This window comes from Shewanella sp. Shew256 (assembly GCF_002196695.1).
Taxonomy (GTDB): domain Bacteria; phylum Pseudomonadota; class Gammaproteobacteria; order Enterobacterales; family Shewanellaceae; genus Shewanella; species Shewanella mangrovisoli.
In genome coordinates this window covers 115,344-173,014 of the sequence record NZ_NAJR01000010.1, presented here as the reverse complement: position 1 = coordinate 173,014, position 57,671 = coordinate 115,344, and the positions used below count along the sequence as shown (strand labels likewise).

The window sequence follows — 57,671 nt, the reverse complement described above, 5'->3', positions numbered from 1 at the left end:
ATTGGCTTACCATCGGCATCGAGTGCTTGATGGTTTTCGTTAACTAATACACCAGAGGTGATCGCGGATAAACGCATGCGGCGGTGAATACCATAGAATGGGGCCTTTAACACCGGAGCCATTTTGCTTGGCGCTTTACCAAAGTCCTCATCTCGACCTGATTTGCATAGCTCGTTGTAACGATTAACATTTTTCACAAAGGTTTTAGGGTCGCAACCTAATTTCACGGCAAGTTCTTCTAGAGTGTTAGCCACAAAGGTATTGATTTGTGATGGGAATACGCCTTTCTTCTCTGAAGGATCTTCCGGCATATAGTTCTTCAATTCTTCAGGAGTGTAGGCTTTTCCTGGCCAGTTTTTAGCTTGTTCCATATAGTCAGAATCGAAAACCTGAGAGTAACAACCTTGGTCAGCTTCGCTGCGCAAGTAGTTATTCATCAGTGACATTTCAACGGCTTCGTTGACGAAACGCTCCCCTTTACGGTTTACCACGAGGAATGGCATGTCACACATAGCCGCAGGACCCGCATCAAAGTCGTGGAGCATTTTAGTGTGCCCAGCAGGCTCAATGACGCCACCAGCCCAATAGGCCATCGCAAAACCATCACCCGTGCGGTCCATTTGCTTACGTTCGAAGTTTTTCAGATCAGGAATGAAGAAGTCACACATGGCTTTGTTATTTTGGTAGTCACCCGCAGCCAAAATCACGCCCTTTTTAGCCATAAACTTATGATATTTACCATCACGATTTTGGGCGATGACACCAATCACTTTACCGCTCTCATCTTGGATGAGTTGGTTAGCGGGTGTGTTAAAGAAGAACTTCACCCCAGCTTTTTCGGCAGTTTTAGCCAGTGCACGCATGCCATCACCGGCGGTATAGGGTTTAGGGCCAAAATAAGACGTCACAAATTCCAATGGATATTCGGTAATGCCTTTAATACCGTGTTGTGGCTTAGTGCCTTGGTCAACAACGGATGCACCGCCTTGTTTTGCCCGGTCAATAACCCAAGATACCGCCTCGCCTGAGTTATAGGCCCAACTTCTGAGTAATGCAGGGTGACTGCGATGAGCGTTGTCGGCCATTAAGCGGTTTACCAAGGCTTCAATTCCCGCCTTATCGCTTTTCTTCAAATCTAGACCAGAGCCAGTGTTACCTTGAGCCACGGGAATTGCCTGTTTTTGCAATACCGCGACTTTAGCACCATTTTCCGCCGCCGAAAGCGCTGCAGGAACACCCGATGCCCCCGCGCCGACCACAACGACATCGAAGGTTTGGGTCGATGCAATTTCACTGTCGGGGATGGCTCTTGGCTTTGGCATAAACTCCAACGTAGCATGGCCAATTTGGGCGTATTCCTGCGCTTGTGTAGAAACAGGAGATGCGCTAGCAGAACCTGTTAATCCAGCAAAGGCTAAGCCCCCAGTCCCGATCGCCGCTCGGGTTAAAAAACTTCGGCGCGATAGACCATTTTGCAGAACATTCGCAGTGTATTGGTCAATTTCTCTCGATTCTTTACTCATTTTCATTACTCCGTTGACTATATCGTTTGGTGCTCTTCACCATCTACAACGACATAAGATTTGCTCTAACGTCAAAGCTGACGAACGGCTTGTTAGCCAAGTGATAAAGATTAAAAAAAGGGTGTATTCAAATGACGTTAATACACCCTGTAAGTAGGCGCATGGGAGCGCGCGAATTAATGACCTAAAGCGAACTTGTAAGTCAGGTATAAGCGGAGATCGTTGAGATCTTCCTTCTGGTCAAAATCGACCATTGCATAGCGTGCTCTCACACCTAAGCCCTCAAAGACACCGCCAAACTTATAGGTCACAGAGAAGTTAGTTTCGGTAAAATCGTTCAGACTTTCCGGTGAGTCATAATCGCCGTAGAAGGCATAGGCGCTTAGGCCCTTAGCACCGACTTGGCTGAAGTCGTATTCCAGTTTTAAGGCGTTGACTTCTTCATTGGCGAGTGCAGATTGGTATACCTGTTGAATCACAACCTTGTCGTCGCCCCATGGCGTCAGCACAGTATCGTCACCGGTTTTAGCGTACATGTAAGTGGCATCCACGCCAGCAAATTTAGCGCCTAGGTGGAAGCCATATTGGTAAGTATCCAGCTCACCGGCAGATTTATTACCTGTGGCTTGTTGATTGAGGTAGGAAGGAATGAAGTACAGATTAGTGCTGCCCAACTGTGTCGACAGATTAACCTTGGCATAGGTCTGTTGGAACACATCTTCCATATAGTACTGCCACAGGTTGATTTGAGTTTTGACTGTATCGAAGGGCAATTGATATTTAGCACCGATGGCATACACAGGATTATCTTCTACATCCACTACATTGCCGGTATTGCGTTTAACTTCAGCTTTTACCGCTTCACTCACAGAGATAAAGCGTTCATCAGTCCATCCCATAGAATCGGTGATATAGAGTGCTGATAGTGTCAGATTTTCGATGCTGTGGTTTTCAGCGGAGAAACCTCGGAAAGTCTTCGGGATGGCGCGAATATCATGGGGGTTCATCATTGGCGTACGTAACTCTTGAGCACCTAAACGAAATTGAGTATTCCACCAATCGCCTTGAACATAATATTCCTGCATGCGATTGACACTCTGGTGATCACCATTGGCATCCCGACCGACTAAGTTGTAAACCGCGTCAGAGTCGTTAACCCAAATGGGGTTTGCAGAGGCAAAACTCGTCCCGATACTCAAGCCATTCACTTTTGCAGTATTGTAATAGAACAGACCACCTAGTGATGTGGTGTGCTGGGTAGTGGTACCTTCATCAAAATCTTTGGTGAAATCTAAAAGACGTAATTCACCTTTTACTGTGCCTTCACTGAACATCTTGTCGATACTGGTGTCGGCGACTGCGGGTATCGCTAGTGCAGACAACACTACCAAGGATAAATAAGACTTTTTCATCATCATCTCTTCCTATTATTAGTAGCCTAAAGCGATTTTTAGGCTTTTAAAAAGCCGCAAAAGCTTTACGTTAAATGTATGACGTATGAATAATGTCATCAACGGGATGTTTCGAAATATGAGAATTCAGTTGCGAAATTCGTGTAGATGTAACTTAGATCAACAAAAATGAATGTTTTTTAATCTCTAATGTAGCTGTTGGTTGATTTGCAAATTAGGCGAAAATAGGTACTAGTCCTAAATGAATATTTAAATTTTAAAATCGATTAAATTCAATTGCTTACCAAAACCCTAATAGGTTGGATATGATCTTAAACCGAGAACTCTCCAGAGTTCATAAATATCAGAATTAACCTAATGAAAATTCAGACATTCGCCTGATTTATGTTAAGATTTCAATCTAGTTTTGATTCGAGATGACAATTTGAACACCTTTAAACCCGTTAAGCAGCTAAGAGCATCGACAGAAGTTGGCCAGCAACTAAAAGAAGCTATTTTTGACGGCAGGTACAAAGCTGGAGATAAGCTTCCTTCGGAGCGAGAGTTAATCGATCTGTTTATGGTCAGCCGCACTGTAGTCAGAGAGGCTGTAAAAATCCTCGAAGCAAGTGGTTTAGTGGAGATTCGTCAGGGAGCCATGGGCGGCGCCTTTGTTAAACAGATTGGCTACGAACGCTTAAGCGATGCCTGCAGAGACCTACTCACTATGGGGAAAATGTCTTTGCCTGAAATTGTCCAGGTTAGGATGTTGCTCGAACCACAGGTAGCTCGTTTAGCTGCGAAAAACTGCACGGCTGAACAAGCGGCAAAACTGCAAGATGCCAATCAACATGAAAACGATACCTTAGAATACCCCACCACAGTGTTTTTGCGTTCTCAAGTGCATTTTGTATTGGCCGAAATTTGCGGCAATCGTTGCTTAGAAGCCATTAGTAAGTCACTACTGTTGTTATTACGTCAAAATACCTTAACCTTTAAACCGCCTACAGACGAAATCCATCCTGCTGGTTTACATGATAAATTGGTTCAGGCTGTCGTTGATGGGGATGAAGACAGAGCCGAAGCTGAAATGCGCGCTCACTTGGAAGATTTTTGCGAAAGAGTGGCCGAGGTTGAGCGTAAGTATAAAGAGTGATGATATTGATTTACAGTGAGTGGCTAAATTTGTGATGGCGATTCAAAGTAAAAAATTGTGCTAATAAGTTTTCGATTGAATTATTATTAAATAATGCCACTTAATTGTTCACTAAGTGGCATTTTATGATGGTTGCTATTATTCTGAAATTACACAACTGAAGCTTGCTGCATATTCAATATCACCAGTGCCATTGTATTTAGCAATTTGAGGGAATGGACAAAGCGGGCGTGTCCGTGTTTTTGACCAGTCAGCAGGCAATTCGGTATTTTCCACACGCACAGAAGCTAGGATCTCAGCGGGAGTTACACCATTCTCTACCCAGCTTACTAATGCATCGACCATATTAAACTTATCGGTTGCAGGTCCTTTCCCACAGTGACCCATTCCTGGGATTAGGTATAATTTTGCGAACTCGGCAGCTTTTCCTGAATGATTGCTATCTAACTCTTTATACCAATTTACGGTGTCGTTTGTTGAAAACACTGCATCAGAGGTACCGTGGAATACCATCATTTTTGCGCCTCGAGCCTTCAATGTAGAAAGTTTAGTGACCTCTGGTGGCGTCATAAAATCATATCCCGACTCAGTATAAAGCGAGGTGGTGTTATGAATACGTTGGGCATACGTATCTACAGAAGTAGACTGAATAAACGCTAGTGCAGCCTGTTCATTATCATCAAATGGAGTTGGTGGGGTACTAAATACATAGCCTACTGAGCCTGTATCACGGTTTAGTGCCATATAGTATTCCCAGTAAGACCAATCATTAGCGCTTATGCCTACATCATATGGAAAGTTTGCATATATAGGGACTCGCCTGTTTGACTGTTATGTGGTCCAGCCATGATATTGCTAAGCACTTGTTTTTGCTCTGCACTCAAGCATGTGCCGTTTCTTCCTTCCGAGCAGGTTGGAACATCGCGATCTAGATCGAATTCCTTTTGGCAAGTATAAGTATTGTTAACCATACCGTCTGCTAAGCCGTCTAATGCGTCACATTGTTTAAGAATTTGTTGTGAAACAACGCCGAATTCTTCTTGGGTAATGGCAGTCTGTAAAGTCGCTAAAATATCAGAACCGTCAGGATTATATGTGACTAACGTTGAATATTGCTGAGCACCATAGAGCTGACTCACTGCGGCATTTGGTAGGTGTAATCCTGGATTACCAACAATAAAACCATCATACATTTCTGCATAACGACTGGCTGCCATCATGGTGTGGCGCCCGCCGTTTGAGCAACCTGCAAAGTATGATCTATCTGGTAGTTTACCATAAGCAATTTTGATTAAACTTTTTGCCATGGGGGTTAATTCGGCTACAGCGTTATAGCCGTAATCGAGTCGGGCTTGCGGATCAAATCCAAATTGGGGAGCAGGGCTAGGATGTCCAGCATCTGAGCTGATAACTGCAAAACCACTATTTAACGCTGCTGAATCGGCACCACCGGCAAAAATTAATCTGCCTACGGCTTTAGAGACAGAGCCATCGAGGCCACCATTTGCCTGATAATAAAAACGGCCATTCCAATCCTTCGGTAACCGCATTTCAAATCCTATGGCATATTTTGTATCAGCCTCACCGCTACTCCCCAGACCAATCCTCTCGTTCATATAACCTTTTACAACACAATGATCAGGTGCTGAGTAACTTTCGGTTGAACTGTATTCAACTTTACCCGCTGAAACCATTTCAGAACTGGTGATAACGGTGTCTTTGAAGTTAAATTGGGTTGCAATATCACTGCAAATATTGATAGTTGCTGGTGTGGCGGGGGTGAGATGTTGTGTGAGAGGTGTTGAATCATTATCGCTGCATGCACTGAGTAGCAAACAGAATAATGCCATTGTAGGAACAAGTTGGGGTCTTTTTTCCATTGTACAGCTCCATTTTTAATAGTTTAAACACTTACTAACTGATTTTTTTTGTAAAAAAAGGTGCACCCAAAGGAGTTGATACCCCCTAAAAATGCGCAGGGACACGCTTTAATTAGTAGCTTTAGGCAAACTTTTAGGCGACTGAGACGTTACTTTGATAATGACTTGGTCAGTTGCTTGAAAGTTTTAATCAACGTAGAAGGCATCGATGCTTATGCCTTTAATACTTACTTGGCCAACCCAAAGTAACTCTCCAATTCACTTTGGTGGTGTTGTAATGGAGCTGGCCGTAAAGTGATATGGTTTGTCCTGTATTGGTGTAGTTGCTCAAGAGGTTCAACTGCACTTTCGTGATGATTTTACAGAGCATCACGAAAATGCAGTTTGACCAGCAGAGCTACTAAGGATAAATGATTCATTAACTCAACCTTTCTAGGTACATGAGGCATTTTTTAACTAACACACGCTCAAATGTATGATGTATTACCAATGTGAGCAATGACATATTATGAGGTGTGAGAATTGTGTTGAGAAATTCGTGGAAGTGTAACTTTGATCAACAAAATAAATGTGTTAACGCTAATTAAGAGGCGATAGGAGTAAGGTGTGATTTAAAGCTAGTTACAAAATTAATTTCCCCTTTTGAAAGCACCAAGTTCTGGCTGACTCTTGGATCGTAAGGGGAGTTAATGCTACAGAATGTCCATTATTAACGGCAGAGCCGTCATTACAGTGAATGATGAGTGATATAGCGTTAACGTTTTAGGTAATTAACCAAGTAACCGTAAATTTGCTATGGAAGCTAAGGCCATCAGTTAATGTGGAAACAGGGCATAGATAATCACAGGAATAATGGGGAGAAGAGTAACTATGACAAAAACAATTGGCAGGATTTTGAGGTATTGCATCGCTTGCTTGCCGAATAAAGCTAATATATTCAAGCCAATAACAATAAAAGCACTTACACTGGCAATATTGATAAGCAAAGAAAGGACCAGCATTTGTTGTATCAGTGTTAGCTCGTCATAAATCCCCGCATTAGTAACATCAATCAGTGCGACCTCCCTATTTGCAAGGGTTTTCGCAATCCATGCCTGAGTGATAACGTCCGCAGCCTGAGCGGTGAAGCCCAAATCCTTCATGAATAAATGGGGGTAATAGGTAAGAGAGCTCCAATCGATATTAAACTTATGTACCGAACCTTTGAGGGCTTCAAAGAACATAATGGTAATAGATTTATTTGCAGTCAGTTTACTAGCACCGACTAAATATTGGATAAGGTAAGTGGATAAACCTTTTGGCTCCGGTCGAGATTGGATAGTATCTCCGATATAATCGATTGAATAATCTGGCTTTATCAAATTGAAGGGAATGGTAAGAATGATAATGGCAAGGGGTAAAGCTAAGCTAGCCAGTAGGAGTTGATATACAGGTATGCCTAAAGCCGACAGTGAGATGCAGCTGATACCTCCCGCCGAACTAAGACTTATCAACAAAATCATGTAGCGATCACGCAGCGAGAGTTTAAGTCTTTCCGCTTTCAAAAATAGTAATAAGTTTGAACAGCCTAATAGGAAAGACAAGCCAAATATTTTTTGATTTAGCTTCAAATGGGATTTGTTAAACGAGTAATTCAGCTTTTGGTTAATGAGATAATGACTAACTCCTAACAGTGTACAAATTAAGATCGCGCTGGGGGCTATTTCGCTTATAAATTGCTGTGTGACTATAAAGTGAGTAAAAAGCTGACCGCCAAATTGATTTTGTAACGAAAAAGATATGACGATAATTGATACGAACATTATCTGTACTAGCGGGATATTAGGTTTAACATATTGCCGATATAACATGGCAGAGCTGCTTCTATTGGAAAAATTCGTCAGGCATATTAGCTAAAAAATTTTCGCCATGGAGCGATGTAGAGCACACATCTCACAGATGTATGTATGCTACAGATTGAATTGCCATTCGATTTCCACAGCGTTTAGTTAGCAAAAATGTCCAATAAATTAGTGGGTTGTGACCAGTTTATAGTATTTGTTGCGAGTAGAGTATGGATAAGGTCTGAGCTAGTACAACTAAGGTTCCTTTAGAAAGTGTGCTGATTTAGTTGTGTAGAACATCTACCAGTGCTGCAATAGCTCTGGACACTGTTATTCTTGATTCAGTCACAATAAAGTGCCTTGATTACTCCTATAAGTTTATCTATCAGCGTTGTGCTGATGTAAGTGATGTTACTAGTCATACAGTTTTAAGTGCATAACAGCATCTAGATCGCGTTTTACTATAGTTTGCTCTGACACATCAAAGAATAGGCGTAATCATGCGCATTCTGCATGTTAACGTATATTACAATTGAAACTTTTTGAATCGCCAACGATTTCCTAGACACCTTTTAATTGTACCCAAATGAGAAATGATGCAAATGCTGCATTCGCGATGGCCATTCACTGTTTGCTTAATCGTCGACTTAAAGCACTTTGGGTGATCCCAAGTAATTTAGCTGCCGCGCTTTGGTTGTTATTGGTGCGGATAAGCGCCTCATGGATCAACTGCTGCGTTGTTTCGCTGATCGTAGGCAGAATAGCTGGGAAGGTCATCCGCTCTATTGGGGGCGTGAGTTGCGGTTGTTCTAACACCCTAAAAAAGGGCGCGAGTGCGAGTTCTTGGCCATGACTTATCCCAACGGCGGTAAAGGTGAGCGCCCTTAATTCGGCAATATTACCGGGGAAAGGGTAAGTTTCTAAGAGCCGGGCTAGGTCATGGGGCAGGGCGAGGTAGTCTTTACCCAACTCTTGGCAGGCAAGTTCTGTAAAATGCTGTAATAACAGGCCGATATCGGCAGTGCGCTCGCGAAGCGGCGGCAACTTTAGCCGCTGCGGTAGCAGGCAATAAAGTAAGCCGTGGGAAAATCCTTGCTGCTCTAGCTGTTCCAATGAGCTTGTGGTGCTAAACAGCAAACGGCATTTCAGGGCGGTTTCTCGCAGTGAACCTTGGGGAAAATAGCGTTTGCGTTGGCACAGTTGGCTGAACAACCTTTGGACTTCGAAGCTTGCGAGCTCAAGATTATCCAGCAATAAAAAGCCCGTGCCTGCCATATCCAGTAGTCCCACTTGATTGGCGCTGCCAAACAGTTTTTGCTCCAGCATTTGCATCGATAAATCGGCGAGTGACACTTCTGGCAATGGTAGTTCAGGGCTCACCAGTTGTTGCAGTGCCTGGGCAAATACGTGTTTGCCCGTGCCCATTTCTCCTTCGAGTAACATCGGCTCGCGACTGTCTTGCAAGGTCGCGGCGAAGTTAAAGCAGTCGTGCATTTTGATATCCGTGGTGAGTATCTGATTGAATGCACTGAGATCCATACGGTTAAAGAAACCGTCCTTAACTTGATGATAGCGCCGCTCCAGTCCAATGACTTCCATGGCGCGCCTTACACAGAGCAGTAGCTGGTCGGTGGAGCTGGTCTTAGTAATAAAATCGTAGGCACCTTGTTTCATGCACTCGACGGCAATTTCGGTCTCATTGAGGCCCGTGAGGATAATGATCCTGACATAGGGGGCTTGCTCGCGGATGTCCCTTAGCAGCTGCCGACCATCGAGTACGGGCATATTCAGGTCGAGCAGCACTAGCGCGATATCTAGATCATTGATCAATTGCAGTGCCTGACGGCTGTTCTCACAGGTGTAGGTCTTGGCCTCGGGAATATGCCGATTAAGTAGCATATCTATGGTGCGTAACCAGCGGGTTTCGTCATCGACGAGCAGTATATTTCGACTAAGCTTCATTGCTCATTCCTAAGAGGATTTTCATTTCGGTGCCGATATTGGGCTGGGAGTGGATAAGCCACTGGGCGCCGTGTTCGACCAGAATTTTGTTGGTGGTTGAGAGTCCAAGCCCTGTGCCGCCCTGTTCGCGCCGAGTGGTGAAAAACGGTTCGCGGATCCGCGACTGAATATGGGGCTGCATACCGCAACCATTATCAATCACCTTAAGGTAGACTTGTCCCGCTTCCACTCCGGTTTCGATGGTCAGCAACCCCTCGGGTTTATCCATCGCCAGACAGGCATTTTGAATAAGATTGATCAGTACCAACTGCAGCTGCAGTTCATCGCCCTTAATTGCAGGTAGATTAGGCGCAAGCGCGAGCTGTAAGGACAAGCGTTTGACATTGTTATGGGTTAAGCGCAGCGCCGTTTCAACAATTTGATTGAGCGCGAGTGGTTTGACATTGCTAAGCCCATGGCGGGAGAAATGCTTAAGATCGTGGATAATACTGCCGATGCGCTCGGCAGATTCCTGCACCGATTGGCTGGTAAAATTTAGTTCCTCCAATCCCTGTTGTAGCTGCTGCGTGCTGGCAGCGAGCGATGCCCGCTTAAGATCGTCGATAATATCCTGCATTAGGCTTATGGATTGGGTGATTAACCCGACGGGATTGTTGATCTCATGGGCAATTCCCGTTGTGAGTTCCCCAAGGGAGGCTAAGCGGGTCGATAACTCACTCGCCTGTTTAAGTTCGAAGGATTCGGTAAAATCTTCTACAAACAGGGCGAGCATATTGTCTGAAATTAAATGCAGGCTGAATTTCCAGCGTTTATGGTCGAGGGAAAATTCGACCTGCTGTGAGTCTTCGCCGCTAAATCCCGAGGAAATCAATTGTGTGAGATCCACCTTTGGATGGGCCTGCGCGAGCGTATCGGGCTTTAATATCCAATGATATTTGCCGTTTTGCCAAAGGGTCTGTTGCTGTTTATCCAATAACATTACGCCGTAGGGCAGGCCATCAAGCACCGAATGAAACTGCGCCGATACGCGGTTAATTTCGGCTTCGGCCCGCTTACGCTGCAACAGTTCTTGCCTCAATGACTTGGTTTTTTGTCTAAGCACTAGGCTGATGTAAAGGGTAATGAGTAGCCCAATGCTGGAGATAATTGCTGCGATCAAAGTGCCTTGAAACAAGTCTTTACGTACTTGTCCTAGCTCAATTTTTTCTTTACCAAAGCCGACCCATTTGTAGAGTAAATCATCGAAATAACCGCCGTGATAGCGCTGCTTTAAGACCTCAGTAACCGCTTTGGCAAATACGGGGTCTTTATCTGACATAATTAAATAAAACTGACTAAAGAGTAATGGATTACCCGCGGTTTTGGTCATAGGGAACAGCGGTAATAGTCGCCGTGCGCAGTAAAATTCGGCCAGTACAAAATCCACCTTCCCTGCAGATAACTGCTCAAATCCCTGCTCATTGGTGACAACGGGGACAAGGATAAAATCCTGCGGATTGGCCTTAAGATACATATCCATCGACGAGCCTTGTTTCACGGCGACGCGTTTTTTTTTAAGCGCCAGCCACGAGTCGGCATTGCCTTCGGTGCGGCGATTGTAGGCACTGATATAAGTCGGCAGCAGCGGCAGGGCGCGATTGAGGTCAAGGTTTGCCCCAGCGGGCACATCGATTACGGCGAGCTGCCTTGCTTTCTGCGTTACGCTTTGCAGGGTTTTATCTAGGGTTTGACGTTTTATCGTGAGGTCATATTGCAGCTTTTGTGCGATCTGGCGCGCCAATTCGATGTTAAAGCCAGTTTCTTCTCCGGCCTCGTTTTGCCATTCAAACGGTGGTGTGTTGCTGTGGACATTAAAGGTGAGTTCCTGCGGCGCAGGTTGAGGCGTGCTGATGTTTTCAGCTGCGCTTTGAACCGCAAGACTTGGGGTCAAGACTTGGGCGAAGAGTAAACCTATTCCCAATCCCCATGTCCGTAAATATTGCCAATCATTCACCAAAATTATCACCATCCCGCCTTGTCTTTGGCGCTAACCATAAGCCCAGTTTCCGCGCATTGGCAGTCTGTAGGCATTTTTCTGCTAATCATTTCACATTTAATTTGTTGATAGATTTCTATCGAGAGTTTTTATTGTATTGAAAATTAATGTGAATTTTGTTTTTTGGCGGCTAAATAATCCGCGGTTATGCAAAAATGCATAATCGGGCGTGCGTGCATCAAACATTTTTAGGCGAAGGGATCTATCGCTAAATTTTGGCTTTGCATGTTACCCCTTAAGAAATAGCGCGGCGTAAATTGAGTCCCGTGAGCAAAACAGCTGAGCACTCTAACAATCGAGTCGCATAAAAATTATCAGTAGGAACGTAGGGGACATCAAGATGGATAAACACTTAGACCAAAATCGCCGTGAATTTTTAACCAAGGGCGCCGTACTGGCCGCTGCTGCGGGCACCTTAGCGATGTCGGCATCATCTTCTGCCAATGCGGCGAACGCCTCTGTAGTTGCCGCGGCGGCAACTACCACAGAAGCGCCAAAAGCCGTTGCTGGTTACATTAAAGATCCTAAAAACTTAAAAGATGTGCTCAGTAATGCCCGCAAAATTTTAGATACCTGCGCTGCGTGTGACTTAGCGGGCGCAGGCCGCTGTAACGGTAAAGGCCCTTGCGGTGAGTCGGTTCCGGGTATGGGCGGCATGCGCCAAAGTTTCGTACGTAACATCGAAGCGTTTGAGGGCATGAGCCTGAATATGCGTAGCCTGCACAATGTCACAAAACCGAAAATGGAAACCGAATTACTGGGCGTGAAATTAGCCATGCCAATCCTGACCGGGATCACCGGCGGCTTAACCTATAACATGGGCGCGGCCAACAAATTAGCCTTCGATGGCGAAGTGATGACCGAGGAAAAATACGCCCGCGGCATTATTGAAGGCGCGGCCAAAGCGGGCTGTTTAGGTTGGGCGGCGGACGGTATTGGCGATCCATTAGAAACCTACAAACGCCGTTTAGAAGTGGTCAAAGAATTTAAAGGCCGCGCGATTGCGCAAATTAAACCCCGTACTCAACAGGAAATCTTCGAGCGTATCGATGCGGTACAAGAAGCGGGCGCGCCTTTCTTTGCCATCGATATCGACTCTGCAGGCCGCGCCGCGCGTGCACTGCCGGGCAAAACCGTTGAGCCAAAAGATTTAGCCAAACTCAAAGAAATCGTCAAATACGCCAAGATCCCGTTTATGGCCAAGGGCGTGATGACAGTGGAAGAAGCGCTGATGTGCGCCGAAGCGGGCTGCGGCGCGATTGTGGTTTCAAACCACGGCGGCCGCGTACTGAGCTCAACGCCTGCGACTATGCATGTGTTGCCAGCGATTGTGAAAGCGGTGCGTGAGCGCGGCCATAAGATGGCAATCCTCGTCGATTCTGGTGTGCGTGATGGTGGTGATGTGCTCAAGGCGCTGGCGCTGGGCGCTCAAGCGGTATTAGTCGGTCGTCCTATGCTGCGCGCAAGTTTAGGCGGCGGCGCGACTGGGGTTGAGATGCTGTTCAAACGCTTCCAAGGCGAGCTTGAATCTAGCATGGTACTGACTGGCACTGCGGATGTGAACAACGTCGACCCATCCATCCTTATTCGGGAGGTTTAATGAATATCACCACAGCATTTCGATTCGGTTTAGCCGCTGTGGTTGCCTCAATGTGGGTGTTACCGCAAGTACAGGCAACGCCCTCGGAGCAGGACAGGCACTATGGCGGTGGTGGTAAGGGCGCGGTGGTGTTCTCCTACGAGACCCATGCTCGAGGCGGCTTTTATACCTGTCAGGACTGCCACAGTACGGTAGATGGCAAGGCCCTGTTCGAGACGCAGCGTTACAGCTTTACCATGAAAGACCACAATAACGGCGCATTCTGCTGGGCTTGCCATAATGGCAAAACAGCAGAGCGCGAATGTAAGACGTGTCACTATTAATCCTTAGGTAGCGCAGGCGAAAGCCCTATGGACTTTCGCCTGCGGCCTAACAAGGAGCCTAAATGAAAACTGCATTAACTGTGTTAGCGGCGCTCACTGTAACAGCGAGTAGCTTAATGAGTACTGCCAGTGCTAACGGCATTGCCGCCGAGCAAAGCTTTACTATGCCTGCTGATTCTGGAGTAACCGCCCTTAAATTGGTGGAAGTGAGGCCAGGAACCTCATGGGCGCAAAAAGAAGGTGTGCTCATAAGCCAAGGGGAAGGGGAAAGCTATCTTGTCACTCTGGCTGACTATGGAAATTTCGTACTTGAACTGGATTTTAAACCCAGCGATGAAGTGAATGCTGGCGTATATTTGCGTTGTGTAGATATTAATAACATCAAAGCAAATACCTGTTACGAAGCAAATATTTGGGATAAGAGCAAAAAGGAACAATTTCGTACAGGTGGGATAGTTGACCGTCAAGCCGTGACAAATGTGCAAGACACCATCAATCAATGGAACCATTATAAGTTGACTCTAAACGGCGACATCATTGAAGTCGAGCTCAACGGCAAAGTAACATCTACTTTAAAAGATAGCCAACTCTCACAAGGGTTTATCGGCTTTCAACATAAAGGACAAGGTAGAATGGAAATTAAAAATATTCAACTTACTAATATAAACTAAGGGATTGAACAGATCTCAATGTGGTTTAGAAGAATATAAAGTCCATAACAATTTATGGACTTTATGTGTACTAGTTCATACCTGATTTTACCGTTGAGATGAATAAATTGTTACTTAATCTCACAGACAGCTATGAGTGAAATGCGGAAGTTGTAGGCTTGTGGTTAAGATCCTCAACTTGCAACAAACCTTTGATGGGTTAGACTAATTTGGAGGATTCATCACTTAGATTCTTTGTTGTTGAGTACAACGAATATTTTCAGTCTGTCTGCCAATTGATAAATAGTCGTATCAAAACCTTTAATTGTCTTGTCTGCTTTAGAGGCTGGGAATTTTCATCTAATATACTAGGCAGCTAAGCCCTGAGGGTATTCCTGTCTAACTTTATCACACAGAATGATGACCTAGTCGATCTAAATTAAAGCGTTGTTGCTCGTGAATATCCATGCTGCTACTCCTAGTTTAAAATCGTAAACTAGGGCCGTATCTAGGAAGTATATAGGATCGAGCAGGGAAAGGGCGGCTCTATCCTGTTCCAGCAGCAAAGTGTCTAAGTAGGGGCACGAGTTGCATTTTAGGTTTGCAGTTCGCTTCACGGTTGCGTAATGCAGTTACTTTTGTAGTGCTAGTGTCATACATTTTCGAGGGATTCATGCGTTACATTCTGACTTTAATTTTTATTTTGATAATTAGCGGCACAGTATTTGCGGATGAGTCAGTCAAAATTTTTGTGAAGGAGAGCGGCTATTCAATCAACATCTCGGATGAGGAACTTAATTCAGCAGAATTAGAAAGCAAGCTGAAACAACTAAAATTCTCATTGGTTACGTTAGAAGTTGACTATTGTGCAGGCCCCGTTATGGTTGCAGAGGTTTATGTCACACTTGCGAATGCCAACCCAACGGTACAAGACGTGCGCCTAAAAACAAGTGGTAGCCATGAAAAAAGCAAATGCAAAAGCGTATATTAAGCGAAGGCAGTCGACGGGTAACACCCGGCTTTAAACTTAAATCCATAGAAATTTTAATCCGAAACTGAAGAGTTAGAGCAAAGTATCTATCATGATTTCGTTCTCCAGAGCGTGTAATGGAACTAAACAATTTTGCCCATTGCGATTTGACGTTATTAGTTAAGCACTGGCTTTGTTTATAATTATTTGCAATAAAAACAAATAGATAAGCCTTAGTCTTAAAGCCCGTTCTCTAACATCAATACAATAACTACGAGCAAAATACCGATATAGGTAGGTCATTCGCTTAGGCTAATTGGCTTGCCACGCTTATTGCCACGTAATGGATGTATTACATCTTTTACTGTAGCACCTCGGCAATGGTCTACTTCAATAACTCTTCATTGATGCTAAGACTGCAATGAATTGTGCAATAAAGAAAGAGGTTGCTTATTTTCCTCAACGAATCCCCTTTAGCCACTTTAGCAATCGCGTTATAATGTCGGTTAACCCCATAGTGATGGTAAGCATTCAGAATTGCCTGCGCATGTACTTAACGGGTACTCGAGTTGGCTGTCATCAATGTTTCTCATTTTCGTTTAACACATATGGACGCTATTAAGTCGATAAGCCAATTCAAAATTCTATATCACTCTTTGCTGAACCATTTGGTATGGGAATGAGTAAGCCACACAACCAACAGTTCTGGAACGTGCTACGACAAGTCGTATTAAGTTATTATTCTGAGATAGCTGACGCATTTCAGTTGTTGGGACACTTCTACAAAATAGTTGATAATTTGGTTTTCGAACAAAAATATAAAGGACCATATGACCATTCACATCCCGACTGTTTTTTTAATGATTATTACGGTTAGCGGAACACTGGCCTTATCCGTTGGCTGGGTTACCCGCGCAAAACAAGATAGGGAATTATTGCTATGGACTGTTGGGTTATTTTTACAAACGTTGACATACGTTTTGTTTTTTTTCAGAGATGACATACCTAATTTGATATCGGTGTTACTTGCGAACATTATACTTTCAGCTAGTTACTCATTTTTTCTTGCTGCCATAGGCGCTTTTCAGGAGCGTAGAATATCTCGCAAATGGATCTTTGCTCCACCTCAACTTTTAGGTGTGATTTTCTGTTTTCTAATGGATAACATTAGTGCGCGGATCATTGTGAGTGGTGTGATTTTTGCCACTCAAAGCTTTTATATTTTACTCATTTTGTTAGACCGTCAGCACAAGATTGTTGGCCGAGGCAAATATTTGATGGTCATCGGATTGACAGTCACCATTATTGTATTAGCCATCAGAGTCGCAAGTGTAATATTCAATCCTGACGCTATTACGAGTATGTTGCATCAAACCCCCAGCCAAGTACTAACGTTTCTAGGTGTCTTTATAACACTTATTTTGATGACAAATGGTTTTGTTATGATGAATAAAGAGCGTGCCGATTATCACTTCAGGATGATTGCTATGACAGATCGGCTAACAGGTATTTGGAATCGTGTTCGACTTGAAGAGCAGGCTTTACTCGAATTGGCGAAGTTTGAGCGTTTTGGACATCCGATCTCATTAATCATGCTGGACTTAGATAATTTCAAACAAATTAATGATAAGTTTGGCCATGTAACTGGTGATTTGATTTTGAAAGAGTTCTGTGCAGTTGTGCAAAGATCAATTCGCACGACCGATATTCTAGCCCGTTGGGGGGGAGAAGAGTTTGCAGTACTTTTACCCAACACTGGATTTACCCATGCAACATCTTTGGCTGAACGAATAAGAGGGGCTGTAGAAAATCATGAATTTAACCATGGTTTGCGGATTACAACGAGTGCGGGTTTTTCTACCAGTCACCTTAATGACACTTGGAATTCATGGCTGGAACGTGCGGATAAAGCGCTATACCGAGCGAAGGCAGCTGGCCGTAATTGTGTCAAAAGCGAATATTTTCCGAAGGATGAAGTACAAAAAGGCTTAACTAAGACAAATTTGATTCAACTGGTTTGGCGTAGTGCTTATGAAACGGGTAACGCTTTAATTGATTCTCAACACCGAGCACTCTTTGAAAATGCAAATATACTGTACCAGGCAATATTAGATAACAGTCCCAAAAGTCAGATTTACTCATTAGTCGACTCATTAATTTCGGATGTTGAACAGCATTTTAAGGACGAAGAGTCGATTTTCCAAATGAGAGATGATACTGAATACCGACATCACCAAATGCTTCATAGACACTTAACCAACGAGATAAAGGAATTGTACCAACGTTATAAGGACGATGATTTAAGAGGTAGTGAGCTCTCATACTTTTTCATGTACGAGGTCATTTCACAGCACATCCTTATTGAAGATCGTAAATGTTTTTCTTAAATGGAAATTTGGCGCTGGTTTCCTATGCTGATTGGCTTTCAGCAAAACCACGGGTAAGGAACTGGTAAAAGTCCTTACACGAGTTAGAGCAAAGGTTATATCACACTTTTGTCCCTCGATTTGCTGAATGACCAGTTAATGCAAAATTTGTACTAACTGGTTTCTGTCCTTTCCGTTTTTCGCACCTTGAAGAAGTAACTCAGCATAGGGCGAAACTAGCCTAATTTTTGTAATGACAGGTGTTCATCTTTTCCACGTTTTAGAGTCAGCTCTTAAGATATCAATCAACTCTTTCAAACCTGGCGGTATTTGTCTACTGCCCGGATAATAGAGATAAAACGGCTCTTCTACTGGCGCCCAATCAGGTAATACAATTTGTAGAGTGCCACTATCCAAATAAGGTCTAATGCGATCTTCCAAACAGTACATGATGCCTCTGCCAGCGAGTGCCATATCAATACCAATAGCGGTTTCATTGACACAAAGTTGGCCTGGTACATCAATGGCACAACGTTGACCATTTTTCTGAAAATCCCACTGATAAATTACACCAAAGCCAGTACGTAGTTGGATGCAGTTATGCTGTTTGAGATCCTCAGGAACATCAATTTTCGGTGAATGGTTGAGGTATTTGGGCGAGGCTACTGCCACCCATCTGAGCCGATCACTGACACGCAGTGCAATCAAATCTTCTGGAATGGTTCCTCCATAACGAAAGCCCGCGTCAAACCCGGCCTCGACAATATCAATGATGCGATCATCCACAGCCACTTCGACAGACATTTCGGGATACGCTTCTAGGAATTTAGGGAGATATTTCGTCATCAACAAACGAGCGCCATCGCTCAGTACGTTAATCCGCAAACGTCCGGTTGGCTTGTCTCTGAATTGATCCACTTCCGCTAATGCTGCGCCAATTTCCTCAAATCCTACCGTGAGACGTCTTACCAATGTCTTGCCCGCATCTGTCGTCGAAACAGTTCTGGTCGTGCGGTTCAGCAACTTGACGCCAAGCCGCGCTTCTAGGTTACGAATCGAGTGACTCAACGCTGAGGTGGTAATACCCAGCTCGATAGCAGCTTTAGAAAAACTCTTTTGATTAGCGACGATAAGAAATGCATTCAGGTCGGCAAGATCTGCACGAGACAAGTTACTGGTTGGCAGTGTTGGCATAGCACAGCGCTCTATTGTTGAGTTAAATTCAAAAGGTGATGTAAAAAGTCTAAATAATACTCTTAATTATTTAGTGTAAATTATCAATGAAAATTTTTAACCCTAGTTGAAAGAGTCCACTTCATGTTTCATTTAGCGATTACTGTCGGCTACCTCTATCTGTTGTGGCGCTTTGTGTGGCCTTTGCCACTGAGAATGTCCGTTAAAACAACAATCGCGATTGTGCTGCTGTTGGTATCGCAATATCACCTGCTGCTCAAATTGGCGTTTGGCAATATGTTTTCGCCTGAAATGCCACGGTTACTGATCGTGATAGCCGCAGGGCTGTTCTGCTTTTTTGTGCTGTTGCTGATGCTAATGGTTGTTAGTGATGCGCTGAAACTGCTTTGGCTGTTGTGCATGCGCCGTCGCTTGACGCTCTGTGGCCGCGGGTATGCGCTGACGTTAAGTATGGTGGCAACGGTATTGACTGTAACAGGCGTGCAGCAGGCATTGCGGGTGCCAAAGGTAAAAGAACTCAGCGTCACTTTGCCAAATCTGGCACCACAATACGACGGTATCAGGATGGTGCAACTGACTGATTTACACATTAGTCAGTTGTTTAACCGCCCTTGGGTTGACACCGTAGTCAGTAAGACCAATGCATTGCAGCCAGATTTAATTGTGATCACTGGCGACTTGATTGACGGAACCGTCGAGCATAGAACCAATGAAGTAGCGCCGCTGCGCCTGCTATCCGCGCCATTAGGTGTCTACGCCAGCTTAGGTAATCACGAGTACTACTTTGATGCGGCGCATTGGGCAGACCGATTTGAGCAGTTGGGTATGACCGTACTGCAAAACAGCTCCATCACCATACCCACGGTGGGTATTAATTTGGCCGGTGTTACCGATGAAGCGGCAGCGGCATTTGGGCTGCCGCCCCCCGATTTGACTCAAGCATTAAGCAACATTGACCACACCTTGCCAACCGTTTTACTGAAACATCAGCCGATTAACGCCCTGATGTCTTCAGAGCATGGTGTTTCGCTGCAGCTATCTGGGCAGACCCATGGCGGCATGATCAAAGGGCTCGATTTACTGCTGAGTGGCTTTAATCAGGGATTTATGTCAGGTCAATTTCAACTGGGCGACATGACCTTATATGTCAGCAACGGCACGGCATTGTGGAATGGCTTTCCTATCCGCTTAGGCGTACCTGCGGAAATTACCGTGCTCACGCTGCATTCTCCATCAAAGTAATCCAACTAAAGAGGTAATCCTATGCATCCTGCTATTTCTAAAAATCATGTTGCCGTTGTAACCGGCGCAGCTGCTGGGATTGGCTTTGCGATAGCCAGTCGACTCGCCGCGGAAGGAATGAAAGTGGTGATGTTTGATATTGATGAAACGGCGCTGCAACACGCGATTAATAGCATCAATGTCCGTCACCCTAACGTACAACTCAAAGCCGTGGTCGGCGATGTCACCGCCGAAAGTGCTCAATTTCAACTGTTTAACACCGCTACCGACTGGGGTGATGTTTCTCTACTCATTAACAATGTCGCCGTTATCAATGCGGCAGGCCCATGGGAACGCAACAACAACTGGCGCTCAGTCATGGAAATCAACTTCTGGGCGGCATTAGCGCTACAACAATATTTTGTGCCTCACTTGCTAAAACAAGGCTATCACAGTGCGATTGTTAACCTAGGTTCAAAAGAAGGCATTACCACACCGCCTGGGAATGCCGCCTATTCGGTCTCAAAAGCAGCTATCAAAGTTTTGACGGAACAGTTAGCTCATGAATTACGGCAAACGCCTGACAGTCTGATTTCCGCACATCTGCTTGTTCCTGGATACACCTTCACCCCCATGAATTATCCTGGCATGAACGACAGCACTGAAAAGCCAGCAGCCATGTGGAGCGCCGATCAAGTCGTCGACCGTATGTTCGCAGGTATGGCAAACGACGATTTTTATATTTTCTGCGAAGACAACGAAGTGAGCTGGCCATTAGATCAACTGCGGTTGCAGTGGTCCGCCGATGACATGATTTTAAATCGTCCCGCCTTGTCGCGTTGGCACCCAGAGTATCAGCAAGCTTTCCGTCAATTTGTGGCTGAACGGCTAGAAGCCGATAAACAGGAGCTGAAGTAACCCATGACAGTCAAAACAACTCCTATCAGCGCCCCGTTTGGTGTACTTATCGCAATGATCACCTTAGGTATGGGCGGACTTTTTATCGGCACAGGCGAGTTTGTGTCGATGAGTTTATTACCTAACTTAGCTAATGCGACTCAAATTTCCGTACCTGAAGCAGGCAGCTATATCAGCGCTTATGCGTTGGGCGTAGTGGTCGGGGCCCCTTTAATTGCCATTGCAGCGGCGAAATGGCCGAAGAAGCTATTACTTATCGCGTTACTCGCGCTATTTGCTGGCGGTTACGTTTTCAGTGCACTGGCTTGGGACCGTTATTCGCTGTTGGTTGCGCGATTTATTGGTGGCTTACCCCATGGTGCCTACTACGGTGTCGCATGTTTAGTGGCTGCCGCGATGGTTCCGGCAAACAAAAAAGCCCAAGCCGCAGGGTATGTGATGGTTGGGCTTGCTGCAGCGAATGTGATTGGTGTGCCCGTAGCAACATGGCTTGGCCAACTCTTTGGCTGGCGGGTCACTTTTGCTTTTCTCGCGGGAGGCGGTTTAATCACTATGGGACTATTTTGGTTATTTTTGCCTGCTGTTCCTCAAGATGAAAACGCAAGTATTGCGAGCGAACTCAGTGGTCTTAAAAACGTGCAAGTCTGGTTGACGCTGCTGACCGCTGCACTCGGTTTCGGCGGTATGTTTGCAGTGTATAGCTACATTACACCGACATTAACCGAAGTCTCCGGTTTCACCGAGCAGCAAGTTCCAATGATTCTGTCGCTTTGGGGCATTGGTATGGTGCTCGGCAACTTAGTGGGCGGTTGGTTGGCAGACAGAGGACTCATCCGAGCCATTTATCTGATTATGGCATGGAACATTGTATTTCTTGCATTGTTTGCAGTGTTTGCCGAATCAAAGGTAGGTACGCTTATCACTTTGTTTCTGATTGGCGGCGGCTTTGCTTTAGTACCTGCTTTACAGGTACGTTTGATGAATGTAGCAGGCAGAGCGCAAACTTTAGCGGCAGCACTCAACCACAGTGCATTCAATATTTCTAACGCAATTGGTGCTAGCTTAGGTGGCATGGCAATTGCGGCGGGTTATGGCTGGGCGTCGACAGGATGGGTCGCCAGCATGTTAGCGATTATCGGTATTCTGCTGATGATGGTTTCGATGGTCACGGATAGACAGTCAGATGGCATCTTCTCTGACCAAGTTAATCACGAACAATGAAATACGAGGTATCTATGTCAATTCAACAACCACTCATTACATTGTCTGACGGCAATCATATTCCACAGCTTGGCCTTGGTGTATGGCAAGCGACTCAAGAGCAAGCGGCCAGTGCTGTTTGTGAAGCTATCAAATCAGGCTATCGTCATATCGATACCGCCTCCGTTTATGAAAACGAAGAAGGCGTCGGATGTGGTATTCAACAATCTGGAGTAGCCAGAGAAGAGTTGTTTATCACCACCAAAATTTGGAACCCAGACCAAGGCTTTGATAAGGCCACTGCAGCATTAGACGCAAGTCTTAAGCGTTTACAACTGTCTTATGTCGATTTGCTGTTGATCCACTGGCCAGCGCCGAAAATGGATCGCTACGTCGACACATGGAAAGCCTTAATTGCGGCTAAAGAACAAGGGAAAGTGCGTTCAATTGGGGTCTCGAACTTCAATCCAGATCACTTACAACGATTGATTGATGAAACAGGCGTAAAACCTGTATTGAACCAAATTGAATTGCATCCATTTTTACAGCAAAACGCCTTACAACAAGCGCACAAAACGTTAGGGATTGAAACCCAAGCTTGGAGCCCGTTGGGGCAAGGTAAAGCACTCGACCATCCGACAATCGTTGCCATCGCTGAGAAGCACGGTAAAAGTCCTGCACAAGTGATCATTCATTGGCATATACAACAAGGGAGGATTGTTATTCCTAAATCGGTAACTCCGAGCCGAGTTCAAGAAAACTTCAATGTCTTTGATTTCTCGCTAGATGCTAACGACTTAACCAGTATAACAGTCATGGATGAAGGATTACGGATAGGACCAGATCCTTTGAAATTTCCAGCTTAACAAATGAAGCCGTCACTGTAGTCCTGTGGCGGCTGTTCTATCACAAGCTAAGCAATGCTCCATTCGGTGTTATGGTCGTAGAGAACCTCTCAAGTTTAACTCATTCGATCCACCTAATTTCAGTAATACTACAAAGTGTCAGCAATGTGTCAGCAATTCAGCCTATTCTTCTCAACTCGAATAGTTACGATCAATAGCTGACCACTACAATTTGAATTTATTTAAAAATAAAAGCGGTTATAGTTTTGATTGCAAGAGGTATAAATTTTGTGAAAAGGTATGTGAGTGTAGAAATTAAGAAGCCATCATTGATGATGACTTCTTAATTGAACGAGATTGGCAATAAAAGAAAAACTACAATTTAAATCTGCTGACCTCTGTTTGTAAGGCATTGGCGAGAATTGATAATTGTTGTGCTTTCTCTGTGGCCAGAACAGACTCATTTGATAGGCCAAACGACACTTCTCTAATAGCTTCAGTATTGCGATTTATCTCTGCAGTTACCGATGTTTGCTCTTCTGCAGCGGTAGCTATTTGACTCGCCATATCTGAAATGTGGCTAATAGCACCATTGATTTGTTCAAGACTCGCACTCGCAATTTCTGCATCATCGACACTAGTTTCAGCCATTTGATGGCTGTTTTCCATTGAGGCAACGGCTTTGGTCGCAGTGCGTTGTAGGGTCTCAATCATGGTTTGAATTTCTTGGGTCGATGCATGCGTTCGTTGAGAAAGAACCCGAACTTCATCTGCCACGACGGCAAATCCACGACCTTGTTCGCCCGCTCTAGCAGCTTCAATAGCCGCATTTAATGCAAGTAAGTTCGTTTGCTCTGCAATACCGCTGATCGTAAGCAAAATACCATTAATTTTCTGCGAGTGTTGACTAAGTTCACCTATAATATGGCTTGCATTGGCGACCTCATCAGCAAGTTTTCGAATTGACGCCTGACTCTGTATTACTTGGTTTTGGCCACTTACGGCCAATTTTACTGCATCTTGTGAGGTATGGGCGGTAAGCTCGGCGTTACCTGCAATTTCCTCTGTAGCACTAGCCATTTCCGTTACTGCAGTCGCAACCATAGTAATCTCATCTTGCTGAACCGCAATATGTCGCTGATTTTGTTGTGATGAACTCATTGCCTCTGAGGATTGACCGCTTAATTGTGTTGCAATACCGTCCATTCGGCTAATCATACCATGTAAGTTAGACACAAATTGATTAAAGCCTTTGGCCAAGATACCAATTTCATCATGATCATTTTTTGTTTCAATTTTCACAGTTAGGTCGCCTTCACCTTGAGCAATCTCATTTAGTGCCATAGATACTCGCTCAAGGTCTTTAAACTGAATTTTGAATACGGCTAATAGGATTATCGCAAAGATGATCAAAAAGCATATACCAACAAAAATCATTAACCATGCTAGTTTGTTTGCTGACTCCATGATGCTTGCTTTGTCAATGACAAACATCAGTGACCAGTTGGTGTTAGGGACGTCAGATACATAAAACAGCTTTTTTGCGCCTTCGAAATCAAACTCTTCAAGAAAATCAGAAGATGCTCGTTGGCGAAGCCAAGTCTCAGTAAACTGGCCACCAAATTCAGTTATGTTTTTGTTGTCTAGTTCCTCATTCGGGTGGCTTACAATAATCCCATTTCGTTTCAGTAAAACACCATAACCATCCCCAGGCAAAGTCAATTTACGAACACCATCAGTAAGCACTTTAATCGCGACGTTACCAGCAGTAACACCTACTAATTTTCCATTTTGCTCTACAGGCTGAGCGATAGTGATGACCAATTCTTTTGTTGTTGCGCTAATGTAGGGACTCGTTACAAACATTGAATTCGTTTCTTTAGTGCTTTTGTACCAATCACGTACTCGGGGATCATAACCAACAACTTGTAAGGATGGGTCCTGACGATACATATTTCCTTGTTCATCTCCATAGTAAGTCAGCCCAAAACCTAAAGCCTTATGGACTTCCATTAAGAAAGGAGTTATATCGGTATCAAGGTTATTCTCGATTGTATTTCCAAGAGATTGGATCGCGTTCTGTCTATCATTAATCCATTGCCCCATGCTTGAAGCAAACGTATCTATTAAAGTTCGCACTTCGCGTTGAGTACTGCTCATTACGTTATCGCGAATGAAATATGACGAAATGCTGACCAACATCGTGATGGTGATGAATACTGTTAATAAACTAAAGGCAAGTAATCGAGTTTTTAGAGTGGTTTTCATATTGATTATCCTGTCATAGGTACATCTAGGGTTAAGTCAGCCAAAGCTGTTGCATGTCGAATATCACTAAAATCCGTCCATCAGAAATTTTAGATGTTTATTTTGAACTTTTTATAATCATCTAAGTAACATTTTCTAAATCCATTGTTCGTTAAACACCCAATGTCACTTATAGGAAGCGCATAAGCGCAGGTTCCCTAACGATTAGGCACAGTACCGCTCTTGAAGTATGTTAGGTTGTTAGTCTAGCTTCACCTATTAAAACAACTGCGCAAGGCAAGTAGTAGCCATAGGATGTCTGTTGAATGAAGTACATTCCAAAATGATATATGAATCCCCACTCCTTCCTTAAGTTTCTTTTTAAATATTAAAGCGGTACTTCTGCGTTCATTCTTTACGGTATTTGCAACGCTGAGCCATTGACCATTATAAGACTAGAGCCTCACGGAAAAATTTACCGTCAGTGTGGGTAGTTTTGAGATAACAATAAAAATCTTATCACTTGAAAGATAATTCCTTTTGAAGTCTCAAGCCGATTTTAATTCTAATCTGCTGTTGTGTGCCAGCTAGGGTAGGGGTCAACAACGAAAACGTCAAAAACATCTTGTGCCAACAGGTTTGGCACGAATTGGGCACAAATTTAGAAAAACGGCGAATTTGGGGGGAATTGCGGTAAATCTGGATTAAGCAAAAGAGGCAAAATCAGGCAGCGTCGAAGGGGGGGGCATGTTTGAATGTTTGTGGAAAAACATAGAACAGGCTCGAAGATTTTATCTTAGGCACAAATAAAAATTAAGAATCTTGATGGAAGATTATATTAAATTGAGGTTTTAAAGGGAGTTAAAGCTATAAATGGTACACCCGAGTGGACTCGAACCACCGACCCCTACCATGTCAAGGTAGTGCTCTAACCAACTGAGCTACGGGTGCACTGTTTGAATTTCAAAATTTAGACTCTTTGAAGAGAGTGGTACACCCGAGTGGACTCGAACCACCGACCCCTACCATGTCAAGGTAGTGCTCTAACCAACTGAGCTACGGGTGCATCGTTTTAATTGTTGCCTCAACACAACTTAGCGTTGCGCTTCGGAACGAGCGCTATATTAGGGGGATAGCGAAAGGCTGGCAAGCAAAAAAATGAATTTTATTGCCAAATGGTGAATTGCTGTGCAACTTGTCCAGTGTTTCAGCAAAGTTGTTGATAAAACGGCAAGTTAGACTGAGATGCAGGCCAAAATCACCCCGCGCGAAATAAAACGGCGAGCCAAATGCTCGCCGTTTTATCTTTCTATCTGCTTAATGATGCACGCTGTCGCCTTCAATCAAACTTAAATGCACACCATGCTTTTGAATATAACGAAGGCGGATGAAAAACAGCAGCGCCGCTGAGGTGAGGCCGGCAATTAATCCAGTCCAAAAACCATGGGCGCCCATGGCGGGTACGATAAAGTCGGTATACGCCAAGGTATAACCTAATGTCATGCCAATGCCCCAGTAGGAAAACAGCGTAATATAAAACGCACTGCGGGTATCTTTATATCCACGCAAGGCACCAGCAGCGACCACTTGGACTGAGTCAGATAATTGATACAGCGCGGCCATGAGCATCAAACTGCCGGCAAGTACCACCACTTCAGGATCGCTGTTATACAACTCAGCGATTTGGAAGCGGAATAACACCGTTAAGATTGCCGTCGACAAGGCCAATGAAAGCGCCAACCACAATCCAACCTTTGCCACCACGGCAGAAATATCTGCGCGATCGCGGCCGAGGTAGTAGCCAATACGAATCGAGACGGCAATACCAATCGAAAGCGGCAACATAAATACTATGGCGGAGAAGTTGAGCGCAATCTGATGACTTGCCACTACGGTCGCGCCTAATGGCGCCAACAGCAGGGCAATAATTGCAAATAGGCTCACCTCAAAGAAGAGCGCCATCGCAATCGGCATCCCAAGCTTCGTCATCTTCTTCATGATGGCAAAATCAGGGCGATGAAACTGGCTAAAGGGCGCCAATGCGGCAAACTTTTTATGTAGCTGCATATAAATCGTCATGGCTATCAACATGGCCCAAAACACCAGTGCTGTCGCGACACCACAACCAGCACCGCCCATGGCAGGCACGCCGAAATGGCCATAAATAAAGATATAGTTCGCCGGAATATTCACCGCTAGCCCAACGAATCCGATGATCATGGTCGGCAACGTATAAGAAATCCCTTCGCTGCAACCGCGTAATACCTGATAGAGCACAAATGCGGGCGCGCCCCATAAAATACCGTCGATATATCCTATGGTTAAGTTGTACAATTGAGGCTCTAAATTCATATGGCTGAGCACGAGTGGGGCGGATGCAAGAAACACCATTACGCCAATGCCACCAATTAAGGCCAGATAAGCGCCTTGAAACGCCAGCGGTTGAATCGCTTTCTGATTATTTGCGCCATTTTGATGGGCAAATAACGGCGTAAACGCCATCAGCAACCCTTGGACAAATAAGATGGCGGGTAACCAAAGACTGGTTCCTACGGCCACGGCGGCCATATCGACAGCACTGACGCGGCCCGCCATAACAGTATCGATAAACCCCATCATGGTTTGGGTCACTTGGGCGATCAACACAGGGAGTGCGAGTTGAATTAAGCGTTTGGCCTGAAAGCCTGAATGATTCATAAATACAGCCTTTAACGAATAAGCGAGCAAAAAATGTTTACTGGTATAGTTCAAGCCACCTGCGAGGTGGTTGCAATACATAAGAAAGATGGCCTAAATACCCTTGAGGTAGCGTTTAAACCTGATTTGCATGAGGGACTTGCGATTGGTGCAAGTGTGGCAAATAACGGGGTATGTCTGACGGTGACTCAGGTCGCTGATGATAGGGTATTTTTCGATGTAGTGGAAGAGACCTTAAGGCTGACAAACCTTGCCAATTTGACCGTGGGTCAGCGGGTGAACATTGAGCGTTCTTTGACGTTCGGTAGTGAAATCGGCGGTCATATCCTCTCGGGACACATTCATACCAAGGCGAAAGTCAGCCACATTAGTCACACCGAGCAGCATTATGATCTGACCTTAAGCGTCGAGCCCAAATGGATGAACTATATCCTTTATAAAGGCTTTGTCGGGGTAAACGGTTGCAGCTTAACAGTAGGCGAGGTGACCGATAGCAGTTTTATGCTGCACTTGATCCCAGAAACCCTCAAATTGACCAATTTAGGCCAGTGTCAGGTTGGAGATGAGTTAAATATCGAAATTGACAGCCAAACCCAAGCCATCGTCGACACCGTCGAGCGTGTGCTGGCCAAACGTTTTAGCGGCCAATCTTAATTAACATGCCTAGTAAATTTGCTCGTCGTCCGAGTCAATATATAACTCTATGGTGCGGCGGGCATCATCCACATGTAAACGCAGGTGGATGGGGTTACAACAAATTCGGCAGTCATCGTAATAATCCTGATCGCCGCTGCTGGCATCAATACTAATATGTTGATGGTGTCCGCAGTGGGGGCAGGCAATCACTTTATTCATGATCCTCATGGCGCAACTCCTCTCTAACCAATGCTAGGGATGACACTTGTCGCTAAGCCTTCATACTGGCTTTAGTTGAGTATACAAGAATGTGCCGTGGCAACTTAGATAAAGTCGGTATCAAAATCTCAGTAACTAGATTTTTCCGTTCATCTCAGCGCGGGGTACTTTTTTCATTGAGATTTATCTAGCGTAAGAATCGTCAAGCAATGCGACCGGCTAAGCTAACTCAATCCTTTACCGTCATAAGTTCGATAGGCGCCGTCGGTAGTATGCCTTCCTCTATATTGTCACTAATGGCTTGCGATAGTTGCTCTATTTGCTGCAAAAGCTCGGCGTTCAGGTGGAGTGAGTGTCGTGGGGCTAACTGGGATTGGGTTCTGGGCGACTTGGCTAAGCGCAACCGTCAATAGGATACACGTGAACATACCAACTCCTTTGGCTTCATTATTTACGGCAATATGACTGCGTGGTAGGCATGGTGGAATCCTTCAACCAACCCGCAATCATTTAACGCGCATAGCGTAGGAGTGTTAGATGACTGCCACATGAACGATTGACTGCAATATGATGAATTCACGGCAAACTTTGCGGATTGGTGTTAATAAAGAAGCTGATTTGAGTGCTAAGCCCCGCAATTGGGCCATTTAACTTGCGCGCCTTAAAGGCTATCCCGTAGAATAACTGTCCTGTTACGCAAGGCGGCTAAGACTCCTGTACTGTCTTAACCTCGCGAGCATTCTCTTTTTACTTAATCACCATGTGGCCCTACGTGTGGGTCACCACTGGACAAGGATATTTCATGCCTGTAATTACACTTCCTGATGGTAGCAAGCGCGAGTTTGCACATCCCGTATCGACTCTCGATGTTGCCGCTGATATCGGCCCTGGTCTTGCTAAAGCCTGTATCGCTGGTCGCGTGAATGGCGAGCTCAAAGACGCTTGCGATCTTATCGAAACCGATGCTGAACTTTCTATTATTACCGCTAAAGACGAAGAAGGTATTGAAATCCTTCGCCATTCTTGCGCGCATTTATTAGGCCATGCAATCAAGCAATTATGGCCACAAACCAAGATGGCGATCGGTCCTGTGATCGATAACGGCTTCTATTACGACATCGATCTTGAGCACAAACTGACTCAAGAAGATATCGAAGCCCTCGAAAAACGTATGCTGGAACTGGCGAAAACCAATTACGACGTAGTTAAACGCGTTGTGAGCTGGCAAGAAGCCCGTGATACCTTTGCCGCCCGCGGTGAAGAATACAAGATTGCGATTCTGGATGAGAACATCAGCAAAGATGCGACTCCAGCGCTGTATCACCACGAAGAATACACTGACATGTGCCGTGGTCCACACGTGCCAAACATGCGTTTCTGCCATCATTTCAAGTTGATGAGCATTGCCGGCGCTTACTGGCGCGGTAACTCTGAAAACAAGATGCTGCAACGTATTTACGGTACTGCATGGGCGGATAAAAAAGCCCTGAGCACTCATTTAGCCCGCCTCGAAGAAGCGGCTAAACGTGACCACCGTAAAATTGGTAAGCAGCTCGACCTCTACCATATGCAAGAAGAAGCACCAGGCATGGTGTTCTGGCATAACGATGGTTGGAGCATCTTCCTCGAATTAGAACGTTTCATTCGCCGTAAGTTAAATCAATACACTTACCAAGAAGTGAAAGGTCCGTTGATGATGGACCGCGTACTGTGGGAACGTTCTGGTCACTGGGATAAGTACTCAGAAGCCATGTTCACAACCAGCAGTGAAAACCGTGAATACGCGGTTAAGCCAATGAACTGCCCAGGCCACGTACAGATCTTCAACCAAGGGTTGAAATCTTACCGTGATCTGCCACTACGTATGGCGGAATTTGGTTGCTGTCACCGCAATGAGCCATCAGGTTCGCTGCACGGACTCATGCGCGTCCGTGGTTTTACTCAAGACGATGCCCATATCTTCTGTACTGAAGATCAGGTTCAAGCAGAAGTCAGCTCTTGTATCCAAATGGTATACGACACTTACTCAACATTTGGCTTTGAGAACATCGTTGTAAAACTGTCGACTCGCCCAGAAAAGCGTATCGGTGACGATGCAATGTGGGACAGAGCCGAAGAAGCTCTTAAGCAAGCTTTACGTGCGAACAATATCGAATTCACCATTTTACCGGGTGAAGGCGCCTTCTACGGTCCGAAGATTGAGTTCACGCTGCACGACTGTTTAGACCGTGCATGGCAATGCGGTACTGTGCAATTAGACTACGCATTACCGAGCCGTTTAGGTGCTACTTATGTCGCCGAAGATAACAGCCGTCAAACGCCTGTGATGATCCATCGTGCGATTTTAGGCTCGTTGGAGCGTTTCTTAGGTATTTTGATCGAAGAATACGCAGGTCGTTTCCCAACTTGGTTGGCTCCAATGCAAGTTGTCGTGATGAATATCACCGACAAACAGGCTGATTATGTTGAAGAAGTGGTCAAATTCTTCAAAGAACAAGGTATTCGCGCCTCATTTGACTTGAGGAATGAGAAAATAGGCTTTAAAATACGCGAGCACACCTTAAGGCGTGTTCCTTATTTATTGGTCGTTGGCGATCAGGAAATGGAAAATAAGGAAGTTGCGGTGCGTACACGTGATGGCGTTGACTTAGGTAAGATGCGAATCGAAGATTTCGCCGCTAAGATCCATCAACAAATTTCGCTCCGTAGTCTCAAATTGTTGGAGGAATAGGTCATAAAGATCAAGAAAACAGCAGGGCGTCAGCTGGCCCCTAATAGAATCAATGAAGAAATCACAGGTGTACCAGAAGTACGCTTAACCGGCATTGATGGTGAAGCTATTGGTGTGGTGAGCATCAGAGATGCTCAGAATTTGGCAGATGAAGCGGGTGTAGACCTAGTCGAAATTAGTCCAAACGCTGAACCTCCAGTATGTCGCATTATGGACTACGGTAAGTTCCTATTTGATAAAGCGAAAGCTCAAAAGGAACAAAAGAAGAAGCAAAAACAGGTTCAGGTTAAGGAAATCAAATTCCGTCCTGGAACTGACGAAAACGACTATCAGGTAAAACTACGCAACCTGATACGTTTTCTGGAAGACGGGGACAAAGCGAAAATTACGCTGCGTTTCCGAGGCCGCGAAATGGCTCACCAAAACCTGGGTATGGATCTATTGAACCGTATCAAAACAGATTTGGATGAGTATGCAATTGTTGAATCCTTCCCGAAAATGGAAGGCCGACAAGCCATTATGGTGCTAGCGCCTAAAAAGAAATAAGTAGGGCAACCTATAAAAGTAGCGAAGGCTATATGCCTTCGCTCGCCTTGCTTTTTATTTAACATCCCAATGCGGAGTTTTAGTAATGCCTAAAATGAAAACCGACAGAGGTGTAGCGAAGCGTTTTAAGAAAACCGCTAATGGTTTCAAGCGCAAGCAAGCCCATTTACGTCACATTCTGACCAAAAAGAGCACTAAGCGTAAGCGTCACTTACGTAACAAGTGTTTAGTTGCTAAAGTTGACGTTCCAGCAATCGCGCGTCAATTACCATACGCTTAATTTAGGAGATTAGAAAATGCCAAGAGTTAAGCGTGGTGTAACCGCACGTGCTCGTCACAAGAAAGTTTTAAAATTAGCTAAAGGTTATTATGGCGCTCGTAGCCGTACTTACCGCGTTGCTGTTCAAGCAGTAACTAAAGCTGGTCAATATGCTTACCGTGACCGTCGTCAGAAAAAACGTCAATTCCGTCAACTGTGGATTGCACGTATTAATGCTGCAGCTCGTCAAAATGGTCTGTCTTACAGCCGTTTCATCAACGGTCTGAAAAAGGCGTCTATCGAAATCGATCGTAAGATTTTGGCTGACATCGCTGTATTCGACAAAGTTGTATTCGCAACTTTAGTTGAAAAAGCAAAAGAAGCGTTAAACTAAGCAATTAGTTTGTCGCACTTAAGAGGGGACCATCTGGTCCCTTTTTTTGTTGCTGTGACCCGTCCAAAATAGCGTTGAGGCTTGCGTCAGGCGAGTCATAAAATACAGATAAAAAAATAGCAGGCTGATGCCTGCTATTTCTATTTGAATCTCGCTAAAACTAAGAACCAGATCCGATTGTTTCTGCGCGTGATTACTTTTTAGCGTCTAAGTAACGCTCAGCATCTAATGCCGCCATACAGCCTGTACCCGCAGAGGTAATCGCTTGACGGTAATGTTGATCCATAACGTCACCTGCGGCAAACACACCTTCGATGCTGGTTTGGGTCGCATTACCTTGAAGGCCGCTTTGCACCTTCAGATAGCCGTTGTTCATTTCTAACTGGCCTTCGAAAATCCCAGTATTTGGGCTATGACCAATGGCCACGAACACACCGGCAACGGCCAGATCTGTGATAGCGCCATCTTTGGTGCTCTTCATTTTCAGGCCAGTCACACCCATAGCATCACCAACCACTTCTTCCATGGTTTGGTCTAGGTGCAGGATAATGTTGCCGTTAGCCACTTTATCCATTAAACGATCGATAAGGATTTTCTCTGAGCGGAAGGTGTCGCGGCGGTGAATTAAGTGCACTTCGGCGGCGATGTTACTTAAATAAAGCGCTTCTTCAACGGCTGTGTTACCGCCACCAATGACTGCAACTTTCTGATTGCGATAGAAGAAACCATCACAGGTCGCACAAGCCGATACGCCGCGTCCCTTGAACGCTTCTTCTGACTCCAGACCTAAGTAACGGGCAGAGGCGCCTGTCGCAATGATCAGCGCATCACAGGTGTATTCGCCGTTATCGCCTTTTAAGCGGAAAGGGCGCTCAGTCAGCGAGACTTCATTGATATGGTCGAAAAGGATTTCTGTATCAAACTTTTCCGCATGCTTTTGCATACGTTCCATTAATGCTGGACCCGTTAAGTCTTCTGCATCACCTGGCCAGTTTTCAACTTCAGTCGTGGTGGTTAACTGACCACCTTGCTGCATACCTGTGATCATCACAGGCTTTAAGTTTGCGCGCGCAGCATAAACTGCGGCCGTGTATCCTGCGGGACCTGAACCTAAAATCAATAGGTTACTGTGTCTGACTTGGCTCATTTTTCTCTCCGTGCCTTTAGCAAATTGCATGGATTGTAGGGAATTTACCTGTAGGGGTAAAGCGCTGTTTGGTGATTCTTTTAGATTATGCTAATCGAATCCTAAGGCAAATTGTCAGCCTGAGTTTACTGATGCTTTGGCTTATACCAATCACATTAAATATCTAATCAGTTCAAAGCCTCGCAGGCATTTCAATCCAAGGCGCATTGACGAAGAAATGGTTATTCCCTTTTAAGTCAATGTAACACCGGAGTGGGATGCCTGTGTGGCTCCCAAAGGGCAGGTTTCAACGCGCTTTATACTGCGTTTAAGACTTTCGACAGAGCGCCACTATGCCTTCAAGCCTTCGCCTTGTCTAAAGCGCGTTGAATTCCCGCTGAATGAACAGATATTTAATACGGTTGGTATTAAACCCTGCACGGGTGTAGATATTTGTGATCAACATAAAAAATCGGCCTCAACAGAGTGAGGCCGAACAAAGCAGAGTAGGTCAGAAGGACCTAGGCTCTCATATGATTAGGCTAATAAACTTGCTGGCGCTGTGTACTCAAGATTTAATGCTTGCGCCACTTCTTTACAAACCAGTTTGCCGTGCATCACGTTCAAACCGTTCAGTAAGTGTTTGTCTTGTAGTAGGGCAGCTTTATAACCTAAGTTAGCTAACTTAAGGATATAAGGCAGAGTCGCGTTATTCAGGGCGAAGGTTGAAGTGCGGGCAACAGCACCTGGCATGTTCGCGACACAGTAATGCACTACATCATCAACGATGTAAGTTGGATCTTGGTGAGTCGTTGCATGTGAAGTTTCCACACAACCACCTTGGTCGATTGCTACGTCAACGATAGCACTGCCAGGCTTCATACGTGCGATCATGCTACGTGTCACAAGCTTAGGCGCCGCAGCACCTGGAATTAATACGCCACCAATCACGAGATCAGCTTCTAATACATGGCGCTCGATCGCATCGGCAGTTGAGTAAACAGCCTTAACTGCAGAACCAAATTGTACGTTTAAGCGACGCAGTGCATCGATGCTACGATCAAGTACAACCACATCAGCACCCATGCCCACAGCCATTTGTGCGGCATTGGTACCAACCATACCACCGCCGATGATCACAACTTTTGCAGGCTCTACACCTGGAACACCGCCTAAAAGCATGCCGCGGCCACCGGATGATTTTTCCAGCGCCATCGCACCCGCTTGGATTGACATGCGACCAGCCACTTCTGACATTGGGGCCAGCAAAGGTAAGCCACCACGGTCATCGGTTACTGTTTCGTAAGCGATACATACGGCACCACTTTTAATTAAATCTTCAGTTTGCGGTAAATCCGGCGCTAAATGCAGATAAGTGAATAAAATCTGGTCATGACGCAGCATAGCGCGTTCGACTGCTTGAGGCTCTTTTACCTTTACTATCATCTCTGCTTTAGCAAAGACTTCAGCAGCAGTTGCTAATATTTTGGCACCTGCATCAACATAATCCTGATCTGAAAAACCAATTCCCGTGCCGGCATTCGTTTCGACAAACACTTCATGACCTTTGATGGTCAATTCGCGAACGCTTGAAGGAACCATACCGACACGATACTCGTGGTTTTTAATTTCCTTTGGTACACCAATAATCATTTTTGAGCCTCAATTGCCTGAAAAACCCACTTTTAATGGGCATAATTGTTATTTTATCGTGACCTGAACGTGATTAATTCAGGGATATCTAGTATAGTATCGGCGACGCAGTTTATGCTGCTGAACTTTAGACATACGTAGAATGAAATGTTGTTTTAGTGATAAAGCAAGGTTAAATAAATGGCATATAATAAAAAGAGTCCTGTAAAAGACTTGGATCGCATCGATCGCAACATTCTTAATGAATTACAAATTGATGGACGCATTTCAAATGTGGAACTGTCTAAAAGAGTAGGATTAAGTCCCACTCCGTGTTTAGAAAGAGTGAAACGACTCGAAAAGCAAGGATATATCAACGGCTATACCGCCTTGGTTAATCCTCATTTCTTGGGTGCATCCCTACTGGTATTCGTGGAAATCACCTTGAGCCGTGATACTCCCGAAGTATTTGATAAGTTTAATCGCGCTGTGCAACTGTTAGATGATATTCAAGAGTGTCATCTGGTTTCTGGTGACTTTGACTACTTATTGAAGACACGTGTTTCTGATATGTCAGCTTATCGCCGTTTACTCGGTGAGACGCTGCTAAAATTACCTTCAGTGTCCGATACCCGTACTTACGTGGTGATGGAAGAAGTGAAACACACGAGTCGTGTCGCGATAAACCATCTGCTCTCCGATATTTAATACCCTGAACGTCTACAATAAGGGGCCTAGGCCCCTTATTTATTCCTACGCTCGCCGTTTCGAACTCAAAAATGACCTTGCTTAGCCCTTAGGTTTGCCAGCTTAAGGGCGAATTTTTATCTGGTTTTTATCTTCTGTTCCGCGGGTAAATTGGTTGCATAATAGTCAGTTAATGCTGAAAACCTGTGCTTTAGGTCATTAGCGCCGATTTTTTGCCTTGTACCAGTAATTCTTAGGATAAAAACGCCCTAAGATGCTCCACATTTAGTTGGATTCTGGTATCGTTAGCCCACCTGTTTTCATTTTTATGGATTAAGTCGTTTGTCTCAAGGAAATAGTGTACGCACGCTCTCAGGCCTGCAGCGTCTGCTCGAAGGCGGACTCATCATTTGCTGTGTTTTAGCCACCTATATTTTGCTTGCCTTAACCAGTTTTAGTCCGTCGGATCCGGGCTGGAGCCAGTCTCATTTTCAAGGCGATATCAAAAACTGGACGGGTGCAGTAGGGGCGTGGATTGCCGACATTCTGCTGTACTTTTTTGGCGTCACGGCTTACATCATGCCGATCATTGTGGCCTCTACAGGTTGGCTGCTTTTCAAACGCGCCCATGATTTATTGGAAATTGACTATTTTTCAGTTGCACTGCGCATCATAGGTTTTCTACTGCTTATTCTTGGTTTTTCAGCATTAGCCAGCATGAATGCTAATAACATCTATGAGTTTTCCGCAGGCGGCGTGGCAGGGGATGTTATCGGCCAAGCCATGTTGCCGTATTTTAATAAGCTCGGTACTACCTTGTTGCTGCTGTGCTTCTTAGGCTCTGGCTTTACACTGTTAACCGGGATCAGCTGGTTGACTGTGGTCGAGAAGGTCGGCTTTGTTTCCATTTGGTGCTTCAGAAAGCTCAAACGTCTGCCACAGGCGTTAAAACGTGAGCGTGAAACCGAAGATACCCGTGGTTTTATGACGGTCGTTGATAAGTTTAAGCAGCGCCGTGATTCACAGCACCAGCTTGAAAAAGCCCGAGTGCGCGAGCCTGAAGTCGCACCGAGCCGCATCTTTACCACTCGCCCAGTGAAGGAAGAAAAGGAAGAAGTCAGCGACGAAATTATCACCGAAGCGAGTACAGGCAAGGGCAAGCTGTCAGCGCTCGCAAAAATCTTGAGCTTAAACAGCAATAAAGCCAAGGCTGAACCTAAAGGCCAACAACGAGTTGAGCCCCAATTGGATCAAGCCAGCGCCGTGGCTGAACATGGCCATTTTGAGGCGCCGCCTTGGGTGGCTAAGCCTAAAGAGGCCGAGTTAGATTTAGATGATGAAACTGAATTCAAGGCGCACGTTTTCGAAGATGAAGATGACGACGATGAACCCGTATTCCATCGTGAAACCATGCTCGATGACGAGGATGAAGACGAGTTGGGTTTCAACGATGAAGATGTCATCGATTTTGATACTAAAGCCTCAACGGGCGCAGTGACTCAGGCGCAACGTCAAAAAGAAGCGCCAAAAGCGAAGATTGTCGATGGCATTGTGGTCTTACCGGGACAAGAAGATAAACCTGTTCCAGCAAAACCTATGGATCCGCTGCCAAGCATCAGCTTGCTGGATGTGCCTAATCGTAAAAAGAATCCGATAAGCCCTGAGGAATTAGAACAAGTTGCCCGCTTAGTCGAGGCCAAGCTTGCCGACTTTAACATTGTGGCCACAGTGGTGGGGGTTTATCCCGGTCCTGTGATCACCCGTTTTGAGCTGGATTTAGCGCCAGGCATTAAAGCCTCTAAGATTTCAAACCTCGCCAACGACCTAGCACGTTCACTGCTGGCCGAGCGTGTGCGTGTGGTTGAAGTCATTCCGGGTAAATCCTATGTGGGTCTCGAACTGCCGAACAAGTTCCGCGAAACCGTGTACATGCGTGATGTGCTCGATTGCGAAGCCTTTACCGAGAGCAAATCCAACCTGACCATGGTGCTTGGCCAAGATATTTCCGGCGAACCTGTAGTGGTTGATTTAGGCAAAATGCCGCACTTACTGGTTGCCGGTACTACGGGTTCGGGTAAATCGGTCGGGGTGAACGTGATGATCACCAGCTTATTGTATAAGTCTGGCCCTGAAGATGTTCGTTTTATCATGATCGACCCGAAAATGCTGGAATTATCAGTTTATGAAGGCATCCCACATCTACTCTGTGAAGTGGTTACCGACATGAAAGAAGCGGCCAATGCGCTGCGCTGGTGTGTGGGTGAGATGGAGCGCCGCTACAAGCTAATGTCTATGATGGGCGTTCGTAACATCAAGGGTTATAACGCGAAGATTGCCGAAGCGAAAGCCAATGGCGAAGTGATTTTAGACCCCATGTGGAAGTCATCTGACAGCATGGAGCCAGAGGCGCCAGCCTTAAATAAACTGCCATCGATTGTGGTTGTCGTCGACGAATTTGCTGACATGATGATGATTGTCGGTAAGAAAGTGGAAGAACTGATCGCCCGTATCGCCCAAAAGGCCCGTGCTGCTGGTATCCATTTAATCCTCGCGACCCAACGTCCATCGGTGGATGTGATCACGGGCTTAATCAAGGCCAACATCCCGACACGGATGGCCTTCCAAGTGTCGTCCCGTATCGACTCCCGTACGATTTTGGATCAGCAAGGCGCTGAAACCTTATTGGGTATGGGTGACATGTTGTATTTACCACCCGGCACCGCAGTACCAAACCGTGTCCATGGTGCCTTTATCGATGACCATGAGGTTCACCGTGTGGTGGCTGATTGGTGCGCCCGTGGTAAACCACAATACATTGATGAGATCCTCAATGGCGTGAGTGAGGGCGAACAAGTGCTCTTGCCGGGTGAAACCGCCGAATCCGATGAAGAATATGATCCCCTTTATGATGAGGCCGTCGCTTTCGTGACCGAAACCCGCCGTGGTTCGATTTCTAGCGTGCAGCGTAAGTTTAAGATTGGTTATAACCGCGCAGCACGTATTATCGAACAAATGGAAATGCAGGGAGTGGTCTCGGCGCAGGGCCATAATGGTAACCGCGAAGTGCTGGCACCGCCGGCCCCGAAACACTATTAATGTTAAGCTAGATGTCAGTTTGAACTCGCCATAATGCGGCGAGTTCAACTTTTAGTCCAAAGGATACCTATGAAAAAACTGTTGTGTGCTGTGTTGTTATCACCATTGTTATACAGCAATGCAGTATTGGCCGATGACGCAACGCAATTGCGCGAAACCTTAAACGGCACTGAGTCTCTCAAGGCGGATTTCAAGCAAACCGTTACCGATATCAATAAAAAGGTTATCCAAACGGGCGCGGGTGTATTCGCGCTTGCCCATCCAAACCAGTTCTATTGGCATTTAACCGCACCCGATGAATCCCAAATTGTCGCCGACGGTAAAGATTTATGGATCTATAATCCTTTTGCCGAAGAAGTGGTGATTATGGATTTTGCCGAAGCCATTAATGCATCGCCCATCGCCTTATTAGTTCACCGCGATGACGCCACTTGGTCACAATATAGCGTGGCCAAGCAGCAAGACTGTTATGAAATCAAACCTAAGGCCACGGATGCGGGAATCACCTCGGTCAATGTCTGTTTTAACAAAGGCATACTAAATAGATTTAATGTGCTCGATGATAAAGGCAACCTGAGCCAGTTTGATTTGAGCAATCAACACAGCATTAGCGCTGCGGATAAAGCGTTATTTAAGTTCGTGTTGCCAGAAAACGTTGATGTGGATGATCAACGTCTTAAAACCCAATAGGTTTACGCGTGAGCAGTTTATCGTTTAATTTTGCGCCTGATTTTCGTCCCTTAGCCGCGCGTATGCGGCCAAGGACGATTGCCGAGTATATAGGTCAAGCCCATTTGTTGGGGGAAGGCCAACCACTGCGCCAAGCATTAGAAGCGGGCCGTGCCCATTCGATGATGTTATGGGGACCGCCGGGCACAGGTAAAACGACACTTGCCGAACTTATCGCCCATTATTCCAATGCCCATGTTGAACGCATCTCGGCGGTCACCTCGGGTGTGAAAGATATCCGCGCCGCCATCGAGCAGGCCCAAGCCGTTGCCCAGTCCCGTGGACAACGCACCTTGCTGTTTGTCGATGAAGTGCATCGCTTTAATAAGAGTCAGCAGGACGCCTTTTTGCCCTTCATTGAAGATGGCACAGTGATTTTTATTGGAGCGACCACTGAAAACCCTTCATTTGAAATCAATAACGCCTTGCTGTCGCGGGCACGTGTCTATCTTATCAAGCGCTTAAGCCAAGACGAGATAGTGCATATCATCACCCAAGCCTTAACGGATCCCGAACGTGGGTTAGGGCAACGTCAGTTAGTCATGCCAACTGATGTGCTCAATAAGCTGGCGCAGCTCTGTGACGGCGATGCGCGCAAAGCGCTGAACCTGCTTGAATTGATGAGCGATATGGTGGCCGATGGCGGCAGTTTTACCACTGAGATGCTAGTTCAAGTGGCCGGCCATCAAGTGGCAGGGTTCGATAAAAATGGCGATCAGTTTTACGATTTGATTTCGGCGGTACATAAATCGATTCGTGGCTCTGCGCCCGATGCCGCACTGTATTGGTTTTGCCGTATTCTAGAAGGAGGCGGCGATCCACTATATGTTGCCAGACGCTTATTAGCCATAGCCTCGGAAGATGTGGGCAATGCAGACCCTAATGCCATGACAGTCGCGCTCAATGCCTGGGATTGTTTCCACCGCGTCGGACCTGCCGAAGGTGAGCGGGCGATAGCCCAAGCAATTGTGTATTTAGCCAGTGCACCTAAGAGTAATGCCGTTTACACCGCCTTTAAAGCGGCGAGGGCGCTCGCACGCGAAACCGGCCAAGAGGCCGTGCCTTATCATCTGCGCAATGCGCCGACCAAACTCATGGCGGAAATGGGTTTTGGCGCCGAATATCGCTATGCCCACGATGAACCCAATGCCTATGCCAGCGGCGAGAATTATTTCCCCGAACCCTTACAAGAGTCGCAATTTTATTTCCCGACCGAACGCGGATTTGAGAAGCGGATTAAGGACAAATTGGCGCAATTAGCGCAATTAGATCAAGCCAGTGGGAGAAAAAGGTATGAATAATCTCTTACTTGTGGCCTTGGGTGGTTCCATTGGTGCGGTTTTTCGCTATCTTATTTCAATATTCATGATCCAAGTATTTGGCAGCAGTTTTCCTTTTGGTACACTGTTGGTCAATGTCCTCGGTTCATTTTTAATGGGCGTCATTTACGCACTGGGACAAATGAGTCATATCAGCCCAGAACTCAAAGCCCTGATCGGCGTTGGCCTATTAGGCGCTTTGACAACGTTTTCAACTTTCTCAAACGAAACTTTATTGCTGATGCAAGAAGGAGATTGGTTGAAGGCGGCTTTGAATGTGGTGTTGAACCTAAGTCTATGTTTGTTTATGGTTTACTTAGGCCAACAACTGGTTTTTTCTCGCATTTAACTATTAAGAATATATCACATGTTAGATCCTAAATTTTTGCGCAACGAATTAGCAGTTACCGCTGAGCGATTAGCTACCCGTGGTTTTATTTTAGATGTCGCTCATCTCACTCAATTAGAAGAAAAACGTAAGTCACTGCAAGTGGCGACTGAAGAGTTACAAGCTTCGCGTAATGCTATTTCCAAGTCCATCGGACAAGCAAAAGCCCGCGGCGAAGATGTGGATGCCATCATGGCGCAGGTTGGCGATTTAGGTGCGCAATTAGATGCGAAGAAAGTCGAGCTGGCCGCGGTACTTGAAGAAGTGAACGCGATTGCTATGTCGATGCCAAACCTGCCAGATGAGTCTGCGCCTATCGGTGCTGATGAGACTGAAAACGTCGAAATCCGTCGTTGGGGTACACCACGCAGCTTCGATTTTCCAGTTAAAGACCATATCGATTTAGGTGAAGGCCTAAACGGTTTAGATTTTAAGAGCGCAGTGAAAATCACTGGTTCACGCTTTATCGTCATGAAGGGCCAAATCGCCCGTTTAAACCGTGCATTAGGTCAGTTCATGTTAGATCTGCACACTACTGAGCACGGTTATACCGAAGCTTACGTACCATTACTGGTTAACGAAGCAAGCTTACTGGGTACTGGCCAATTGCCTAAGTTTGGTGAAGACTTGTTCCACACCAAACCTGCGACCGAAGAAGGCCAAGGTTTAAGCCTGATCCCAACCGCAGAAGTGCCATTAACGAACCTAGTGCGTGACAGCATTGTCGATGAAGACGAATTGCCGATTAAGTTAACCGCGCATACCGCTTGTTTCCGCAGTGAAGCGGGTTCATACGGTAAAGATACCCGTGGTCTTATCCGTCAGCACCAATTTGATAAAGTGGAATTAGTGCAACTGGTTAAGCCTGAAGACTCAATGGCGGCGCTCGAAGCGCTAACTGGCCACGCTGAAACCGTACTGCAACGCCTAGGTCTGCCATACCGCACAGTGATCCTGTGTACCGGTGACATGGGCTTTGGTTCAAGCAAAACCTACGATATTGAAGTGTGGTTACCAGGGCAAAACACTTACCGCGAGATCTCTTCATGTTCAAACATGAAGGACTTCCAAGCACGTCGTATGCAAGCACGTTACCGCGTTAAGGCCGATAACAAGCCAGCCTTGCTGCACACCTTAAACGGCTCAGGCCTCGCGGTAGGTCGTACTTTAGTCGCGATTTTAGAAAACTATCAAAATGCCGATGGTAGCGTGACGATTCCTGAAGCACTGCGTCCATACATGGGCGGAATGACTCAGATCGGTTAATTGGCGTAACACAACACCATGGATAAAGGTCAACGTTATCTTCGTTGGCTTTCCTACACCGCTGTCATCGCCGTGTTTTGCGCAGTGATGTTGGCCACCCTAGGTAAAGCCGTCTGGGTTGTGTTAGAAAACGTGAAATAGCACGACTCAAATAAAAAGGTATATTCCACTGGAATATACCTTTTTTGTTAGCAGAATCGATTAAAGCTTAAATACACTTGGCAGGTTTAGGCAGGCCCGCAATCTTTGTCGCCTGTTTGGCAGGACCCACCGGAAAGAGGGTATAGAGGTACTTAGAGTTACCTTTATCCGGCCCTAAGCTTTGACCAATCGCTTTGACTAACACGCGAATTGCAGGGCTAGTTTTATATTCCAGATAAAAATCCCGAACAAAATTAACCACTTCCCAGTGGGCACTGGTCAGTTCAATCTGTTCTTCTTGGGCTAATAGCGGCGCCATATCCGGCTGCCAGTCGGCGATATTCTTTAAATAGCCTTGATGGTCGCGTTCAATTTCGACGCCATTGAATATAAGCGGATTTACCACGTGATCACCTTATCGTGCTGCAAAGATTGAGCGACAAACTCGTTGTAATCAATCTGACTAATGTTTTTAAGACGTTCCGTTAAGCCGCGGGCGATGACATCGTCTTTGAGTACCATCACCTTAAAGGGCGATAGCGCCATGGCCCATTGGCGCAGTAATAATGCGTTAACGCCATCGCTCGAGAGTAAAATCGCATCCTCTTTGCAAGCATAACGTAGGCAAAGTTTGAGGGCATTGTCTCGGCTGGGCGAGGTTTGAATATGATGTAAAATCATTAGAATACTAAGACCTCATCGACGGCTTTTAAGTGAGCTGAGATGGCTTCATCGTTTAAGATAGTCACCGGAATAGACAGCAAGCCATGGCTTAAACCGTAGTCACCTAAAGATTGTTTGCAGGCGAACACTGATTCGATGTCGTACAGCGGGAGCGCTTTTAGCGCCGCGAGGTAATCTTTACCGCCGATAAGTTCGGGCTGTTGGTCTTTAAGCAGATGCAACACGCCTTCATCGACAAACACTAAACTCACTTCTTGCTCAAAACTGGCGCTTAACAGGGCAAAATCTAAGGCTTCGCGGCCTTTAGTAGTGCCATGGGGCGCGCTTCGGAACAATATACAGATTTTTTTCATAGCATTTCCGAAGCTTAAAAGCAGATCAAACGATCGGCTGATTCAATTCCCGTGACCAGTTCACCCAGTCCACCCATAATAAAAGAATGTTCCACATTCCAGTGGTTTAGCCCGTTCTCCGTAGCCTCTTGCTGCGAGACTATGCCGCGTCTTAATGCAGCAGAAACACAGTTCACGAGGGAGACTTGATGCTCGGCCGCCAGTTGTTTCCAGCCTTTAACCACATCATATTCATCGGATGCGGGTAAGTTAAAGTCTGTCGAGTTATACACGCCATCCTGATAGAAAAACACGCAGACAATCTCATGTCCGCTTTGCAGGGAGGCTTGGGTGAAACGTAGGGCATTCACGCTTGCCGACGTGCCATAAGCTGGCCCGTTTACTTGGATAATAAATTTGCTCATCATAAAAAAAATGGCCCTAAAAGTAGGGCCATTTTAGCGTAAGTTTCCCGAAAAGGGGATTAATCATCGTTACCAATGCCAAGCAAATGCAAAATGGCAATAAACAGGTTTAAAAAGTCCAGATACAGGGAGATAGTGGCGCGGATGTAGTTAGTCTCGCCGCCATTCACGATACGGCTAGTATCGAACAGAATAAAGCCGGTCATTAACAGCGCAAGACCCGCGTTAATTGCCATAAAGGCCACACTGTTACCCACGAAAATGTTAATCAGCGCAGCAGCGATTACTACAATCAATCCGGCGAACAGGAAACCACGTAAGAAAGAGAAATCTTTCTTTGTTGTGACTGCATAGGCCGAGAGTGCAATAAAGATAACCGAGGTTAATCCTAAAGCTTGCATGATAAGCTCAGAGCCATTGGTCATGCCGGCATAGTGGTTAAGCATGTAACCTAATGAGGCGCCTTCCATACCCGTAAAGGCAAATACCCAGAAGATGCCCGCAGCCGAATCGGCTTTGCGTAGGGTAACGAACAACAGCACTAAACCACCGATAGATAAACCGAGTGACATCAGGGGGCTGATATTGAGTGCCATCGCTAAGCCTGCACACAACGCCGAGAAGGCGAGGGTCATGGCCAACAATAAATAGGTATTTTTAAGAAGTTTATTCACTTCTAAGGTGGATGCACTCGCTGAGTACAAAGTTTGCTGAGTCATATCTTTCTCCATTAGCTTTTAAATCCAAACTGATCATTTTGATTTTTAACGGGGACGAGAGTTCCCATTAATATCGTAAATCCAGTAAAACTGGGTGAATACTACCGAAAACAGCGCTGGGCTTAAAGGATTCACGCCACAAATAACAAGTTGTAATGACTGATTTTTCTGTGCTACCAAACAATTCAGCCGTATTTCGTTACACCAGTGCAACACAAAGACTTTAAAACAAGCTTAATCCTATGGTAATGCAGTAATATTACGCCAACCATTCACGGTGTAATTTATCGGTATCCCCTAAGTAGTCGAGCACCCAGGCGAGGGCTGGCGACATCTTATCGGCGTTCCATGCTAAGCAACAGGGGCTGGTTAATTTAGGATTTTCAAGCTGCTTTTCAACCAAGGCGCCCGCTTTAATAAATACGCTGGCTAAATGAACTGGCATATAGCCGATACCTAGTCCCTCTCTAAAGCAGTTAATCGCGCGGATCCAATCCGGCACTACGAGTCTGCGTTGATTCTCCAGTAACCAGGTCATGCGCTTAGGAATTTCCCGCGAGGTATCTTCCAAACAAATGGAGGGGAAGGGACGCAGTTCATCATCGGTCAAGGGGCGATCAATACTGGCTAAGGGATGGTTTTTACTCACCAAAAATGCCCATTGGATATCGCCCATGTCCTTATACTGGTATACACCACCTACAGGGATAGCAGTGGTTGCGCCAATGGCGATATCACTGCGCCCGGTTGCAAGTGCCTCCCACACCCCGTTAAAGACCTCGATGCGGATGATAAGCTCAATATCATGGAAATGGCGGTAAAAGTCGGCGATTAATACGCTAATTCTGTCGGCACGCACTATGTTATCTAAGGCGATAGACAGTGTGGGTTGCCAGCCGTTGGCCACACGCTGGGTGCCGCGTTTCATCTCATCCATTTGAGTCAGCAAGTTTCTGGCTTGCTTAACAAAATGCTCTCCCGCGGGGGTCAAGGTCACGCTGCGGTGGTGGCGCTCAAATAACACGACGCCAAGTTCTTCTTCGATTTGTTTAACGGCATAACTGACCGCAGAAGGGACCTTGTGCAGTCGATTGGCTGCCGCCGTAAAACTCCCCACCCGGGCCACGATATCAATGAGTTCTAACGCTTGTTCCGAGAGCATAGCTGACATCCATTGTGATGAAAATAATTGATAGCATCTGTCAAAAATAAACGTTTCCAATCAAATTAACAAGTATTTAGACTGCACGCCTTAAGTCTTTTGACATGATTATTTTATGAAAACGTCTAGTAATATCTTTGTAAATATGAAGTTTTTTATATTTTTATTCTATTTGGCCTTATTGAGCATGTTAGGCTTTATTGCCACTGACATGTATTTACCTGCTTTCAAAGCAATTGAAAGTTCGTTCAATTCTTCACCGTCACAAGTGGCAATGTCGCTCACCTGTTTTCTGGCCGGTTTAGCCTTAGGGCAACTGATTTATGGCCCTTTGGTCAGTAAACTCGGCAAACGTTATGCTCTTATCCTCGGCCTTGGCATTTTTGCGCTCGCCAGTGTGGCCATCGCCAATAGCGATTCGATACTGATGCTGAACATCGCTCGCTTCTTCCAAGCCGTAGGCGCCTGTAGTGCAGGGGTCATCTGGCAAGCGATTGTGGTCGAACAGTATGATGCCGAAAAAGCGCAGGGAATTTTCAGTAACATTATGCCGTTAGTGGCATTATCACCCGCATTAGCCCCCATCCTTGGTGCTTATATTCTGAACGATTTTGGATGGCGTGCAATCTTTATCTCATTGTGTGTGATTGCCTTTTTATTGGTTTTGATGACCTTATACTTCGTGCCGAGCCACGCAGAGCATCAGGATACTAAGCCAAGCGCGGTTTCCTACGGCAAGATTTTGAAAAATACCCGTTACCTTGGCAATGTGGTGATATTTGGTGCCTGTTCGGGTGCATTTTTCGCATACCTTACTGTGTGGCCGATTGTGATGGAGCTACACGGCTATCAGGCAACTGAGATTGGGCTGAGTTTTATTCCGCAAACCATCATGTTTATTGTGGGCGGATACGCGAGTAAGTTATTGATAAAACGCATTGGTGCCGACCATACACTCAACGTATTGCTGACCATTTTTGGACTCTGCGTTATCTCAATTGTGTTTTTCACCTTATTAATAAAGGCGGAAACCATTTTCCCACTGCTGATTTCCTTCTCGATACTCGCAGCGGCGAACGGGGCGATTTATCCGATTGTGGTAAACAGTGCTTTGCAGCAATTCACTCAAAATGCGGCTAAGGCGGCAGGATTACAGAACTTTTTGCAAATCACCATCGCCTTTGGCGCCTCAAGTTTAGTCGCGCTCTGGGCAAGTTCAGGAGAAGTCGCCATTGGTTGGGGCATTCTGAGCTGTTCATTAGTAGTGATCTTGGGTTACCTGTTAAAAACCGAGCAAACTTGGGCTGATTTTGCTAAACACTTTACTGCGCCGGATCCTGCTCGTCTTGGGATCAATGCAGATACGAAGCAAAATCAAGCAGATTGAATGTAATACGAGCAGTTAGCGCAGATTTATCAGTTAGTGCTTTACAGTCAGTAAACTAACTTATATTATGCGCATCGTTCGGAGGGGTGGCAGAGTGGTTTAATGCACCGGTCTTGAAAACCGGCGTGGGTTTATAGCCCACCCAGGGTTCAAATCCCTGCTCCTCCGCCATATTCTACGGAAAAGCCATCAGCAATGATGGCTTTTTTGTTTTTTGCCATTTGAACCCTAGGCTTCCTAATTCTAAGTGCAGCTCCTCCGCAATATTCCACAAATAAACCATCAGTAATCATGACATTTTGTTTTGGAGTTACGGAAGCTGAACCTAGGGTTCCTCATGCTAACCACAGCACCTCCACTAAATTCAGATAAAAAGGCCGCTAAAGACTTAGCGGCCTTTTTCTTTCGCAATGGATTTAATTCCCATTAGCCCTGGTTTTTCAAATAGCAAAGCAGCTTAGGTTAAGTAAGGCTAGGCTAAGTGAGCTTATGCCTGATAAGGCTTAGCGCAAAAGCTTCATAGGCAGCAACCGCTTCACTTCCCAACAATGTGCAATAAATGCAGTCGGGATCGTTCAATACAAGTCCCAGAGCGTCAATATAGTCGCTGCCGTTGACCACAAAGAACTGCTTTTTATAGGGCAACAACACCATCTGCGGTGCTTGCTTTAAAAAAGCCTGCGCCTCATCAAAACCGCTAAACCAATGATTAAGCAAGGTATCGCAGCGCCTGTTATGGAATAGGGTACCTAAGTCTTCACCAATTAACGCTTGCCCCGATAACACTCTTTGGCAGTGATTAAAATCAGTAAAACCGAGCTCTCGGGCCAAGACGGCTTGGCAATGCTTGAGTTGGATATCCAGCTGGGTTAAACCTTGCTTGTTCATCAAGGAGGCAAGTTTATCTAGCGCCACTGCATCGCCAGCTTGGCAGGCTTTAAGGCGCTTTTTAGCGAGGATTTTGACTTCGTTTAAGGCGTGTGGTACTGGGGTAATTTGTTGTATCACAAACAATTCTCCTAAGTTTTATTGGCATCTCCGCTAAGCCAAACCTAATCAATTGTCGTGTCATACATGTGATGCGAACATCGAGATATGAGTCAGAGTGATGTCATCTTCTGCGGATAGGCGTCTCTGCAACCTGGCGCCATTATTCGACTTCTTCATGCTCGAGTCAAGCTCAGCACTGCTTCGACCTTCCTTCCGCTTCATCCCCCGAATCGTTACATGCTCAGCCTTAATGTTAAAAATTTTATCACCATCAACTAAAATCATATTGTATTACTATTGAACTGTAGTAATATTGTAGTACTAAATAATATTTACTCTACCTGCGTAAACCGGATCGGACGCAGACAAAATGTACGGGGATGCAAATGTCGAATGTTTTAGGGGCTTACGCGTTAGGGCTTGATTACGGCTCTGATTCAGTTCGCGCGTTATTGGTGGATACCCAAACGGGCGCAGAAGTAGCAACAAATGTGGTGTACTACCCACGTTGGAAGAAGGGGCTTTTTTGCGATCCCGCGAAGAATCAATTTAGACAACATCCCCTCGATTACATCGAAAGCCTTATCGAGGTAGTGCAAGGGCTATGGGCAAAAGCCCCGAGTGGCGCCGCGCAAAGAGTCTGCGGTTTGAGTGTTGATACCACAGGCTCAACCCCAATCGCGGTCGATGAATCTGGTGTTGCTTTAGCCTTAAAACCAGAGTTTGCGAATAACCCCAATGCCATGTTTTTGCTTTGGAAAGATCACAGCGCCATCCTCGAAGCTCAGCAAATTACCGCTGCGGCAAACAATTCAAGCGAAAATTACCTGAAATATGAAGGGGGAATTTACTCCTCCGAATGGTTTTGGGCGAAAGCGCTATTCGTATTGCGCCACGACACAGAGGTCAGACAAGCCGCCTATAGCTGGGTCGAGCACTGTGATTGGATCACGGCATTAATGACGGGCACTACACATCCAAAGGTCTTTAAAGCCGGGCGCTGTGCCGCTGGTCACAAAGTCATGTGGCACGAGTCATGGAATGGCTATCCGCCGAATGACTTTTTCGTTGGCATCGACCCCTTACTCGATGGCTTGAGAGACAAGTTACCGCTTGAAACCTGCACATCTGACAAGGTTTGCGGCCAGCTAACGCCTGAGTGGGCACAGCATTTAGGGCTATCGACCGAGGCTATCGTGTCCTTTGGCTCATTCGACTGTCACGCAGGTGCCGTTGGGGCCAATGTTAAACCCGGCGTCTTAACCAAGGTGATGGGGACCTCTACCTGCGATATCACGGTCGCCAGTTATGACGATATAGGTGAGCGTTGTATCAAAGGCATTTGCGGTCAAGTCGATGGCTCTGTATTGCCCGGCATGATAGGGCTAGAAGCGGGTCAGTCTGCCTTTGGCGATCTCTACGCTTGGTTTAGGGATCTCACCGCATGGCCGATGCAACAGCTTGACACTTCAGCCTTATTTGATGAAAACACCAAAGCCAAACTCATTCAGCAACTCGAAGCTGAAACCCTGACAATGTTAGGCAATGCGGCCGCGAAAATCCCCGTTGGCGAGACGGGCATTGTCGCGCTGGATTGGATTAACGGACGTCGCACCCCCGATGCCGACCAATCTGTTGCCATGGCTATCACAGGCTTAACCATGGGTAGCCAAGCACCGCAAGTCTTCAAAGCTTTAGTGGAAGCTAGCGCCTATGGCGCACGGGCTATCATCGAGCGCTTCAAACAGGAAGGCGTATGCATTGACCATGTGGTCACCATTGGTGGGATCTCGAAAAAATCCGACTTCATTATGCAAACCTGCGCCGATGTGTGGAATTGCAACATCGACGTACTCGAGAGCGAGCAAAGCTGCGCACTGGGCGCCGCCATTTATGCCGCAACCGCAGCCGGGGTTTATCCCGATGTGCTGAGTGCCCAGGCAGCCATGGCCTCGAACGTTGCGAAAACCTATCAGCCAAATCCTGAAAACGCAGAGAAATATCAAGCGCTTTACCTAGGGTACTTAGCCCTTGGCCACTATGTTGATGGAGCGAAATAAGATGTCTTTTTTAGAGCTAAAACGCGAAGTATACGAAGCCAACATGGAGCTTGAGAAACGTAAACTGGTTACTTACACCTTTGGCAACGTTTCACAAATTGATCGCCAACTCGGCGTCATTGGTATCAAACCAAGCGGTGTGCCCTATGAAGATTTGAAGGTTGAAGACATTGTGATTGTTGACCTTGAGAATCAAATCGTAGAAGGGCGCATGCGTCCTTCATCCGATACCAAGACACATACCTATTTGTATCGCCAGTGGCAGAGTATTGGTGGCATTACCCATACCCACTCGACCTACGCCACCGCTTGGGCGCAGGCACAGATTGCGATTCCCTGCTTAGGTACAACACAGGCCGATTATGTGTACGGTGAAATCCCATGCACAGCAGTGATGCGCAACGATCAGATCAGCCGCGACTACGAAGAAGAAACCGGCGTGCAGATCCTCGATTGTTTCGCCGACCGAGATCCCAACGAGTCGCCCATGGTAATCGTTGCAGGCCATGCACCGTTCACTTGGGGCGCGAATGCGGCTAAATCCGTTTATCACGCCGTGTTGCTCGAAGAAATCGCTCGGATGGCGTATCTCACCAAAACATTATCACCAGGTATCAGTCAGTTAAAACAAGAGCTTATTGATAAGCACTATTTGCGTAAGCATGGAAAAGACGCTTATTACGGCCAAAGCAAGTAATTGCCAGTCGGGTCTCATTTCAAACTAGAGAGAGTAATATGAAAGCCTTCAAACAAAAACAAGTGTGGTTTATCACGGGTTCGCAGGACTTATACGGCCCAAAGGTATTAGAGCAAGTCGCTAAAAACAGTGAGCAAATTGTTCATGGCTTCAATGAGTCATCCGCCATTTCCATCGAAGTGGTGTACAAGCCAACCGTAAAATCCCCACGGGAAATTCACGCCGTATGCCAAGCGGCCAACAGCGATGAAAACTGTGTTGGTGTGATCCTGTGGATGCACACTTTCTCTCCTGCCAAGATGTGGATTGCTGGCCTTAATGAATTAAGCAAGCCATTCATGCACTTACACACTCAGTTCAATGCCGAGCTCCCTTGGAGCGAAATCAACATGAACTACATGAACACCCACCAAAGTGCTCACGGTTGCCGCGAATTTGGTTTTATCGGCACTCGTATGCGTAAAGAGCGCAAAGTAGTTGTGGGTCACTGGCAATCGGGCGATGTACAAGCACAAATCGATGATTGGTGCCGCGCAGCGGCGGGTTGGCACGAGAGCCAAAACCTGCGTATCGCCCGCTTTGGCGACAACATGCGTCAAGTGGCCGTGACCGAAGGCGACAAAGTTGCCGCACAAATTCAATTTGGTTACGAAGTGCACGCCTACAGCTTAGGTGAACTCAATGAGGCGATTGCAGCCATTGCCGAAGGCGATGTAACCGCACAGCTTGATCGTTACGCCAGCGAATACCAAGTAGGTAACGAACTTTTTGGCGATGAATACCAATTAGACCGTTTAAGAAAAGAAGCCAAGATTGAACTCGGCTTAACCCAATTCTTAACCCAAGGTGGATTTGGTGCCTTTACCAACTGCTTCGAAAACCTGACCGGTATGACAGGATTACCGGGACTGGCTACCCAACGTCTGATGGCGAACGGTTTTGGTTACGGCGGCGAAGGTGACTGGAAAACGGCGGCCATGGTGCGCATCATGAAAGTGATGGGCCAAGGCCGTGCCGGTGGTACTTCATTTATGGAAGACTACACCTATAACTTTGGTGCGACTGACCAAGTTCTTGGTGCCCACATGTTAGAAGTGTGTCCATCGATTGCCGCTGCAAAACCGCGTTTAGAAGTTCACCGCCACACCATTGGTGTGCGCTGTGACGTGCCACGTCTGTTATTCACTGGTAAAGCAGGCCCTGCAATCAACGTATCGACTATCGATTTAGGCAACCGTTTCCGTATTATTCTCAATGAATTAGATACAGTAACGCCACCACAGGATCTGCCGAATCTGCCTGTCGCATCTGCGCTGTGGGAGCCTCGTCCGAATTTAGCGGTTGCCGCCGCAGCTTGGATCCACGCCGGTGGTGCTCACCACTCGGCCTATAGCCAAGCCATCACGACGGATCAAATTGTCGACTTTGCTGAAATGGCCGGTGCTGAACTGGTTATCATCGATGCCGACACTAAGATCCGCGAGTTTAAGAATGAGCTTCGTCAAAATTCCGTTTATTACGGTTTAGCAAGAGGTTTATAATCCTCGCGCAGCAATAAAGCCGCCTTCGGGCGGCTTTCACTTTTCTGGCACCATTCATTTCATAGGGTAAACACAGATGTATACAGAATTTGACGGCATTATCTTCGATATGGATGGCACCTTAGTCGACAGCGGTCAGTTGCATGAGCAGGCATGGCGACAAACCTTGAATCACTTTGGGATCCCCGTAGAGCCTGCACTGATGCGCTCGTTAGCGGGCGTGCCCACCATTGGCACCTTAGAGATCCTGATCGCCCATTTTGGCGTCACGCCAACGGCCAGTTGCGAGGCCATGAACGAGTATAAAGAAGCCCTAGTGCGCGACACTATGCATTTATATGTCAAGCCGACAGCATTAGCCGAATTTGCCAAGCAGAATCAGGGCAAACGCCCAATGGCGGTCGGCACAGGTGCCTACACAGAGGAAGCCATTCAAATCTTAACTCTATGTGGATTACTGGAATTAGTCGATTATGTGGTAGGGGCCGACCAAGTCGCGTCACCCAAACCCGCGCCAGATACCTTTTTACGCTGCGCCGAACTGATGGGCATAGCGCCTGAGCGCTGTATCGTATTTGAAGATGCAAAGGCGGGCATCCAAGCCGCCGAAGCTGCCGGGATGTTTGTGGTCGATGTGCATGCCGAATTACAGATTGAAAATGACTATTTCCTAGGCACTCAGTAGCCCTTGCAAGCTTGTCCAATCACTAGTCAAAACGCAAAATTAGGCTTTACAATGTAAAAGTTTGGGGTAAGGTAGGGACAGTAAGTTTGAGGAAATTCCCATAAATTCTTAGCGTTAACAAAATTTTTATTACCTTTATCAGGAAAGGTAGTATCATAACATTTGTTTATCAGCGTTAAGCACCTTATCCAGCCGATTGGATTGAGCACAGAGATAGAGAGTTAAAGAGGGCACTATGGCAAATCAGGCAAATAACCGTCCGCAGAATATCCATAACTGGGTGGCAAGCGAATTAGGTTCTCGCATTGTGGGCGGCTTTTATGCGCCAGGTGAATATATCCCTAATGAAAATGCTATCTGTGAAGAGCTGGAAGTGTCACGCACCTCCTTAAGGGAAGCCTTTAAGGTGCTCACGGCAAAGGGGCTTATCGAATCTCGCCCTAAACTTGGCACCCGTATTCGTGAGCGTCGCCATTGGAATATGTTCGATCCGGTGATCTTAAACTGGTTTTCCCAATCTAAACCTTCGCCCGAGTTTTACACTTCTCTCTATGAAATCCGTGAAGTGTTTGAACCCGCAGCGGCGGAACTGGCGGCGAAAAAACGCACCCCTGAGCAGCTTGAGGTGATTGCAGCGGCCTATGCCAAGATGGAAGCGGCCGAATTAGGCACCGATGAAGTCTATACCTCGGATATCGATTTCCACATGGCAATTTTAGATGCGACCAATAACGAGTTTATGGTGTCTCTCGGCGTGTCGATCCAATCTGCGCTGCTCGAAATCTTTAGACTCAGTAGCACAATTCAGGATGACTTTATCCAATCACTCCCTGGCCACAAGGCTATTTATACTGCGATTGCCGCAGGGGACAGTGAAGGCGCGAAAGCTGAGATGAATAAATTACTCTCGACCTCTCAAGATACTGTACATAAAAATATCGAGCGTAAATAACAAAATATCGAGCATAAGTAACGAGTTACTTGTCTTTAACGTCGCTTGAGCAATAAAAAAGGTGAACTTAGGTTCACCTTTTTTGCTTTGCTGTGAACGGAAAATAGTGTTACTGCGGCTCGCTGATACCTTCACTCGTCATATGAATGCGCTGTACGGTGCCATCGGCATTGTAATGCAGCGGGTCAATTGCCACTGAACGTCTAAACTCACCGCCGCCATCCTGCGATGCGCCGGTATGGTAGATAAAGTAGGATTTCCCTTTAAATTCAATAATCGCTTGATGGTTAGTCGGCGAATTGCCTGCCACTTCATTTAAGATGCCTTGGTACTTCCACGGCCCCTGAATGCTATCGCTGGTCGCATAGGCAATTTTTTCAGGGAAGCCAGAAGCGTATGAAAGATAATAGGTTTTATCTTTTTTATGAACCCACAGCGCTTCGGTAAAGTTAGGAACATCAATGGCGTGTATTGGGCCATCGAGTTCAATCATATTGGGTTTTAACTTGGCAAATCTTGGCTTAGTGTTGCCCCAAAACAGATAGGCTTGCTTGTCATCATCGATAAAGACAGCAGGATCGATATCATCCCAATCAATCTCGGTATCTGTGGTCATGTCATTGGTGATAAGGGCGCTGCCGCGGGCATCCTTGAAGGGACCAAGTGGACTATCTGCAACCGCGACACCAATAGCAAAGCCATTGATTTTGTTGTGTCTTGCCGTGACATACCAGTAAAACTTACCTTCTTTTTCGATCACATGGCTAGCCCATGCATCTCCTTTAGCCCAGCTGAAATCTTTCACAGATAACTTGCTGCCATGGGCCGTCCAATTGTGCATATCCTTAGAGCTAAAAACGAGCCAATCATGCATTTCGAAGAAGGTGCGATTGTCCTTTGCAACGTCATGGCCAGTATAAAGATAGACAGTATCTTGGTGCACTATGGCGGCTGGATCGGCGGTAAATACATCCGTAAACAGAGGGTTAGCAGCAATCGCTGCAGTGCTGACACTCGTACTCAATGCCAAACACACACTCAAAAATGCCTTTTTCATACTTCCTCTATTGTTTTTTGATATTTTGGTATTATAGTAATACCAATACTTTTGCGTGCTAGCAATATTAAAGTACAAATTGTTAACTCAGGGCAGTTGAGTGTTACTCAATCGTTCGGGCAGGGCATGTGCCTTGGAAGACGAAGGTGTCATATGAATAATAAAAAACCGAAAACACTTCGTTCGGCAAGTTGGTTTGGTAGTGATGACAAAAATGGCTTTATGTATCGCAGTTGGATGAAAAACCAAGGCATACCCGAGCATCACTTTCAAAATAAGCCTGTGATTGGTATTTGCAATACCTGGTCAGAATTGACGCCCTGTAATGGTCATCTACGGGAATTGGCGCAAAGAGTAAAGAATGGCATTCGGGAAGCGGGTGGCATTCCAGTGGAGTTTCCAGTGTTTTCGAATGGCGAGTCCAACTTACGTCCAAGCGCCATGCTTACCCGTAATCTTGCGGCCATGGACACGGAAGAAGCCATTCGTGGCAACCCCATCGACGGTGTTGTGCTGTTAGTGGGCTGCGATAAAACGACTCCGGCTTTATTAATGGGCGCGGCCAGTTGTGATTTACCGACAATCGTTGTTACTGGTGGTCCCATGCTCAATGGTAAGCATAAGGGCAAGGATGTCGGTTCGGGCACACTCGTGTGGGAACTGCATCAAGAATATAAAGCGGGCAACATCAGTCTCGCCGCATTTATGAATGCCGAAGCGGATATGTCACGCTCAACGGGCACCTGCAACACTATGGGCACAGCATCGACCATGGCCTGTATGGTGGAAACCCTTGGGGTGAGTTTGCCACACAATGCAGTCATTCCTGCGGTGGATTCTCGCCGCCAAGTATTGGCGCATATGTCGGGAATGCGAATTGTGGACATGGTCAAAGAGGATTTGACCTTAAGTAAAATTTTAAGCCGTGATGCTTTTATCAATGCCATCAAAGTCAATGCCGCCATTGGTGGTTCAACCAACGCCGTTATCCATTTAAAGGCGATTGCCGGCAGGATAGGGGTTGAGCTGTCACTCGATGACTGGTGCCATGGATATACAGTACCGACCATAGTGAATCTTAAGCCTTCGGGTCAGTACTTAATGGAAGACTTTTACTACGCGGGTGGCCTGCCAGCAGTATTAAGGCAGCTGTTTGAACATGATTTACTGAGCAAAAACACGCTTACAGTCAATGCGGCTAGCCTCTGGGACAATGTCAAAGAAGCGCCGTGTTATAACCAAGAGGTGATCATGTCACTTGAAAATCCCTTGGTCGAAAATGGCGGCATTCGCGTACTGCGCGGCAATCTCGCGCCCCGAGGCGCAGTGATCAAAACTTCAGCCGCCAGCGCGCACCTGATGCAGCACCGCGGTAAAGCCGTGGTGTTTGAAAGCTTCGACGATTACAACGCTCGCATCGGCGATCCTGAATTGGATATCGATGAAAACAGCATTATGGTGCTTAAAAACTGTGGCCCGAAGGGATATCCGGGCATGGCTGAGGTCGGCAATATGGGACTGCCACCTAAGTTGTTGAAAAAAGGAATTAAGGACATGGTTAGGATTTCTGATGCACGCATGAGTGGCACCGCCTTTGGCACAGTTGTGCTGCATGTTGCCCCAGAAGCACAAGCCCTTGGGCCACTGGCCGCCGTTCAAAATGGTGACATGATAGCGCTTGATACCTATGCCGGAACGTTACAGCTGGAGATCAGTGACCAAGAGTTACAAGCCCGTCTTGCCAAACTGGCAACGGTGAAATCCATTCCAGTGAATGGTGGCTATCTCTCGCTCTTTAAGGAGCATGTTC

The 57,671-nt window shown here is 46.0% G+C and carries 51 protein-coding genes and 3 tRNA genes (2 of these 54 cut by a window edge); 31 read left to right on the top strand and 23 right to left on the bottom strand.

Annotated features, from left to right (window positions below):
* Together B5P39_RS17495 and B5P39_RS17490 are read right to left on the bottom strand one after the other, a co-directional pair.
* Positions 1-1,523, bottom strand: the 5' portion of a protein-coding gene (locus B5P39_RS17495; RefSeq protein ID WP_088212430.1) for an FAD-dependent oxidoreductase. The gene continues 139 nt to the left of window position 1, outside the view; 1,523 of the gene's 1,662 nt are visible here — the first part of the coding sequence; the start codon lies at positions 1,521-1,523; the stop codon falls past the left edge of the window.
* Between the two features lie 176 nt (positions 1,524-1,699).
* Positions 1,700-2,941 (bottom strand): OprD family outer membrane porin, encoded by a 1,242-nt coding sequence (locus tag B5P39_RS17490; protein ID WP_176399983.1) that lies wholly within the window; start codon positions 2,939-2,941, stop codon positions 1,700-1,702.
* A 418-nt stretch (positions 2,942-3,359) separates the two neighbouring features.
* Between B5P39_RS17490 and B5P39_RS17485 the strand changes: the two genes are divergently transcribed.
* Positions 3,360-4,070, top strand: a complete 711-nt coding sequence (locus B5P39_RS17485; RefSeq protein ID WP_088212428.1) for a FadR/GntR family transcriptional regulator — start codon at positions 3,360-3,362, stop codon at positions 4,068-4,070.
* Between the two features lie 138 nt (positions 4,071-4,208).
* Here the strand turns inward: B5P39_RS17485 and B5P39_RS25020 are convergent, their stop codons facing one another.
* The 5 genes from B5P39_RS25020 to B5P39_RS17465 form a co-directional block, all read right to left on the bottom strand.
* Entirely contained in the window at positions 4,209-4,814 is a 606-nt protein-coding gene (locus B5P39_RS25020) for a tannase/feruloyl esterase family alpha/beta hydrolase (protein WP_254915802.1), read from the bottom strand.
* Between the two features lie 38 nt (positions 4,815-4,852).
* Positions 4,853-5,950 carry a tannase/feruloyl esterase family alpha/beta hydrolase gene (locus B5P39_RS25015; RefSeq protein ID WP_254915801.1) on the bottom strand — a complete coding sequence of 366 codons (1,098 nt, stop codon included), beginning with the start codon at positions 5,948-5,950 and terminating at the stop codon, positions 4,853-4,855.
* An 815-nt stretch (positions 5,951-6,765) separates the two neighbouring features.
* Positions 6,766-7,800, bottom strand: a complete 1,035-nt coding sequence (locus tag B5P39_RS17475; RefSeq protein WP_088212427.1) for a hypothetical protein — start codon at positions 7,798-7,800, stop codon at positions 6,766-6,768.
* 597 nt (positions 7,801-8,397) lie between these two features.
* Positions 8,398-9,735: a sigma-54-dependent transcriptional regulator gene (locus tag B5P39_RS17470; protein ID WP_088212426.1), complete on the bottom strand. Its 1,338-nt coding sequence runs from the start codon at positions 9,733-9,735 to the stop codon at positions 8,398-8,400.
* Positions 9,725-11,743 carry an ATP-binding protein gene (locus B5P39_RS17465; RefSeq protein ID WP_088212425.1) on the bottom strand — a complete coding sequence of 673 codons (2,019 nt, stop codon included), beginning with the start codon at positions 11,741-11,743 and terminating at the stop codon, positions 9,725-9,727. Before B5P39_RS17465 ends, B5P39_RS17470 begins: the two co-directional genes overlap by 11 nt.
* 367 nt (positions 11,744-12,110) lie before the next feature.
* Between B5P39_RS17465 and B5P39_RS17460 the strand changes: the two genes are divergently transcribed.
* From B5P39_RS17460 to B5P39_RS17440, 5 genes are all read left to right on the top strand, one after another.
* Entirely contained in the window at positions 12,111-13,370 is a 1,260-nt protein-coding gene (locus B5P39_RS17460) for an alpha-hydroxy-acid oxidizing protein (protein WP_088212424.1), read from the top strand.
* Positions 13,370-13,693 carry a c(7)-type cytochrome triheme domain-containing protein gene (locus B5P39_RS17455; protein ID WP_088212423.1) on the top strand — a complete coding sequence of 108 codons (324 nt, stop codon included), beginning with the start codon at positions 13,370-13,372 and terminating at the stop codon, positions 13,691-13,693. The genes B5P39_RS17460 and B5P39_RS17455 overlap by 1 nt, the downstream gene beginning before the upstream one ends.
* A 62-nt stretch (positions 13,694-13,755) precedes the next feature.
* Complete coding sequence (locus tag B5P39_RS17450) at positions 13,756-14,364, top strand: 3-keto-disaccharide hydrolase (protein ID WP_088212422.1); 609 nt, start codon at positions 13,756-13,758, stop codon at positions 14,362-14,364.
* A gap of 652 nt (positions 14,365-15,016) precedes the next feature.
* A complete protein-coding gene (locus B5P39_RS17445) occupies positions 15,017-15,334 on the top strand; it encodes a hypothetical protein (protein ID WP_088212421.1) in 318 nt (105 codons plus the stop codon).
* A gap of 809 nt (positions 15,335-16,143) precedes the next feature.
* Positions 16,144-17,700 (top strand): diguanylate cyclase, encoded by a 1,557-nt coding sequence (locus tag B5P39_RS17440; protein ID WP_088212420.1) that lies wholly within the window; start codon positions 16,144-16,146, stop codon positions 17,698-17,700.
* A 243-nt stretch (positions 17,701-17,943) separates the two neighbouring features.
* Here B5P39_RS17440 and B5P39_RS17435 read toward each other — a convergent pair whose 3' ends face one another.
* Positions 17,944-18,873: a LysR family transcriptional regulator gene (locus B5P39_RS17435; RefSeq protein WP_088212419.1), complete on the bottom strand. Its 930-nt coding sequence runs from the start codon at positions 18,871-18,873 to the stop codon at positions 17,944-17,946.
* Positions 18,874-18,996: 123 nt separating this feature from the next.
* On the opposite strand from B5P39_RS17435, the gene B5P39_RS17430 reads away from it, so the two are divergent.
* Genes B5P39_RS17430 through B5P39_RS17415 form a run of 4 tightly spaced genes read left to right on the top strand, consistent with a single transcriptional unit; the run spans position 18,997 to position 23,078 of the window.
* Positions 18,997-20,115: a metallophosphoesterase gene (locus B5P39_RS17430; protein ID WP_088212418.1), complete on the top strand. Its 1,119-nt coding sequence runs from the start codon at positions 18,997-18,999 to the stop codon at positions 20,113-20,115.
* A 21-nt stretch (positions 20,116-20,136) separates the two neighbouring features.
* On the top strand, positions 20,137-21,012 hold the full coding sequence (locus B5P39_RS17425) for an SDR family NAD(P)-dependent oxidoreductase (RefSeq protein ID WP_088212417.1): 876 nt from the start codon (positions 20,137-20,139) through the stop codon (positions 21,010-21,012).
* Positions 21,013-21,015: 3 nt separating this feature from the next.
* A complete protein-coding gene (locus tag B5P39_RS17420) occupies positions 21,016-22,233 on the top strand; it encodes an MFS transporter (protein ID WP_088212416.1) in 1,218 nt (405 codons plus the stop codon).
* A 14-nt stretch (positions 22,234-22,247) separates the two neighbouring features.
* On the top strand, positions 22,248-23,078 hold the full coding sequence (locus B5P39_RS17415; RefSeq protein ID WP_088212443.1) for an aldo/keto reductase: 831 nt from the start codon (positions 22,248-22,250) through the stop codon (positions 23,076-23,078).
* A 354-nt stretch (positions 23,079-23,432) separates the two neighbouring features.
* Here B5P39_RS17415 and B5P39_RS17410 read toward each other — a convergent pair whose 3' ends face one another.
* The 4 genes from B5P39_RS17410 to B5P39_RS17395 all read right to left on the bottom strand — a co-directional run bounded on the left by B5P39_RS17410 (position 23,433) and on the right by B5P39_RS17395 (position 28,001).
* Entirely contained in the window at positions 23,433-25,325 is a 1,893-nt protein-coding gene (locus tag B5P39_RS17410) for a methyl-accepting chemotaxis protein (RefSeq protein ID WP_088212415.1), read from the bottom strand.
* A gap of 853 nt (positions 25,326-26,178) precedes the next feature.
* Positions 26,179-26,255 (bottom strand) — tRNA-Val (locus B5P39_RS17405).
* 38 nt (positions 26,256-26,293) lie between these two features.
* Positions 26,294-26,370, bottom strand: a tRNA-Val gene (locus B5P39_RS17400).
* A 251-nt stretch (positions 26,371-26,621) separates the two neighbouring features.
* A complete protein-coding gene (locus B5P39_RS17395; RefSeq protein ID WP_088212414.1) occupies positions 26,622-28,001 on the bottom strand; it encodes an MATE family efflux transporter in 1,380 nt (459 codons plus the stop codon).
* 33 nt (positions 28,002-28,034) lie between these two features.
* On the opposite strand from B5P39_RS17395, the gene B5P39_RS17390 reads away from it, so the two are divergent.
* Positions 28,035-28,655 (top strand): riboflavin synthase subunit alpha, encoded by a 621-nt coding sequence (locus tag B5P39_RS17390; protein ID WP_088212413.1) that lies wholly within the window; start codon positions 28,035-28,037, stop codon positions 28,653-28,655.
* Between the two features lie 9 nt (positions 28,656-28,664).
* On the opposite strand, the gene B5P39_RS17385 is transcribed toward B5P39_RS17390, so the two are convergent.
* Complete coding sequence (locus B5P39_RS17385; RefSeq protein ID WP_011622722.1) at positions 28,665-28,865, bottom strand: CPXCG motif-containing cysteine-rich protein; 201 nt, start codon at positions 28,863-28,865, stop codon at positions 28,665-28,667.
* Between the two features lie 793 nt (positions 28,866-29,658).
* Between B5P39_RS17385 and thrS the strand changes: the two genes are divergently transcribed.
* The 4 genes from thrS (at position 29,659) to rplT (ending at position 32,786) form a co-directional block, all read left to right on the top strand.
* Positions 29,659-31,587: a threonine--tRNA ligase gene (gene thrS, locus B5P39_RS17375; protein ID WP_011622724.1), complete on the top strand. Its 1,929-nt coding sequence runs from the start codon at positions 29,659-29,661 to the stop codon at positions 31,585-31,587.
* 3 nt (positions 31,588-31,590) lie between these two features.
* Complete coding sequence (gene infC / locus B5P39_RS17370; protein WP_084294816.1) at positions 31,591-32,133, top strand: translation initiation factor IF-3; 543 nt, start codon at positions 31,591-31,593, stop codon at positions 32,131-32,133.
* Positions 32,134-32,218: 85 nt separating this feature from the next.
* The gene (rpmI, locus tag B5P39_RS17365) at positions 32,219-32,413 is read left to right on the top strand and encodes a 50S ribosomal protein L35 (protein WP_011072303.1); all 195 of its coding nucleotides are present in this window, start codon (positions 32,219-32,221) and stop codon (positions 32,411-32,413) included.
* A gap of 16 nt (positions 32,414-32,429) precedes the next feature.
* Positions 32,430-32,786, top strand: coding sequence for a 50S ribosomal protein L20 (gene rplT / locus B5P39_RS17360; RefSeq protein ID WP_006081652.1), 357 nt, complete (start codon positions 32,430-32,432; stop codon positions 32,784-32,786).
* Positions 32,787-32,979: 193 nt separating this feature from the next.
* On the opposite strand, the gene trxB is transcribed toward rplT, so the two are convergent.
* The gene (gene trxB / locus B5P39_RS17355; protein WP_088212412.1) at positions 32,980-33,933 is read right to left on the bottom strand and encodes a thioredoxin-disulfide reductase; all 954 of its coding nucleotides are present in this window, start codon (positions 33,931-33,933) and stop codon (positions 32,980-32,982) included.
* 265 nt (positions 33,934-34,198) lie between these two features.
* Between trxB and B5P39_RS25010 the strand changes: the two genes are divergently transcribed.
* Entirely contained in the window at positions 34,199-34,402 is a 204-nt protein-coding gene (locus tag B5P39_RS25010; protein WP_088212411.1) for a hypothetical protein, read from the top strand.
* 47 nt (positions 34,403-34,449) lie between these two features.
* On the opposite strand, the gene ald is transcribed toward B5P39_RS25010, so the two are convergent.
* Positions 34,450-35,565: an alanine dehydrogenase gene (ald, locus tag B5P39_RS17345; protein WP_011622728.1), complete on the bottom strand. Its 1,116-nt coding sequence runs from the start codon at positions 35,563-35,565 to the stop codon at positions 34,450-34,452.
* Positions 35,566-35,745: 180 nt separating this feature from the next.
* Between ald and lrp the strand changes: the two genes are divergently transcribed.
* The 7 genes from lrp (at position 35,746) to B5P39_RS25005 (ending at position 43,170) form a co-directional block, all read left to right on the top strand.
* Positions 35,746-36,252 carry a leucine-responsive transcriptional regulator Lrp gene (lrp, locus tag B5P39_RS17340; RefSeq protein WP_007647640.1) on the top strand — a complete coding sequence of 169 codons (507 nt, stop codon included), beginning with the start codon at positions 35,746-35,748 and terminating at the stop codon, positions 36,250-36,252.
* A gap of 321 nt (positions 36,253-36,573) precedes the next feature.
* Positions 36,574-39,327 (top strand): DNA translocase FtsK, encoded by a 2,754-nt coding sequence (locus B5P39_RS17335; RefSeq protein WP_088212410.1) that lies wholly within the window; start codon positions 36,574-36,576, stop codon positions 39,325-39,327.
* A gap of 69 nt (positions 39,328-39,396) precedes the next feature.
* A complete protein-coding gene (lolA, locus tag B5P39_RS17330; protein WP_088212409.1) occupies positions 39,397-40,017 on the top strand; it encodes an outer membrane lipoprotein chaperone LolA in 621 nt (206 codons plus the stop codon).
* An 8-nt stretch (positions 40,018-40,025) separates the two neighbouring features.
* Positions 40,026-41,357, top strand: a complete 1,332-nt coding sequence (locus B5P39_RS17325; protein WP_088212408.1) for a replication-associated recombination protein A — start codon at positions 40,026-40,028, stop codon at positions 41,355-41,357.
* On the top strand, positions 41,350-41,724 hold the full coding sequence (gene crcB, locus B5P39_RS17320; RefSeq protein ID WP_011622732.1) for a fluoride efflux transporter CrcB: 375 nt from the start codon (positions 41,350-41,352) through the stop codon (positions 41,722-41,724). Before B5P39_RS17325 ends, crcB begins: the two co-directional genes overlap by 8 nt.
* Before the next feature lie 18 nt (positions 41,725-41,742).
* On the top strand, positions 41,743-43,029 hold the full coding sequence (serS, locus tag B5P39_RS17315; RefSeq protein ID WP_088212407.1) for a serine--tRNA ligase: 1,287 nt from the start codon (positions 41,743-41,745) through the stop codon (positions 43,027-43,029).
* An 18-nt stretch (positions 43,030-43,047) separates the two neighbouring features.
* Positions 43,048-43,170 carry a hypothetical protein gene (locus B5P39_RS25005; RefSeq protein WP_011622734.1) on the top strand — a complete coding sequence of 41 codons (123 nt, stop codon included), beginning with the start codon at positions 43,048-43,050 and terminating at the stop codon, positions 43,168-43,170.
* Between the two features lie 67 nt (positions 43,171-43,237).
* Here the strand turns inward: B5P39_RS25005 and B5P39_RS17305 are convergent, their stop codons facing one another.
* The 6 genes from B5P39_RS17305 to punR all read right to left on the bottom strand — a co-directional run bounded on the left by B5P39_RS17305 (position 43,238) and on the right by punR (position 46,492).
* Positions 43,238-43,576 carry a TusE/DsrC/DsvC family sulfur relay protein gene (locus B5P39_RS17305; RefSeq protein WP_088212406.1) on the bottom strand — a complete coding sequence of 113 codons (339 nt, stop codon included), beginning with the start codon at positions 43,574-43,576 and terminating at the stop codon, positions 43,238-43,240.
* On the bottom strand, positions 43,570-43,851 hold the full coding sequence (gene tusB / locus B5P39_RS17300) for a sulfurtransferase complex subunit TusB (protein ID WP_011622736.1): 282 nt from the start codon (positions 43,849-43,851) through the stop codon (positions 43,570-43,572). Before tusB ends, B5P39_RS17305 begins: the two co-directional genes overlap by 7 nt.
* Positions 43,851-44,207 (bottom strand): sulfurtransferase complex subunit TusC, encoded by a 357-nt coding sequence (tusC, locus tag B5P39_RS17295; protein ID WP_011622737.1) that lies wholly within the window; start codon positions 44,205-44,207, stop codon positions 43,851-43,853. The genes tusB and tusC overlap by 1 nt, the downstream gene beginning before the upstream one ends.
* 14 nt (positions 44,208-44,221) lie before the next feature.
* Complete coding sequence (gene tusD, locus B5P39_RS17290) at positions 44,222-44,611, bottom strand: sulfurtransferase complex subunit TusD (RefSeq protein ID WP_176399986.1); 390 nt, start codon at positions 44,609-44,611, stop codon at positions 44,222-44,224.
* A gap of 59 nt (positions 44,612-44,670) precedes the next feature.
* Complete coding sequence (locus B5P39_RS17285; RefSeq protein WP_011717039.1) at positions 44,671-45,330, bottom strand: Bax inhibitor-1/YccA family protein; 660 nt, start codon at positions 45,328-45,330, stop codon at positions 44,671-44,673.
* Positions 45,331-45,589: 259 nt separating this feature from the next.
* Complete coding sequence (punR, locus tag B5P39_RS17280) at positions 45,590-46,492, bottom strand: DNA-binding transcriptional activator PunR (RefSeq protein ID WP_039977075.1); 903 nt, start codon at positions 46,490-46,492, stop codon at positions 45,590-45,592.
* 115 nt (positions 46,493-46,607) lie between these two features.
* Between punR and punC the strand changes: the two genes are divergently transcribed.
* Together punC and B5P39_RS17270 are read left to right on the top strand one after the other, a co-directional pair.
* Entirely contained in the window at positions 46,608-47,879 is a 1,272-nt protein-coding gene (punC, locus tag B5P39_RS17275; RefSeq protein ID WP_088212404.1) for a purine nucleoside transporter PunC, read from the top strand.
* An 80-nt stretch (positions 47,880-47,959) separates the two neighbouring features.
* Positions 47,960-48,050, top strand: a tRNA-Ser gene (locus B5P39_RS17270).
* Between the two features lie 306 nt (positions 48,051-48,356).
* Here B5P39_RS17270 and B5P39_RS17265 read toward each other — a convergent pair.
* Positions 48,357-48,887 carry a hypothetical protein gene (locus B5P39_RS17265; protein WP_088212403.1) on the bottom strand — a complete coding sequence of 177 codons (531 nt, stop codon included), beginning with the start codon at positions 48,885-48,887 and terminating at the stop codon, positions 48,357-48,359.
* 368 nt (positions 48,888-49,255) lie between these two features.
* Between B5P39_RS17265 and B5P39_RS17255 the strand changes: the two genes are divergently transcribed.
* The 5 genes from B5P39_RS17255 (at position 49,256) to B5P39_RS17235 (ending at position 54,804) form a co-directional block, all read left to right on the top strand.
* Positions 49,256-50,929, top strand: coding sequence for a ribulokinase (locus B5P39_RS17255; RefSeq protein WP_088212401.1), 1,674 nt, complete (start codon positions 49,256-49,258; stop codon positions 50,927-50,929).
* A gap of 1 nt (position 50,930) precedes the next feature.
* On the top strand, positions 50,931-51,626 hold the full coding sequence (locus tag B5P39_RS17250) for an L-ribulose-5-phosphate 4-epimerase (RefSeq protein WP_011626173.1): 696 nt from the start codon (positions 50,931-50,933) through the stop codon (positions 51,624-51,626).
* 38 nt (positions 51,627-51,664) lie between these two features.
* Positions 51,665-53,167 (top strand): L-arabinose isomerase, encoded by a 1,503-nt coding sequence (gene araA, locus B5P39_RS17245; RefSeq protein WP_088212400.1) that lies wholly within the window; start codon positions 51,665-51,667, stop codon positions 53,165-53,167.
* 76 nt (positions 53,168-53,243) lie between these two features.
* Positions 53,244-53,852, top strand: a complete 609-nt coding sequence (locus tag B5P39_RS17240) for an HAD family hydrolase (RefSeq protein WP_088212399.1) — start codon at positions 53,244-53,246, stop codon at positions 53,850-53,852.
* A 235-nt stretch (positions 53,853-54,087) separates the two neighbouring features.
* Positions 54,088-54,804: a FadR/GntR family transcriptional regulator gene (locus tag B5P39_RS17235; protein WP_011622747.1), complete on the top strand. Its 717-nt coding sequence runs from the start codon at positions 54,088-54,090 to the stop codon at positions 54,802-54,804.
* A gap of 109 nt (positions 54,805-54,913) precedes the next feature.
* Here B5P39_RS17235 and B5P39_RS17230 read toward each other — a convergent pair whose 3' ends face one another.
* On the bottom strand, positions 54,914-55,861 hold the full coding sequence (locus B5P39_RS17230; RefSeq protein ID WP_088212398.1) for a glycoside hydrolase family 43 protein: 948 nt from the start codon (positions 55,859-55,861) through the stop codon (positions 54,914-54,916).
* A gap of 153 nt (positions 55,862-56,014) precedes the next feature.
* Between B5P39_RS17230 and B5P39_RS17225 the strand changes: the two genes are divergently transcribed.
* Positions 56,015-57,671: the 5' portion of an IlvD/Edd family dehydratase gene (locus tag B5P39_RS17225; protein WP_088212397.1), read on the top strand. 77 nt of this gene lie beyond the right edge of the window; 1,657 of the gene's 1,734 nt are visible here — the first part of the coding sequence; it begins with the start codon at positions 56,015-56,017; the stop codon falls past the right edge of the window.

Excerpts from the sequence above, each read along its gene's own strand:
- B5P39_RS17490 (WP_176399983.1), bottom strand. The coding sequence starts at position 2,941 with ATGATGATGAAAAAGTCTTATTTATCCTTGGTAGTGTTGTCTGCACTA.
- B5P39_RS25020 (WP_254915802.1), bottom strand. The coding sequence starts at position 4,814 with ATGGCACTAAACCGTGATACAGGCTCAGTAGGCTATGTATTTAGTACC.
- B5P39_RS25015 (WP_254915801.1), bottom strand. The coding sequence starts at position 5,950 with ATGGAAAAAAGACCCCAACTTGTTCCTACAATGGCATTATTCTGTTTG.
- B5P39_RS17475 (WP_088212427.1), bottom strand. The coding sequence starts at position 7,800 with ATGTTATATCGGCAATATGTTAAACCTAATATCCCGCTAGTACAGATA.
- B5P39_RS17470 (WP_088212426.1), bottom strand. The coding sequence starts at position 9,735 with ATGAAGCTTAGTCGAAATATACTGCTCGTCGATGACGAAACCCGCTGG.
- B5P39_RS17465 (WP_088212425.1), bottom strand. The coding sequence starts at position 11,743 with ATGGTGATAATTTTGGTGAATGATTGGCAATATTTACGGACATGGGGA.
- B5P39_RS17460 (WP_088212424.1), top strand. The coding sequence starts at position 12,111 with ATGGATAAACACTTAGACCAAAATCGCCGTGAATTTTTAACCAAGGGC.
- B5P39_RS17455 (WP_088212423.1), top strand. The coding sequence starts at position 13,370 with ATGAATATCACCACAGCATTTCGATTCGGTTTAGCCGCTGTGGTTGCC.
- B5P39_RS17450 (WP_088212422.1), top strand. The coding sequence starts at position 13,756 with ATGAAAACTGCATTAACTGTGTTAGCGGCGCTCACTGTAACAGCGAGT.
- B5P39_RS17445 (WP_088212421.1), top strand. The coding sequence starts at position 15,017 with ATGCGTTACATTCTGACTTTAATTTTTATTTTGATAATTAGCGGCACA.
- B5P39_RS17440 (WP_088212420.1), top strand. The coding sequence starts at position 16,144 with ATGACCATTCACATCCCGACTGTTTTTTTAATGATTATTACGGTTAGC.
- B5P39_RS17435 (WP_088212419.1), bottom strand. The coding sequence starts at position 18,873 with ATGCCAACACTGCCAACCAGTAACTTGTCTCGTGCAGATCTTGCCGAC.
- B5P39_RS17430 (WP_088212418.1), top strand. The coding sequence starts at position 18,997 with ATGTTTCATTTAGCGATTACTGTCGGCTACCTCTATCTGTTGTGGCGC.
- B5P39_RS17425 (WP_088212417.1), top strand. The coding sequence starts at position 20,137 with ATGCATCCTGCTATTTCTAAAAATCATGTTGCCGTTGTAACCGGCGCA.
- B5P39_RS17420 (WP_088212416.1), top strand. The coding sequence starts at position 21,016 with ATGACAGTCAAAACAACTCCTATCAGCGCCCCGTTTGGTGTACTTATC.
- B5P39_RS17415 (WP_088212443.1), top strand. The coding sequence starts at position 22,248 with ATGTCAATTCAACAACCACTCATTACATTGTCTGACGGCAATCATATT.
- B5P39_RS17410 (WP_088212415.1), bottom strand. The coding sequence starts at position 25,325 with ATGAAAACCACTCTAAAAACTCGATTACTTGCCTTTAGTTTATTAACA.
- B5P39_RS17395 (WP_088212414.1), bottom strand. The coding sequence starts at position 28,001 with ATGAATCATTCAGGCTTTCAGGCCAAACGCTTAATTCAACTCGCACTC.
- B5P39_RS17390 (WP_088212413.1), top strand. The coding sequence starts at position 28,035 with ATGTTTACTGGTATAGTTCAAGCCACCTGCGAGGTGGTTGCAATACAT.
- B5P39_RS17385 (WP_011622722.1), bottom strand. The coding sequence starts at position 28,865 with ATGAGGATCATGAATAAAGTGATTGCCTGCCCCCACTGCGGACACCAT.
- thrS (WP_011622724.1), top strand. The coding sequence starts at position 29,659 with ATGCCTGTAATTACACTTCCTGATGGTAGCAAGCGCGAGTTTGCACAT.
- rpmI (WP_011072303.1), top strand. The coding sequence starts at position 32,219 with ATGCCTAAAATGAAAACCGACAGAGGTGTAGCGAAGCGTTTTAAGAAA.
- rplT (WP_006081652.1), top strand. The coding sequence starts at position 32,430 with ATGCCAAGAGTTAAGCGTGGTGTAACCGCACGTGCTCGTCACAAGAAA.
- trxB (WP_088212412.1), bottom strand. The coding sequence starts at position 33,933 with ATGAGCCAAGTCAGACACAGTAACCTATTGATTTTAGGTTCAGGTCCC.
- ald (WP_011622728.1), bottom strand. The coding sequence starts at position 35,565 with ATGATTATTGGTGTACCAAAGGAAATTAAAAACCACGAGTATCGTGTC.
- lrp (WP_007647640.1), top strand. The coding sequence starts at position 35,746 with ATGGCATATAATAAAAAGAGTCCTGTAAAAGACTTGGATCGCATCGAT.
- lolA (WP_088212409.1), top strand. The coding sequence starts at position 39,397 with ATGAAAAAACTGTTGTGTGCTGTGTTGTTATCACCATTGTTATACAGC.
- crcB (WP_011622732.1), top strand. The coding sequence starts at position 41,350 with ATGAATAATCTCTTACTTGTGGCCTTGGGTGGTTCCATTGGTGCGGTT.
- serS (WP_088212407.1), top strand. The coding sequence starts at position 41,743 with ATGTTAGATCCTAAATTTTTGCGCAACGAATTAGCAGTTACCGCTGAG.
- B5P39_RS25005 (WP_011622734.1), top strand. The coding sequence starts at position 43,048 with ATGGATAAAGGTCAACGTTATCTTCGTTGGCTTTCCTACACCGCTGTC.
- tusB (WP_011622736.1), bottom strand. The coding sequence starts at position 43,851 with ATGATTTTACATCATATTCAAACCTCGCCCAGCCGAGACAATGCCCTC.
- tusC (WP_011622737.1), bottom strand. The coding sequence starts at position 44,207 with ATGAAAAAAATCTGTATATTGTTCCGAAGCGCGCCCCATGGCACTACT.
- tusD (WP_176399986.1), bottom strand. The coding sequence starts at position 44,611 with ATGAGCAAATTTATTATCCAAGTAAACGGGCCAGCTTATGGCACGTCG.
- B5P39_RS17285 (WP_011717039.1), bottom strand. The coding sequence starts at position 45,330 with ATGACTCAGCAAACTTTGTACTCAGCGAGTGCATCCACCTTAGAAGTG.
- punR (WP_039977075.1), bottom strand. The coding sequence starts at position 46,492 with ATGCTCTCGGAACAAGCGTTAGAACTCATTGATATCGTGGCCCGGGTG.
- punC (WP_088212404.1), top strand. The coding sequence starts at position 46,608 with ATGAAAACGTCTAGTAATATCTTTGTAAATATGAAGTTTTTTATATTT.
- B5P39_RS17255 (WP_088212401.1), top strand. The coding sequence starts at position 49,256 with ATGTCGAATGTTTTAGGGGCTTACGCGTTAGGGCTTGATTACGGCTCT.
- B5P39_RS17250 (WP_011626173.1), top strand. The coding sequence starts at position 50,931 with ATGTCTTTTTTAGAGCTAAAACGCGAAGTATACGAAGCCAACATGGAG.
- araA (WP_088212400.1), top strand. The coding sequence starts at position 51,665 with ATGAAAGCCTTCAAACAAAAACAAGTGTGGTTTATCACGGGTTCGCAG.
- B5P39_RS17240 (WP_088212399.1), top strand. The coding sequence starts at position 53,244 with ATGTATACAGAATTTGACGGCATTATCTTCGATATGGATGGCACCTTA.
- B5P39_RS17235 (WP_011622747.1), top strand. The coding sequence starts at position 54,088 with ATGGCAAATCAGGCAAATAACCGTCCGCAGAATATCCATAACTGGGTG.
- B5P39_RS17230 (WP_088212398.1), bottom strand. The coding sequence starts at position 55,861 with ATGAAAAAGGCATTTTTGAGTGTGTGTTTGGCATTGAGTACGAGTGTC.